Below are 48,410 nucleotides of genomic sequence, written 5' to 3' on the forward strand. Positions count from 1 at the left end.
TAAAGTTAGTTTGTCTAGCATCTAAAAATAAAAATTGACGTTTCACGTTGTTTGTTTCGTTCAGTTTTCAAAGAACTCGTCTGCCGCTCAGAAGCGACTTTATTAATATAACATTTCGTTATATTTTCGTCAACAACTTTTTTCAATAAGTTGTTTTTCGTTTGTTTTGCTTGTTACCTTTCGTGGCAACGAATATAAATATACCAGTTTGATTATTAAAATGCAATAGTTTTTCTAATAAAATTTTTAACTTAGTAAAAAAGTATAAAAACAGCACATTTCTTCTATATAAATATAATTTCTCGCACCATCAAGAGCTACTATCCCCACGTAGCTCATACTCAAATAAAAAAAGCTTTGGAGAAATCTCCAAAGCTTAGTCTTGTTTATGACGCATAGCAGGGAATAATAATACATCACGAATAGATGGTGCATTCGTTAACAACATAACAAGACGATCAATACCAATTCCTAGTCCACCTGTAGGAGGCATACCGTACTCAAGAGCTTCAATATAATCATCATCCATCATGTGAGCTTCATCATTACCTTGTTCGCGCTCTTTTAATTGCGCTTCAAAACGTTCTTTTTGATCAATCGGATCATTTAGCTCAGTGAATGCATTTGCATGTTCACGCGCAACGATAAATAATTCGAAACGATCTGTGAATCGTGGATCTTCGTCATTCTTTTTCGCAAGTGGCGAAATTTCTACCGGATGACCGTAAATAAATGTTGGTTGGATTAATTTATCTTCTACTTTTTGTTCGAAGAATTCGTTTATAATATGACCAACTTCCATCGTATCCTTAATACCTACATTATGTTCTTTTGCAAGTTCACGCGCTTCTTCTACACTCATTGGATTCCAGAAATCTGCTCCTGAATGTTCCTTGATTGCATCTACCATATGAAGACGTGTCCATTCTGGTTCTAGATTAATTTCATAATCACCATATTGGATTGTTGTTGTACCTAGTACTTGCTTCGCAATATGAGCAACCATATTTTCTGTTAGTTTCATAATATCTTTATAATCAGCATACGCTTCATATAATTCAATCATTGTAAACTCTGGATTATGACGAGTTGATACACCCTCATTACGGAATACACGACCGATTTCATAAACTTTTTCTAATCCACCCACAATAAGGCGTTTTAAATGAAGTTCAATTGCGATACGCATGTATAATTCCATATCTAACGCATTATGGTGCGTAATGAAAGGACGCGCAGAAGCTCCACCTGCAATTGCATGCATCATAGGTGTTTCCACTTCAAGATAACCATTGTCATCTAAGTATCTTCTCATTTCACGAATGATTTTACTGCGAGTAACGAATGTTTCACGACTTTCCATACTTGTGATTAAGTCTAAGTAACGTTGACGGTAGCGTTGTTCAACATCTTTTAATCCATGATATTTATCCGGTAATGGACGAAGAGATTTCGTTAATAGTGTAAAGCCCGTTGCTTTCACCGAAAGTTCTCCAACGTTCGTTTTGAACACTTTACCTTCAATACCTACTAAATCACCTAAATCTGCTGTTTTAAATAATTCGTACTCTTCATCTCCAACAGCATCTTTACGAACATAAATTTGAACTTGTCCATGTAAATCTTGAATATGTGCAAATCCAGCTTTTCCTTTACCGCGTTTTGTCATAATACGACCAGCGATAGAAACAGAGATTTCTTTCTCTTCTAATTCTTCTTTAGAGAACTCTCCATATAAGCTTAATAAGTCATTTGTTGCATTTGTACGTTCAAATCGTTTACCGAACGGATCGATTCCTTGTTCACGTAAGTTATGTAACTTTTCACGACGAACAAGCAATTGGTCGTTTAATTCTTCGTGGTTCATGTTATCCATGGTATTGATATCACTCCAGCTCTATTAATTTTTACAATATATACAGTATAGCATTTTCTACTCAACTAGAAAAACTGCCAGCAACTAGCTGGCAGTTCTTCTTTCTTTCACGTAATTATAGGAAGTGTATAGAAGAATGTCAATCTTCCCTATCTATTATTAACCAACGTGAATTGTTTGTTGTTTCGCTTCTACTTCTTCTACAAATGCACCTAATACATTCGCAAGGTCCTCACGCGTATTACAAGCATTGATACCATTACGTACAGTTGCATTACCACGAACACCCTTTAAATACCAAGCTGCATGCTTTCTCATCTCTCTTACAGCGACATTTTCATTCTTTAAATCGATAAGACGATCTAGATGCAACATACATACGTCAATTTTCTCACGCACTGTCGGTTCCGGCATTAATTCACCAGTTTCCAAATACTTTACCGTACGATAAATCATCCACGGGTCCCCAAGGGCAGCGCGACCAATCATAACACCGTCTACACCAATTTCATCAAGCATACGCTTTGCATCTTGTGGCGTTTCGACATCACCATTTCCGATAACCGGGATATTTACAGCTTGCTTTACTTGTTTAATAATATCCCAATCCGCTTTCCCTTCATACATTTGTACTCGTGTACGTCCATGAACTGCTACTGCTTGTCCACCAGCACGCTCAACAGCTTTTGCATTCTCAATTGCAAAAATATGATCTGCATCCCAACCAATACGCATCTTAACTGTAACCGGCTTTTCAACAGCATCTACAACTGCCGCTACCATTTCATATATTTTATTTGGGTCTAAAAGCCATTTTGCTCCCGCGTCACACTTAATGATTTTCGGTACTGGGCAACCCATATTAATATCAATAATGTCTGCTGTCGTATATTTATCTACGTATTTCGCAGCATCTACAAGAGTTTCTTTCTCTCCACCAAAAATTTGTAAACTTAATGGCTTTTCTCTTTCATCAATATATAACATATCTAATGTTCTTTTGTTATTAAGTAATATCGCTTTATCACTTACCATTTCAGCACAAACTAAACCTGCACCAAATTCTTTTACTGTCAAACGGAATGCAGAGTTACACACTCCCGCCATCGGTGCTAATACAACCGGGTTTTTCATCTCAATATTTGCAATCTTTAACACTCGACTTACTCCTTCCTTCATAGTCACTTCGGCATTAATTCCTCCACTGAAACCTTTAATGCCTTAGCAACTTCCACTACAAAATCTTGGGAAGGCGATCGATTCCCTCTCTCAACTTCACCTAAAACAGATACAGATACCCCTAACTCTTTCGCAAAACCTTCTTGTGTATAACCTTTTAGCTTTCGAAAAGCACGAATGCGTCTTCCCCATTTTTCTGCTTCCATACCGTTACTCCCTCTCGCCTTTTCATTTCTTCTACTTGTGAACGTGAAATGTTTTGTTTTATATCTTGATTAACCTCTAACAACGGAACGATAACAAAAGCTCTTTCGAACATCCGCGGATGCGGAACAATAAGATTCTCTGCTTCAATATTTTCTTGATTATATAGTAAAATGTCAAGGTCGATGGTCCTCGGACCCCATCTAATTTCCCTTTTTCTTCCTAAATCATTCTCTACTCTTTGTGTAATTTTCAATAATTCTTGCGGTGATAAATTGGTAGAAATTTTTATAACTAAATTTAAAAAGCAACTTTGGTCAGTATAGCCAACTGGCTCTGTTTCATATACAGATGAAATATCGTTAACTTGGATATACGGGTTTTTGTTTAAAAACTGAATCGCTTCAGTTAAATACGTATAACGTTCTCCGATATTTGAACCTAATGCAATGTAAGCTATATTATTCATGGACGTTCTCTCGTAATTTCCACTGCTACAGCACGATAATGCCCAGGTATCGGCGGATCTGGTTTAATTACTTTAATTGTACAACGGAAAATACTCTCATATTGTTTCAATATATCTGCAGCAATATTTTCAGCGATACTCTCTACAAGCTTATACGTTCTATCTTCAACAACTTTTCTACATAACTCGAAAAGCTCTCCATAATTGACAGAATGCTCTAAGTCATCACTTTCTCCTGCCTGTTTCAAATCCAACTCCACCGTTAAGTCCACTTTAAATCTCTGACCCAATTTATTTTCCTCTGGGAATACACCATGATAACCGTAAAACTCCATATCATGAACATAAATTTTATCCAATTACTTTACCCCCTTACCAATCATCGCATCCATCATCTTAGCCATACGTGCCATTTCCTTCACATCATGAACACGAACAAACTCACAGCCCTTTTCAATGCCGAGACAAACAGTAGCTCCTGTTCCCTCAAGACGTTCCTCTACCGGTAAATCTAACACATGTCCAATAAAGGACTTTCTTGAAGTACCTAAGAGAACTGGATAACCCAGTACGTTTAACTGTTCTAAATTACGCATCGCTTCTAAATTTTGTTCAGGTGTTTTAGCAAAACCGATACCTGGGTCTAAAATGATATTCTCATCTCGCACACCAGCATCTTTAGCAATTTTAATACTGTCATATAAATCAGCAATCATATCAGCCATTAAATTGCGGTAATTCATGTTATCGCGATTATGCATCAAGATAATAGGTACATCGTAATGAGCTGCAACTTCAGCGATTTTCGGTTCCGCCTTCGCTCCCCAAACGTCATTAATAATATGAGCGCCAGCTTCGATTGCTTGTTTTGCAACTTCAGCTTTATACGTGTCGATAGAAATAGGCAATTTCACTTCTTTTGCAACCGCCTGAATCATCGGAACAACTCGCTTGATTTCTTCTTCCACTGATACTTTAGCAAAACCCGGGCGAGTAGATTCACCGCCGATATCAATAATATGAGCACCTTCATCTCGCATTTCTCTCGCATGGTGCACCGCAGCCTCTACCTCGTTGTAACTCCCACCATCGGAAAACGAATCTGGTGTTACATTTAAAATCCCCATAATTAAAGTTTTTTCATTTAAGTTCAATGTATATTCGCCGCAGCGCAAATCATAATCCCACTTCAAACTACACATCTCCTCTTCACAATTCATTTCTGCTCCACAATTTCTCTCTCTGCATTTCGTAAAGATTCATAAACCTTTTTGTAACCATACCTACTTTACCCAGGAAATCTCGTCCCTCTATATGATAAAGTGGAACAATTTCTTGAATCGAGTTTGTTACGAAAACTTCATCAGCTGAAAGTAATTCATCTTTTGTAAAGAAACCTTCCTTTACTTCGATGCCCAGCTCTTCAGCAACCTTTATAATAAACGCACGAGTGATACCATTTAAAATCCCTGTTTTTAACGAAGGTGTATACAAAATATCACCTTTCACGAAAAAGAGATTCGAAACAATACCCTCTGCAACATAACCTGTTTCAGTAAGGAAAATACCTTCCTTATTCACAACATTTCCAATTTCACGTTTTCCTAAAATGTTATTTAAATAATGATGAGACTTTAAGCGAGACGCACCCTCTGGTGTATTTCGCACTTGCTTTAAAACAACCCCTTCTTTTTCCACTACATCTTCGGGGGCTGCTAAAGGTTTTATAAAAACAATAACAGACGGCTCTTCATACATTTCCGTTTGCAATCCAATTTCATCTATACCCGCTGATACATTAAAACGTACATATGCATGCTCTAATTCATTCTTAACGAGTAAATTCTTCAAAATAAGCAGTACTTCATCTTTCGTCATTGTCCATTTAATGTGCAATGTATGCAGTGCATCTATTAAACGATCATAATGATCATCCAATAAGAAAGGATGACCATTATAAATACGAAACGTCTCAAAAACTCCAAGACCATATAAATAACCATGGTCATAAGGAGAAATTCTCGCTTCACTTGCTTCTACATACTCACCATTTACGTAAATTAACATGATGTCACACTTGGACTGTATTTACGAATGAAATTCTGCAACAACTCTTTCCCGTGGGAAGTCATAATTGATTCCGGATGGAACTGCACACCTTCAATCGGTAATGTTGTATGACGGAGCGCCATAATTTCCCCTTCTTCTGTCCAAGATGTTACCTCTAAGCAATCAGGTAACGTCTCTTTCTTAACGATAAGGGAATGATAACGTGTCGCAGTAAACGGATTAGGGATGTCCGAAAAAATCGTCTTTCCGTCATGATGCATAAGCGACGTTTTCCCATGCATTAAGCGCTCCGCACGTATAACCTCTCCACCAAACACTTGTGCAATGGATTGATGTCCAAGACAAACCCCCAAAATCGGAATCTTTCCAGCAAAGTATTGAATAACCTCCATACTAATACCTGCTTCATTAGGACTACACGGACCTGGCGAAATCATTAAAAAGTCTGGTTTCATATTCTCAATATCTGAAATAGTCACTTCATCGTTACGTTTAACAACAAGCTCTTGTCCAAGTTCTCCAAGAAACTGCACCAAATTAAATGTAAAAGAATCATAATTATCAATCATTAATATCATTTTTCTCACCTAACCGTTTCTTCGCTACGTTCTTTTGCACGCCATAAAGCAATCGCCTTTTTTAACGACTCTTTATATTCATTTTCTGGATTCGAATCAATTACAATTCCCGCTCCTGCTTGTACATGTGCTTTTCCATCTTTAGCAAGCAGTGTTCTAATTACAATATTCAATTCTGTATCTCCAGAATAACCGATCCACCCGATTGAACCTGTATAAATCCCTCGGCGAACAGGTTCTAATTCTTCAATAATTTCCATCGTACGTATTTTCGGGGCACCAGTAATTGTTCCCCCAGGGAATACAGCCTTCACTAAATCAAAAGCATCTTTATCTTCTTCCACCTCACCACGCACATTAGAAACAATATGCATAACATGTGAGTATTTCTCAATTACCATAAATTCATCTACTTCTACAGTGCCATATTTACAAACACGCCCTAAATCATTTCGTTCTAAATCCACAAGCATGACGTGCTCTGCTCTTTCTTTTTCATTCTCAATTAATTCTTTTGCTAATTCTTCATCCTCTTGCTCATTCGCCCCTCTAGATCTCGTTCCAGCAATCGGTCTTGTACTTACTTCAGTTCCCTCTTTCTTAATTAGCAACTCTGGCGATCCACTAACAATTTGAAAATCCCCGAGCTCCAAGTAACCCATATATGGAGATGGATTAATTTCACGAAGACTTGTATAGATTTCTAGTGGGTGTGTTTGTAACGTTCTTTCTTGCCTTGTCGACAAGTTTACTTGGAACACATCACCAGCCCCAATATATTCTTGAATACATTCAACCGCCTTCATAAAGCTTTCTTCTGTAAAAGCAACTGTTTCACTTTTCTCTTCAGGGCACGCAAAAGGTATATTCACTTCTGGCGCTTCTGGCGCCCAAAGAATCTTCCATTCATTTAATCGCTCTTTTGCCTCTTCATGCTTATCTACATAATGTGTAATAATCCATAATACTTTTTCTTTTTGATCATAAACAAACACATCATCAAATAATAAAAAGAATATATCAGGTATATTAATATCATCCTCCGCAAGGGAAGGGAGTTTTTCAATATAACGGATGCAATCATAACTAAAGTAACCAATTGCACCACCTTGAAATGGAGGATGTTCCGGATTATAGTCCGTTTTCCATCGCTCCATATATTCCTGCATTAAATCTAATGGGTTTCCTTGCTTTATTGTTTCCTTACCACTTTCGCTTATATGTAACGTTTCACCCTTCCCTCGGATTACCGCTACTGGGTTCAACCCCACAATGTTATAACGACCGCCACGTCCACTCTCTAACAAAATATGTTGCGGTTTATCCTTAGAAAGAAATTTATACTGCTTAAAGAAATCTAACTGATATGGAATAGAAAGCGCTAAAGATTTTCTTCGTTGCATATCAACACCCCGTCTTCTTTTATCCCACCCTCTTAGATTAACCACCTCAAACTACATTCGTTATGTATATAAAGTGGTTATACTCGAAGGCCAGTGAAAATAAATTAATTATACTACCTCTTATTTTACATGAAGTTTTCTAGTCATTCACTCTTTTCCTATTTCCAATCCAAAAAGAAAAAGCATCCTTTTCAAGGATGCTTTTTCAATCACATATAATTAAGACTCAAATTGATAAAGCGGTGTACTTAAATAACGTTCACCGTTACTTGGGATAATAACAAGTACCTTTTTCCCTTTACCTAACTTTTTCGCAATTTCTGTTGCTGCATAAATAACTGCTCCAGAAGAGATACCCACTAAAATACCTTCCTCTTTAGCCACTTTTCTTGCATATTCAAATGCTTGCTCTGCTTTTACTTGAACAATTTCATCATATACCTCTACATCCAATGTCTCTGGGATGAATCCCGCCCCAATTCCTTGGATTTTATGTGGACCCGGTTTCCCACCAGATAGTACTGGTGAATCCGCAGGTTCTACTGCATAAATTTTAATATCTTTATACGCTTCCTTCAGTACTTCACCAGCACCAGTAATCGTTCCACCTGTACCAATACCTGCAATAAACGCATCTAATTGTTCACCCATTTGTTCAACAATTTCTGGCCCTGTTGTTAAACGATGAATTTCTGGATTCGATTGATTTTTGAACTGTTGTGGTATAAAGTAGCCATGCTCTTTTGCTAATTCAGTCGCTTGACGAATCGCTCCACCCATTCCTTCAGGCCCTGGAGTCAATACTAATTCTGCACCGTAAGCACGTAATAAATTACGACGCTCAATACTCATTGTTTCTGGCATTACTAAAATTGCCTTATATCCTTTAGCGGCCGCTACCATCGCTAAACCAATTCCTGTGTTACCACTTGTTGGCTCAATGATTGTATCGCCTTCTTTTAATAATCCTTTTTTTCAGCATCTTCAATCATAGCTAATGCAATACGATCTTTAACACTGCTCCCTGGATTCATAAATTCTAATTTTAAGTATATATCTGCGCTGTTTGATTCTACGATGCGGTTCAACTTAACGATCGGCGTTTTCCCGATTAATTCTGAAACTGATTGTGCCACTCGCATTCCTGTCACTCCTAACACCGAGTATTTTTATTGGTTTTATCTATATTTAGATTTTGTCAGAAAATTCCCTGTTTGTCAATCTATTTGGAGGATGGATTCCCTCACTTCCCCTATTACAAACTCTCAATTAAATTTGTAATATCTTCTTTAGAGAACTTGTGTCGCTCATTACAGAAATGACAATGAACTTCTGTCTCTTCTTCTTCTTCGCGAATTTGCTCTAACTCTGTTTTACCCAAACTAATTAACACACTCTCAATACGTTCGCGTGAGCATGTGCAATTAAATTGAACATCCATCACTTCTAATACTTTTACTTTATCTTCTCCAAGAACTGCATACAGTAACTCTTCTGGAGAAAGCCCTTGTTCGATTAACGTTGATACAGGAGGAATCTTCTGCAAACGATCTTCAATGAATGAAATTGTTTCTTCCTGTGCACCTGGCATAATTTGAAGGATAAATCCACCTGCTGCTAATACGCTGTCATCTCCATTTACAAGAACGCCGACTCCTACAGAAGAAGGTGTTTGCTCAGAAACTGCAAAATAATACGTGAAGTCTTCACCTAATTCTCCTGAAACAATTGGAGATTGACCAATAAACGGCTCACGCATACCAATATCTTTAATTACTGTTACAAATCCTTCAGTACCTACCGCTTGATATACACGTAATTTCCCTTGTTCCGTTCCTTCAAAATCAACATGTGGATTCGTTACATAACCACGTACATCCCCATTCGCATGAGCATCTACTAAGATGGGACCAATCGGACCATTACCTTCTACCTTAATCGTTAACTTTTGGTCACCTTTTAACATCGCGCCCATCATTGTACCTGCAGTTAAAGAACGACCAAGTGCCGCTGAAGCTGTTCTCCATGTATCATGACGTCTTTGCGCCTCACTTACTGTGTTTGTAGTACGTACACTATATGCACGCACTTCCCCATCAAACGCTAACGCTTTTACTAAATAATCTTTCATACTCATTTATTCACCTTTCTCATGCTGTAAATTTGCATTACGCTCATATAACATATACAAACCCTTTAATGTTAAAAATGGATCTACAACGTCAATTACATTCGATTCTTCTGAAATTAATTTCGCCAATCCACCTGTTGCAATAACTTTCGGTTCTTGTTTAGCTTCCTCTTTCATACGCTTAACGATACCTTCCACTTGTCCAACATAACCATAAAGAATACCAGATTGCATTGCACTTACCGTATTCTTTCCAACAACACTGCTTGGTTTTGTAATTTCAATACGAGGAAGTTTTGCCGCTCTACTATATAAAGCCTCTGCTGAAATCATAATTCCCGGCGTAATAACTCCACCCATATAATGCTTTTCTTCGTTAATATAACAATATGTAGTAGCCGTACCGAAATCGACAATAATAAGCGGACTTCCATACAAGTGGATTCCTGCTACTGCATTTACAATTCGGTCCGCGCCTACTTCACGTGGATTTTCATATTTAATATTTAGCCCCGTTTTTATTCCAGGACCTACTACAAGCGGTTTAATTTTAAAATACTTTTCACACATGCGCTCTAAAGCAAACATAATTGGTGGTACGACTGAAGACACGATAATACCTTTCACATCTTCAAACGAAAGACCTTCATGCTCAAGCAATTGCTTTACAAGCATTCCATATTCATCTTCTGTCTTATGACGATCTGTTTCCATGCGCCAATGTTGACGAAGTTCCCCCTCTTCAAACACGCCTAGCACAGCATTTGTGTTCCCTACATCCAATACAAAAATCATATTCTCACCACTTATCTTATTTAATCTATATTTGTGCAGTATGTATAAAACTTATAAAAACATCATATCACACATACTTATATAATCAGCTTTTCTATCCTCATCATTTTACAAAAAGATTACGCTCTATTTCAATTTTTAATACCAGATTTACTTAAATTTTTTTCTACTTCATTTCGTTCCACAAATAAAAAAAGGAGTGACCATCGTCACTCCTTCATCTCTTACTTATCTTCTGATTCTTCATCGTCCTTCTTCATATTGATGTTTACTTTCACATCATCTGAAGATGTTGGACGCTCTGGCAATCTGCCGTAATCATATAAATGATTGATTTGCTCTGCATCTAACGTTTCTACTTCAAGTAACGTTTTCGCAATAATATCTAGCTTATCACGTTTTTCAGTAAGAATTTGGTGCGCGCGAGCATAACATTCTTTTATAATAGTTTGCATTTCCACATCGATTTCATGTGCAATTGCATCACTGTAGTTTTGTTCTGAATGGAAGTCTCTTCCTAAGAACACTTGACCACCTTGCGAGCTACCGAATTGCATCGGTCCAAGCTTATCACTCATACCAAATTCCGTAACCATACGTCTTGCAATACCAGTCGCACGTTGGAAGTCGTTGTGAGCACCTGTACTTGCTTCACCAAACACAATCTCTTCAGCTACTCGACCGCCAAGTAAACCAGTGATTTTATCAAGTAACTCTGGTTTTGTCATGAAGTAACGATCTTCTTTCGGAAGCATTACTGCATATCCACCAGCTTGACCACGAGGGACAATTGTTACTTTATGAACGATATCTGCTTCATCAAGGACAACACCAATTACAGTATGGCCAGCTTCATGGAATGCAACGATATTTCGTTCTTTTTCAGAGATAACACGGCTTTTCTTAGCTGGACCTGCAATAACACGATCCGTTGCTTCATCAATGTCACTCATATCAATTTTCTTCTTATCTTGACGCGCAGCCACTAAAGCAGCTTCGTTTAATAGGTTTTCAAGATCCGCACCAGAGAACCCTGGTGTACGAGTTGCAATTGCTCTTAAGTTGATATGATCATCAAGCGGTTTATTACGAGCATGTACTTTCAGTACAGCTTCACGGCCATTTACATCTGGACGATCTACTGTAATTTGACGGTCAAAACGACCTGGACGTAATAACGCTGGATCGAGAATATCAGGACGGTTTGTTGCAGCGATGATAATAATACCTTCGTTTGCACCGAATCCATCCATTTCAACAAGTAATTGGTTCAACGTTTGCTCACGCTCATCATGGCCACCACCAAGACCTGCGCCACGTTGACGTCCTACTGCATCAATTTCATCAATGAAAATGATACAAGGAGCATTTTTCTTTGCATTTTCGAATAAATCACGTACACGTGATGCACCGACACCAACGAACATCTCTACGAAATCAGAACCACTGATAGAGAAGAATGGAACGCCAGCCTCACCTGCAACGGCACGTGCTAGTAAAGTTTTACCTGTACCTGGAGGTCCTACTAATAGAACACCCTTCGGAATACGGGCACCAACTTCAGCGAACTTACGAGGATCTTTCAAGAATTCAACTACCTCAACAAGCTCTTGTTTCTCTTCATCCGCTCCAGCAACATCTCTGAAACGAACTTTTTTCTTTTCGTCATTATATAACTTCGCCTTACTTTTCCCGAAGTTCATAACACGGCTACCGCCGCCCTGAGCCTGGTTTAATAAGAAGAAGAATAAAATGAAGATAATGACAAACGGAATGATAGAAGTAAAGAACGTTACCCAAGCACTTGTTTCTTCTGCTGGTTGATACTTAACTTCAGCACCTTGCGCTTTGTCATTAATTTTCTTTTGTAATTCCTCAGTATTTGGTGCATAAGTAACAAATTGTTCTCCTTGGCTAGAGTTGTTAAATTGTCCTTTTACCTCAAATACACCATTTTTCGGTTGAAGTTGCACATTACGCACTTCACCTTTTTCTAGTTTAGTAATGAATTTATCGTAGCTAACTGATGTCGTTTTTTGCGTCGAACCATTAAAATAGCTCACGATTCCAATTACTACTAGGAATATCAGTAAATAAAAGATGGTATTACGGAAGATACGATTCATTCCTAACCTCCTCTCACGGCATAAACACTATTGTAAATCGTAACATAGAAAAACTTTCCTATACAATTGTAACGCCTGTATTTAATTAATTTGAGTAAACGCTTGGTTTTAATACTCCTACATAAGGAAGATTACGGTACTGCTCTTTATAATCTAATCCATATCCTACAACAAATTCATGCGGAACAGTAAATCCAACATAATCCGCTTTCAAATCTACCTTGCGGCCTGTCGGCTTATCTAATAACGTAACAATTTTTACAGACTTCGCTTTACGATATTTAAATAGGTCTACTAAGTAACTTAGCGTAAGACCGCTATCAATAATATCTTCAACGATTAAAATATCGCGACCCTCTACAGAAGTATCAAGGTCTTTTAAAATTTTTACTTCGCCTGTTGAAACGGTAGAGTGACCATAACTAGATACAGCCATAAAGTCCATTTCAAGATATGTATCTGTTCTCTTTAATAAATCTGCCATGAATGGCATCGCGCCCTTTAATACGCCAATCGCAAGAGGTACTGTGTTTTTATAATCCTCTGCAATAATTGCGCCTAATTCGAGCACCTTTTCTTGTATTTGTTCTTCAGAAATTAATACTTTTTCGATATCTTGATTCATCATTTCATTATCCTCCCGGAAGACTCCTTGCTTTTGTAGTGAATAATCATATATTTATCCTTCTTTGCCGCCTCTTTCGAGATAGCAAATGCAGATCGCTTCAACAAGGGTACCCAAATAATATTCCCACTTGCATCACAAACGACCGGCCATTCTTCTCTTTTTTCTCTTGGTACTTTCGCTTCGATAAAAATAGTTTTTATCTTTTTTGTGCCATTCATACCTTGTATTGACATGCGATCTCCATTTTCTCTAGAACGAATACGAAGTGGATATGATATATCATTATACTTAGCAACAAATACTGTTTCATTCATGTTACTTGGTATGTCTTCGCTCACCTCTGTTACAAGTTTATCCCCGTTCGATAGCATAATTGTCCCGGGCACTGATAAATCTTGTAAAAAAGGAGAAACAATTTCTTGTTTAAATCCAAAGCTGCACTCCTCGTATGCGCGAACAATTTTTAAATCACCTGGAAAATCAAGTGAACCCGAAGGTTGTGTCCGCTTAAAAAACTCGATCACTTTGTCAATATGTATAGAGGAAAGAGAAGATGGAATCTTATATTCATAAAGATAGTTTAATATTAGTTGAATCCCTCTTCTTTGTAAAGGCATAGACATGGATTCAAAGGCAGGAATTGATAAGCTAATTTGTTTATCACTTTTTTTTGTAATTACTTTATTCATTTTCTCAAAAGCTAATTCCTGCAAATACGCCTCATCCTCTTGCATCTGCATGCTAAATTTTTGGAATTTCTCATGCACTTGTGAATTTTCTTCTTTCAAATGAGGAAGAACATATTTACGTAATCGATTCCTTGTATATACTTCCTTTTTATTACTTGGATCTATACGTGGAATTATTTTTAGCTTATTACAGTAATCAACAATCTCTTCCTTCGTTACTCCAAGTAACGGCCTAATTAAATATCCATTATGAAACGGACGCTTCACTGCAATTCCTGCATATCCTTTCGGAGTACTTCCTCGTACAAGGCGCATTAAAATCGTCTCTACTTGATCATCACCATGATGTCCAAGAGCTACATATCTCGCATCATATTTCTTCATTATTCTTTCCAAAAATGCATATCTGCATTCTCTAGCAGCAACTTGTGCATTCATTCCGTGTTGCTGTTGATATTGCGACACATTAATCCTTATCGTTTCGCAAATAACTCCCAGCCCTTTACAAAGGTCCTGCACAAACTGTAGGTCCTCATGAGATTCATCACCTCTAAACATATGATCCACATGTGCCACTACAATTTCGAACTGTTTTGCTGCTCTTTTTTCTAACAAATAATATAGAAGAGCCAAAGAGTCAGGACCACCAGAAACCCCTACAACAATTGTTGAACGTTCCTTTAATACATCATGCTGCTTTACAAAGTCATCTACCTTTTCAACAAATGTATCTTTCAACTTCGTAATCACCTTTCATTAAACAAGAACAGCAACGTTAGTTACCTTGTTTATAATGGTACAACTTTTACAAACATTGTGCAAAAAAAAGATATACAAAAATTACATTTTTATCTTACATCATCCGTACATATTCACAAAAATAATAACATTATCTTTTAAAGTAAAAAAACCTAGGCATCCACCTAGGTTTTTAGAAAGAAACATCACACTTAAAGTTTATTGTGCCTGCATTCCTACAATTGGAATTGTAGCCCACTTCGGCATATTTTTCTTCACTTTCGCCACAACGATAGTCATATCGTCATTTATATAACCATCACAAGAGCGAATGACCTCTTCCATAATGATATCAGCAATTTCTTGCGGATCTTCGGTTTGTAATTCTTTAATTTTTCGTTTCATCCATAGTTCATGATTTTCTACATGTTGCGCTCCCTCGAAAATCCCATCGCTCATCATAATAAGGATATCGCCCGTTTTTAATTGTTCACCTACTACATCAACTTCAACATCCTCAATAATCCCCATCGGCAAATTACTTGCCTCAATTTTCAAAATATTATTCGCGCGTTTAACAAAACTCGGTGTCGATCCAATCTTTAAAAATTTCGCACTCGCATCCCGCAAATCCACCATAGCTAAATCTAACGTCGTAAACATCTCTTCTGTTGTTCTTAAAGAAAGAATAGAATTGATAGATTTAATCGCTATTTCCTCATCAATGCCTGATTGAAGTATTTTTTGTAATAATTTTACCGTTTCTTTACTCTCCATATGAGCTCTTTGCCCATTCCCCATACCATCACTAATTGCAAGCGCATATTTACCAACACTTAAATCCATCATCGCATAAGAGTCACCAGAAACAAACCCACCGCCTTTTGCAGCCGTGGCCAACCCAGTATCAAGAGAATACGTTTTTGCCGAACCAAATGATATTAAGCTGTGGCCGTTCGGATAAGAAGATTTTTCTTCATGTTTAACAACAATATTTTCCTTTAGAATATCAGAAAGCATCGGCGCAACTAACTTTTCACATTCTCCATGTTCATTAGATGCAACTGGAATCAACATTTCAATATCAATACTTCCTCTATCTAAACAATATATATCAACATGCTCTACTTCTACGCCAAAATCACGAAATGCATGCATAATCTGTTCTTCCTGCACTTGATGATTTTCTCGTTCTCTTTGGATCTCCTTAGCAAAATCCTCCATAACTTTTGATACACCTAATAGTTGCTCTGCTACTATTCTACGGTTTTCTTTCATTTGTTTTCGTAATTTTTGTCCTTCATAGAAGTGATCTAATTCACCCGCTACTAAATCCGTCACTTTCTTCCCTCTCACACAATGCTTGTCCCATTCACGAACTAACTTCCGATTATGCTGCAACGTTCCCTCTTCCGTTTCACTCATTATTTGTTTCATATAATCGTACGTTTTGTCGAAATTAACTACCCAGCATTGATCCTTTTTAAAGCATGTTTGACATGTTTTTGCAGTAATTGTACTTAAGAACAAATCTGCTTCTGTCTCTTTATCTTCCTCCTCCACATATCCATATACAGAAAAGCTATTAGATAAAGCAGCAAATACATTGGCAAATTGATTAATTTTATTCGCTGTAACATCACGCATCCTTCTTAAATACTGTTGTTGATCTTGCGAATGTTCCTGTGTACCTGGCATGAATTTAGCAATACGATCCATAACAAGTTTCGGTGTTAATAAGAAGAACACAATCGCCACACCAGATTCAATTAAAGTTGTCACAATGTTTGTTTGCTTGTCTACATATAGCGTAATCAAGCTCGTCCCAATTAATAAACCTAAACTAACACCTAAACGCTTCCCTTCTTTTAACAAACCACCAAGCAACCCAGAAAAAGCAAGTAGACTAAGTTGAGACAAACTGGAGACATTGGCTAAACTTAATATTAATCCAGTGACGACCCCCACTGTAGATCCTGTAGCAGCCCCCGCGATAAATGCAAACACGAGCACTAAATACCTAGTAAAAATATGTTGAATAGAAGCGTCATATACAAACCAATCTGTTGTACCTGTTAAAACAGATGCTAGTAATATAATTAAACAAACAATTTCTTCTGTCTCTAGCGCTTGTTGTTTACCTTTTCGTTCTACTAAAAGCGGAACACTTTGTAAAAATATCATAGTTAATACGAAGCTAAGCCCTGCCTCAATCGTACTAACGAGTAAATCGTACATGGTGACAGTTTGTTGCGCGAAATATACGACAACTAAATGTGCGGTTAATGCGGAGATAAATACTTGAAATGGAACAAGTCCAACAGTTTTACGTGTAAATCGACTAAAGAAGATATTATAAATGAAGAAAGTAAAAATAGATGCAAAGGTAAAGAATAAATTATCTATCGAAACTGAAAGTGCGCCCCCCATAAGAGCCAAGAACGCGAGCGGCATTTTATCCCGCTTCATAACATAAACAGCAGCAAAAAACGGCAGTGCAAACGGTAAAATGTTTGTTAATATATATGCTCGTCCCAAAAGAAAACCAATAACAACAATAATAAATCCCCATCTAAAGAAAACCTGTTCAAACTTCATTCGCAACTTACTCGTCCACTTTACTGCTCCAAGCTGACTCTCATTCATTGCCAATGCACTTGTATTCATAGTATTCCTTCCTGCTTTAGGCATATTTTTAACACCACCTGCATAGTTTAATTACTGTCATTATAAAAGATGATTATTGGGATTTTTGTCAAAACAACAGTTTTCACTTTTATAATCTTTCGACTTTTTATTCGAAATAACTCTACATATATACACGGTATGTAATTTATTCTGACTATTTTAATTGAAGATTCGGAAAATATAGGGTGATTTTGTAGAAGTTTTGTATGTCTTAATTTATTTAACAAAAAAAGATCATGCAAATTTGCATGATCTTTTTAGGATGACCCGTACGGGATTCGAACCCGTGTTACCGCCGTGAAAGGGCGGTGTCTTAACCACTTGACCAACGGGCCGTTAAATTAAATATAGCGGCGGAGGGGATCGAACCCCCGACCTCACGGGTATGAACCGTACGCTCTAGCCAGCTGAGCTACACCGCCATGTCGTCTTATTTAACGGACAATTAGTATCTTACCTCATATATATTTTAAAGTCAACACATCTTGAAAACTTTTTTCAAAATATATTTTCACATATAAAAAAGCACCCCGAGCAATCGCCCTGGGTACCTCTCTATATGCTAAGAATTAAACGTTCTTATTATCCGCGACGTGCGCCACGGCCACCACGTTTAGATTCTGTGTTACGCTTTAAAGAAGTTAAACGATCTTCACTATCCTTTAAGAAACGTGCCATCTTTTGCTCGAATGTTTCTTTTGGAGCTCGTTCGTTACCGCCGCCACGGTTATCTCTGTTGAAAGAACGATTACGTTGTGGACGTCCAGAACGTTGTTGATCGCCACCGCCACTGCGTTGGTACTCACCACGTGGACGATCTCCTTCTGTTTTTTCACGCTCTTTCGCTTTTTTAATAGATAGACCGATCTTACCATCTTTTTCAACGTTAATAACTTTTACTTCTACTTGGTCGCCCACTTTTAAGTGATCGTTAATATCTTTCACATAATTATCAGCAACTTCACTAATATGAACAAGACCCGTTAAGCCTTCTGGCAGCTCCACAAAAGCCCCAAAATTTGTAATACCTGTTACTTTACCCTGTAACTTGCTGCCTACCTCGATTGACATAAAAAAAATGCTCCTCCTTAGTGGTTAAAAAGTCAAATTTTACTTTATTATATATAATCCTAAAATATAGTGTCAATAAGACATACTCTACTTAGAAACAGGAAAAATTATCTCCCCTTTTCCAGAGAAGAAATAATCCCTTCTAGCAATCTTTAATACGTACTCTTCATCATTTAACTTTTGAACTTCGTCTTTTAGACTTTTTTCTTTATTCGTTAATGAATCCAGTTCTTTTTTCATGTCCTTAACTTTTGCTTCTTTTGCTCTAATGGAACTGTTTTGTTGATAAAACGTTACACTAATACTCGCAATAATTGTAAAAGCAAAGACAAGAAAAACCGCTAAACGGCGATAAAGTCGCTTCCTGTTCTCATCCGTTTGTATTATATGCTCTTTAACAGGATTTGGACTCTGTTTTTCGATTGTTCTTTGTCTCAGTTCCCTCATTTCCGAGGTCCCCCTAACTTCTTTTTTATACGCTCCCATAATTGGAAGATGTGTCCCTTCAATTTTGCTATATATTGCAGGAACCCTACATGTTTCATTATAAAAAGTTTAACACGATTAGGGAGAAGTTTCCATATGAGCGAAGCAATAAATCGAACAGGCCAGAAAAAAACTTTCCATATGAAAAGTAATATCCAAATCACCATTTTCCATAACACATGTCCAATTGAAAGCAGTATACGAAATAAGAATAATATAAATGCAATAAATAGCTGCGCTATAATAATAACAGGTTTTATCATGAGTAGCTTTATAATTTGAACAAAAAAATGTGTTGTTTGCATAAAAATATAGATGAGAAAATTTAACAGTTTCATGTATAGTGCTTTCAATAAGCTTTGATACGCCGCAAAACCACATAATAATGCCAAAAATACATATATACGTAGTTCAGCTTCATTTACAAGAAGCAATACATAAAAAACGAATAATGCTTGGACAATCCAAAATAGTATATCATGTATAAATACAAGCCAACGTTTACGTTCTTGCCGCTTTAAAAATCGTTGGTATGTATCTAAAGACGCTCCAATCCAAGCACCCATTCCGATCATTGAGAGCATCGTATACAACTGAATTGTTAGACTCATTTAAACAACTTACTAAAGAATCCTTTAGTTTTCTCCCCTTGATTCTCATCAATATACAGCATCTCATGAACTTTCCCTTTAATCGATACAACACCTTTTTCTACATCTAAATTTTTCATTTGCAAATTTTGACCACGAATTGTTAAAAAACCCATTACGGTCTCAAGTAAAAACTCCTCGCTATCAAAACTCTCTACCTGCTTTACACCGGTAATATCAATTACACGCCTGCCACGCATAATAATATCATGCTCTACCGAAACATTTTGTTGATTAGAAGACATAGGTGAGTAACCATTATTCACGTAAATCCCCCCATAGATTTATACTAGCTAATAGTAATGTATGAAGGGATAATTGATTTTAGAACAAGCCTTCTTCAGCCTTTACTTTTTCTTCGCGAACTAAACTATACATATTTGCTGCATCTTCTTTTTTAGTCGTTTCTTTCAATTCGTTTATTTTTACAGTTACTATTTTTTGACCAAAACGAATTGTTAATTCATCAGCTACTTTCACATCTGAACTCGCTTTTGCCACTTGACCATTAATTGATATTCTTCCTTGATCAGCTACTTCTTTCGCTAATGTTCTTCTTTTAATTAAACGTGATACTTTTAAAAACTTATCTAGACGCATATCAAATCCCCCTATTAACGCTCTGTTTGTTTTGCCTCTTCCCATAAAACATCTAACTGCTCTAATGATAAATCTTGCATCTCTTTATTCATTTCAGCTACCTTTGCTTCCATGTATAAAAAACGACCGACGAATTTCTCATTCGTTGAACGTAACGCCTCTTCGGGATCTATTTTATAATGACGAGCTATATTCACAAACGCAAATAGTAAATCGCCAAATTCACCTAACATTTTCGCCTCATCCATATTTGTAACTTCTTGTTGGAACTCTTGCCATTCTTCTAAGGCTTTCTCTATCATCGGTTGTACTTCAACCCAATCGAAACCAACTTTGCCAGCTTTTTTCTGGATTTCATAGGCGCGTAGTAACTGGGGCAAACTTTTTGGAACCCCATTTAAAACAGATTCTTTCACGAATCCTTTTTCTTGTTTTTTAATTTCTTCCCAATTCGCAATTACTTCATCGGCATTATTTACATCCGTATTCCCAAATACATGCGGGTGGCGGCGAACCATTTTCTCAGATAAAGTTCGAATAATATCATCTATAGAGAACCAACCTTCATCCTCCCCGATTTGAGCATGCAACATAACTTGTAATAATATATCACCCAGTTCTTCTACTAAGTGATCATCATCCTCTTCATCAATTGCTTCCAACACTTCATAAGCTTCCTCAATTAAATACTTCTTTAAAGATTGATGTGTTTGCTTTTTATCCCACGGACAACCATTCGGTCCACGAAGGTCTGCAATAATTTCTCTAAGCACATCAAACTGTTGATACAAGGACGCACGTTCTTTAACTGGTGGTACATATACACTCGTTAAATTATTCAACTCTGTTTCATGATCTAACATGTACAACGGTACCTTTTTAACTTGTTCAAATGAAGTCCCTGCAGCTGTTACGATATACACTTCATAATCATCTGATAGCATCTCCATTAATGTTAATTTCACATCAGACGCAACGAATGCATCATATACTTGGCAAAAGATTAAATGTTGACGTAATTCTAATTGTCCTCTTTCAAATGATGTGGCGTCAATTAATTGGAATCCTTCAATCGGATCAATCTTTAGACTCGCAAACATAGGATCAAGGAAACTTTGTCCACCTTCAATGCGCACTTCAACATTCGCTACTTCGCCTTTTTCCAACAGTAGCTGAACCGTTCTTTCCGCTACAAGCGGATGCCCTGGCACGGCATAGATGATTTCTGTGCCTTCAGCTTGTTCTAGCAATGTATTCGCGATTGTTTCATATACAATTTCAAATGTATCATGTGCTTCATATACACTGTCAAAGGCTGTATATTGTATACCTTCTTTCTCCAACTCTTCTATAACGGGATGTTCCTTCGTTCTAACAAACATGTGATCTGCTTCTTTTATTTTTCGATATACACCCATCGTTAACTGATCTAACTCACCAGCACCTAATCCTAAAATAGTAATGATTCCACTCACAACCTGCCACCTCTATCCACTCTTCTTCAATGAACCTTCTTTTTTCTCTTTTTTCATAACGGTTCCTATTTCCGCTTTTGTAAATACACGTAATTTTAAAATTAAAAACACATATGTTAATCCACCGATAACTACACCTAACAATGCCTCAATTGTTGCAATTCCTCTATGCCTTGTATCAATTACTAATCCAGACATTTGCATCACACGTATAAACATTATTAATACAAACCCCATACCGATACCACTAATAACTACACCTAGCATATTACGCTTATCGATAAGAGCTTCGGATACAGCTTGCATAAGTAATGCACTATTTAGCACAGAAATTACAATTAACGCAACTAGCGTTGCAATTGCAGCTCCCTTCACACCAAAATATGGCATTAACATATAATTTAAAGCTAACTTTAAACAACCCCCAAATATAACGAATATTGCTGGTTTTAATGTTTGCCCTAACCCTTGCAAAATAGAAGCAGTTGTAATCGACAATGAACTAAATAAAATAGATAAAGATAAAATGGATAAAACATCTGATCCATCACTATTTTCAAACAACATAATATTCGTAGGCTGAATAATACAAGTTAATCCAATGGCAGCTGCAAATCCAATAACAAATGTTATTTTCATTGCTAACTTTACCTTTTCTCGAATAAAGGAAAGATCTCCTCTTTCCTTCGCCGCTGTAATAATTGGAATAAGTGACAACGAGAAAGAAGTTGTCACGACAGTACCTAATTGCATAAGCGGGATACTTCTGTCGTAAACACCTTTTAATACCTTTGCACTTTCAGCTTGCTCTCCTGCCCTAATAAGTAAGGAATAGAAGGAAACAGAATCAGCCATTTGTATAAAAATAAGCACTAAGTTACTAATACAAATCGCCAATCCCTGCCAAAACAGAATTTTAATGATTCTCTTTTTCCCCTTAATTCTCTTTACATTCTTGAAAAATATAGAACGAAAGTCATGACGCATATAAATTACAAGTACAATAATCCCAATCAGTCCGCCTGCGATTGAACCTAACATAGCACCTGCACCGACCGTATATAAATCAAATCCGCGAGCAATTAGGAATAGAGATAAAAATACAATAATAGAAACACGAATCGTTTGTTCTATCACTTGAGAAACAGCTGTTGGCATCATATTATTGAACCCCTGAAAATACCCTCTTGCTACAGATAAAAACGGCATCAATATGAATGAAAATGAAATAACACGTAATAACTTATCTAAGTGTATATCGCCCATGGCTGTTGCAATTGCTTCGGCACCAAAAAACAATGTAAAAAAGCCTATGAAACCAATTACTAACAAAAACCAAAAAGATACACAAATAATTTCTTCTGCTTCTTGTTGTTTCCCTCGCTCTAATCGTTCCGCAACCATTTTTGAAATTATAATGGGGAACCCATAAGTAGCTAAAATTAAACAAAATCCATAAAACGGATAAATTTGTTGGTAAATATAAAAACCAATATCACCCGCTATATTTTGATATGGAATACGGTAAAAAGCGCTTAGTACCTTTGTAACAAAACTTGCGATTGTTAATATAATGGCCCCACGCCAAAAGGCTTGATACTTCTTCGATTCCATACAAGAAAACTCCTTTTTCTATTCTCACCCCTCGTATTATATCATAAAGAAAAGGACAAGCTTCCTTACCTACACGAGTAATAATACGCTCGTGCAATGATAGAAATATTCAACGAAAAAAGGTAGCAAAGCGCTACCTTTTTTCGATATACATATATCTCCAAATAATTGATTTCTCAAGAAGAAATATCATAATTAGGAAAGATTGCTACTTCTAAAATTCGATATAGCCTTACTGCTCCATTTGTTTCGCTAAAAAGCTTGCAGCTGTATTTACTGACTTATGCTCTACTTCACTTATAATAGCCTCTTTAGAGAAGATAACAACAGCTCCAATTGGATCCCCATTCGCAACAATCGGGCCAATTGTATAGGAATTCACTTTTTCTGTTACTCCATCAATAATTGAAATTTCGCTTTCATCTGTCATAATTACAGACTTACGCTCTTCCATTGTCTTCTCAATTAAATCGCCAACACTTTTATTTAAGTATTCTTTTTTAGATACGCCCGCTACTGCGATAATAGAATCACGATCGCATACAAGCACATTATGTCCTAAGCTATCGTATAAAGCTTCCGTATATTCCTTTGCAAAATTACCTAGTTCACTAATTGGAGAATATTTTTTCAAAATCACTTCTCCATCGCGATCAACAAATATTTCTAGTGGGTCTCCTTCTCGAATACGTAAAGTTCTACGAATTTCCTTCGGGATTACTACCCTACCTAAATCATCAATTCGACGTACGATTCCAGTTGCTTTCATTCTAATGCTGCCTCACTTTCTACTGATGATCAAAGTGGTGAATTTACCTGTTCATGTAAAAATCACCAACTGTTAGACATAGTATTTTACACATTAGTTCTTCTATGCACGCCGAATTGTATTTTTTATCTTATATTAGGCATTTATGACTTCTTTTTTCACATCTGGTAGGCCTTTTAATAAATTTTCAGCAATTGTTAACCACTTCGATGTCTCTAAGCCATTTGTTTTCATAACGATTTTCAATTGTGACCCTTCCATCCCTAGACCGATCATACGTCCAAAACTATTTCCAAGCATGAATAATTTTCCGCCATCAATATTTTGACTTGCTTGTTCTGAGAACAGAATTGTTACTTCAAATTTATTTTGCTTAATTAACTCAATTTGTTCTTTCATTGCCAATACTTTAATATTTGCAATTTGCAATAAGTAACCAACTTCTTGCGGGTAATCACCAAATCTATCTATCATCTCTTCCTGCAACTCTTCAATATCCTCAATTGCAGAAATACCTCTAAACTGTTTATACATCATAATTTTTTGTTTACTATCTGAAATATAAGCATCTGGTAAATATGCATCTACTTCTAAATCAATTTCAACATTAACTGTATTTTCAACCCCATCTGTTCCTCTACGCTGTTCAATTGCATCTTTTAACATTTGAGAATATAGATCAAATCCGACAGAATCAATAAATCCATGCTGTTCGGCTCCTAACAAGTTACCTGCACCACGAATGGATAAGTCTCTCATCGCAATTTTGAAACCAGATCCAAGCTCTGTAAACTCTTTAATTGCCTGCAGACGCCTCTCTGCAACTTCCGATAACACTTTATCGCGTTTGTATGCAAAGTATGCATACGCGACGCGATTAGAACGTCCAACACGACCACGAAGCTGATACAACTGTGATAATCCCATACGATCTGCATCAAATACAATTAATGTATTTACATTCGGAATATCTACACCCGTCTCAATAATTGTTGTACTTACAAGAACATCATGCTGCCCCTCTAAAAACGATAGCATAACAGACTCTAATTCACCTTCATTCATTTTCCCGTGTGCGTATGTTACACGAGCGTCTGGAACTAACATCGAAATTTCATCTGCTTTTCTTTCAATATCCTCCACACGGTTATATAAGAAGTAAATTTGACCTCCCCTTGCAAGCTCTCGCTCTATCGCTTCTCGCATTAATGCGGGATTATACTCTACTACATACGTTTGGACTGGGAAACGATTTTCTGGTGGTGTCTCAATAACAGATAAGTCACGCACACCAAGCATAGACATATGCAGTGTACGCGGAATCGGAGTTGCCGTTAATGTTAATACGTCAACATTTGCTTTTAATTGTTTAATTTTTTCTTTATGCGTTACACCAAACCTTTGTTCTTCATCAATAATAAGAAGACCTAAATCTTTATAAGTAACATCTTTAGATAAAATACGATGCGTTCCGATTACGATATCTACCGTACCATCTTTTAAGCCTTTAATTGTTTCATTTTGCTGTTTTCTCGTACGGAATCTACTTAATAATCCTATATTGATTGGATAATCTTGAAAACGCTCTCGAATTGTTTCATAGTGTTGTTGTGCAAGGATCGTTGTCGGCACTAAAATTGCAACTTGTTTTTCATCCATAATTGCCTTAAATGCCGCACGGATAGCTACTTCCGTCTTTCCATATCCTACATCACCACAAAGAAGCCTATCCATCGGACGTCCACGTTCCATATCTTTCTTAATCTCTTCAATAGAACGTAATTGATCATCTGTCTCTTGATATGGGAAAGAAGATTCAAATTCTTGTTGTTCTGCCGTATCTGGTGTATATGCATAACCCTTTGAAGCTTCGCGCTCAGCATATAGTTTAATTAGGTCATCCGCAATGTCTTGTACAGATTTTTCAACTTTCGTTTTGACCTTTTTCCAATCATTCCCGCCCAATTTATACACTTTTGGATCCTTACCTTCAGATCCTACATATTTTTGCACTTGATCAATTTGTTCAATTGGAACGTATAACTTATCATTACCTTGATATTTAATATTCAAGTAATCTTTATGAACACCATTAATCTCTAATGTCTCGATACCTAAGAATTTACCTATACCATGATTTACATGAACTACATAATCTCCAACTTTTAATTCCGAATAACTTTTAATACGTTCCGCATTAGATAACTTTTGCTTACGTTGTGATTTTTTAACTTTCTTATGAAAAAGCTCTTTTTCAGTAATGACAACAAGTTTTTGCATCGGCATTTCAAACCCTGCATGTAAATCACCTACAGCAATTTGTAACCTTCCAGGCAATAATATATCTGTGCCTTCTACGATATCAGCCTCAATATCATAATCACTTAAAATATGTTGTAGTTTTTTTACACGTTCATCATCAGTTCCGAGCACAACAGTCGTAAAATGCCCTTCATTCCATCTATCAATTTCAGTTTTCAACAACTGCATCTGCCCATGGAAATCTTGCATTGTTTTACATGTCACATTCACAATGTTTTGCGGATGTGTATGTGCTATATGACGTAAGAATAACGTTAAATATACAAAACTTCTTTTTTTATGGTGAAGAAATTCCTCAAACGAGTGTGAGAAAGATAAATCTTGAATAATTGTTCCCTCACCAAGAAGTGATATATACCATTCCGCCTCTTCCGTTTCAAGATGTGATGCTGTTTCTTGAATACGGGAAATCTCATCTAAAACAACAATACCATCTTCTGGTAAATAATCTATCAGACTAGCAGGTTCGTTATAGAAAATAGATAAATATTTAAACATCTGTTCTATACTTTGCCCGTTTTTTAACATCTCAATTTCATGACTTACCGTCTCAAGCACTGTAGTCTTCAATTTATCATCAGAAAGTTTTTGCATCGTCTTAGTCAAGCCTTCCTCAAGATGCTTAATTCCCGACTTCAATTCTTCCTGTGAAAATAAAAACTCTGTTGCTGGACCAAATCTAACACTTTCTTTTTTATCTTGAGAGCGCTGTTCATCCACATCAAATAATCGAATAGAATCAACTTCTGTGTCGAAAAATTCAATACGAAATGGTAACTCTTCAGTTAATGGATAAATATCTAATATTCCCCCGCGCAAACTGAATTCCCCAGGAGCTTCTACCATTGACTTACGCTCATAACCAATATGATGTAAAGTATGCAAGAATGTATCTAAATCAATCTCTTGCCCTAGACTGATTTCGATTTGCCTTTTCTTCCACAATTCTTTCATTGGTAAAAATCTGCGTAATCCTGCAACTGGTGCTACAATAACTCCATTCTCTCCTGCAGCTAAACGATTCAATACTTCAATACGTTGCGCCTTCAATTCTGGGCTTGCAACACCAATTTCTGATGCTATCAATTCATTTACTGGGTATAACCACACATCTTTTTCACCAAGTAACGCCACTAAATCTTCATGCACTTTTTGTGCTTGATATAAATTATGCGTCACAATAAGTTGTGATTTTTTTGTTTTTTTATATAAGGCCGCCATTAATAACGAACGAGAAGAGGTTGCCATACCTGATACAAGTTGTTCTTTTAAACCATCTTCTAGTCCATTAATAACCGATTGGATCTCTTCATTTTTATAAAATTGCTCTAATAAACCTATCATTTTCAAAACCCCTCTCAACATAAAGAGCAAGCCACTATATTTTATGCAAATATTTTGGAAAAAGAAAACAGAAAAATGCTTTGGACATGCCAAAGCGACAACATTTTATTGCAGAAATTTTTCATATTCATAATACTCAGGATAAGATGCGAGCGTTTCTTGACACGATTCACAAATCGTTTTTATATATATATTTCCATTCTCATGAAAATGAATCATCTCTACTACTTCTTGCTCTGTTAGTTGAAATAAAACGTCGCTATACACTTTTTCTGCAGTAACGGAGCCTACATTACTCCCGCAATGTCTGCAATAATAATACCCTTCCATACTAGCCTCCTAAAAATCCAATTACTACTAGTATGGGTAAAAACAAGACAAAATATTCCCAATCATACTCTTAACTATTGAAGGTATTCATGATTTGAAGAAAGGGTTTATTTAACCATTCTTCACATGCATCCGCTGCTTTTTCAATAGAATGACTCACATCAGGAATTTCTTCCGATGTAAAACGTCCTAATACGTAATCTACTACCTTCATGCCATTTTTCGGACGATCAATTCCCATGCGGATACGTTGAAACTCTTGTGTTCCTAAATGTGAAATTGTTGATTTCACACCATTATGTCCGCCAGCACTACCTTTCATACGAAGGCGTAATTTACCTACAGGGATGTCTAAATCATCGTACAGAACAACGAAGTCCTCAACATCAATTTTATAGTAATCCATGAGTGGTCGAATACTTTCCCCAGATAAATTCATATATGTAAGTGGCTTTAATAAGATTACTTTTTCTCCATTAACAAATCCTGCACCAAATACTCCTTTAAATTTTTGTTCATTCAAAGAAATATTCCAACGCTTTGCAAGTTCATCAATCGCCATAAATCCAATATTATGCCTTGTTAATTCATATTCTCTACCCGGGTTCCCAAGTCCTACTATCAATTTCATTCTTGTACCACTACTTTCTTTTTTCGATACGAAAAGACGTAACCAATCTTGGTTACGTCTCATTCTATCCAATTAATTGAATAATACACTTACAGATTCTTCTTCGTATACACGAATGATTGCTTCTCCGATTAGTGGAGCAACTGAAAGTTCATGTACTTTGTCGATTTTCTTCTCTTCTGGTAATACGATAGAGTTTGTTACAACTAACTCTTTAATATTTGAGTTTTGGATACGCTCAATTGCTGGACCAGATAATACTGGGTGTGTACAGCAAGCATATACTTCAGAAGCACCGTTCTCAACAAGAGCGTTTGCTGCTAATGTAATTGTACCAGCTGTATCAATGATGTCATCAATTAAAATTGCTGTTTTACCTTCAATATTACCGATAATGTTCATTACCTCTGATACGTTCGGACGAGGGCGACGCTTATCAATAATAGCGATTGGTGCTTTTAGACGATCTGCCATTTTTCTAGCACGAGTTACCCCACCGTGGTCAGGTGACACGATTACGATATCTTTAAGACCTTTTGTTTCAAAGTAATCTGAAAGAATCGGTACACCCATTAGGTGGTCGATTGGGATATCAAAGAACCCTTGAATTTGTGGAGCATGTAAATCTAGAGTGATTACACGAGTTGCACCTGCTGTTTCAAGCAAGTTTGCTACAAGTTTCGATGTAATTGGTTCACGAGAACGCGCTTTACGGTCTTGACGCGCATAACCATAGTAAGGAATAACAATATTAATTGTTTTTGCAGATGCACGCTTTAATGCATCGATCATAATAAGTAATTCCATGATATGTTCGTTTACTGGGAAGCTTGTAGATTGAATAATGAATACATCGCAACCACGGATACTTTCTTCAATGTTAATTTGAACTTCTCCATCACTAAAACGATCAACAGAACATTTTCCTAGTCCTACTCCAATGTGCTTTGCAATTTGCTCAGCAAGTTCCTTATTAGAGTTTAAAGAGAATACTTTCAAATTAGAATTTAGATATTGAGTCGACATCTAGATTAACCCTCCACATTATGATTTTTTCTTATTCAGCAATTGATCAACATAGTCTTCTTTGTTAACTTGACGTGCACGTGCTACAGATAATGCTTTTGATGGAACATTCTCTGTAATTGTAGAGCCTGCTGCCACATAAGCACCATCTTCAACTGTTACAGGAGCAACAAGGTTTGAATTACATCCAATAAATACCCCGTTACCAATCACAGTTTTAAATTTATTCTTACCGTCATAGTTCACCGTAATTGAACCACAACCAAGATTCACGTCTTCTCCAACTTGTGCATCCCCGATATAACTTAAGTGTGAAGCTTTACTTCTATTACCGAAAACAGTTTTTTTGATTTCCACGAAGTTTCCAACGCGTACTTCATCTCCAATAACTGAATCTGGGCGAATATGTGCAAATGGACCAACCGATACTTCTGTACCAAGTTTACTATCATGTACAGTAGATTGACGAATTGTCGTACGATCTCCAATTTCACTATCGCGAATTACTGTATGCGGTCCGATTTCACAATCAGAACCAATTACAGTATTCCCCTCAATAATTGTTCCTGGATGAAGAACTGTATCACTACCGATAATTGCATCAGCAGAAATATACGTGTTACTTGGATCAATAATTGTAACACCATTTACCATGTTCTTTCGGTTGATACGGTTTTTCATAATAATTTCCGCTTGCGATAGAGCGACTCTGTCGTTAACACCTAACGTCTCATCGAAGTGCTCTGTTTGATAAGCTGATACGATATGACCTTCATTTTTTAAAATCTCAATAACATCTGGCAGGTAATATTCACCTTGTACGTTATCATTTGAAACTTTAGAAAGTGAGGCGAATAAAGCTTTATTATCAAAACAATACGTACCTGTATTGATTTCTTTAATAGCTAATTCTTTCTCATTTGCATCCTTATGCTCAACAATCTTTTCAACATGACCATTCTCATTACGAACGATACGACCATATCCAGCAGGTTCTTCTATGTAAGCTGTTAGCACCGTTGCCATTGCCCCTGCCTCTTTATGTTGCTGAAGCAACGCTTCCATCGTTTCAGCAGTTATTAGCGGCGTATCACCACAAATAACTAAAGTTGTTCCTTCTTCGTTTGCAAGTACACTTGCAGCTTGATCTACAGCATGTGCTGTACCAAGTTGTTCTGCTTGTAATGCAAACTCACTTACGTTTCCTAGCTGTTCTTGTACCATTTCAGCACCATGTCCTACGACTGTTACAAGTTTCTGCAATCCTAATTGCGTTACTTGATCGACAACATGTTGTACCATAGGTTTTCCACATACAGGATGAAGCACTTTGTATAGCTTAGACTTCATACGTGTGCCTTTGCCTGCAGCTAGAATCACTGCAAATCTGTTTGACATATAGACCCTCCATCGCAACCTATTTATCCATTAACGATATTATCCTAAATCATCATATATTTCAAGAAACACATTTTAACTATTAAATTTTACCATAATTCTTATACGATGTTTTACTCTTTAGTATCTTTTTTAAGAAATAAGCTATACTATTTAAAATGATTTTGAAAAAATTAGAAGTTTTCCTCTTCACTTTAATGAATTCAGAATTTTCTGTACAAAAATAGATAAAACCACAAAAAAAAAACAAACTCCTGTAAATGCTTACAGGAGTTTGTTGCAAAATTATAGGGATTTCTTTAAAAAGCCCTTTTCATTCGAATTTTACGAAGCGCCCGCTTCTTCAAACTCAACCTCTTCTAACTCGCCTAAACGATGATACTCTGTTAAAACCGCATCTTGAATTTTAGAGCGTGTATTAGAATTAATTGGATGTGCAATGTCACGGAATTCTCCATCTGGAGTACGTTTACTTGGCATTGCTACAAATAATCCATTATTACCATCAATTACACGAATATCATGAACAACAAATTCATGGTCTAGAGTAATAGAGGCAATTGCTCTCATGCGGCCTTCTGTGTTTACGCGGCGTAATCTTACGTCAGTCACTTCCATCTTGTGTTCACCACCCTTTTCTAAATAAGCGATATATTTGTATAAATTCCACAAAATTTCTATTTTCCCTTTAATTTTTTAAAAATTTTTAAGATAAAAATTTTTAATGTAATTGAATATAGAGATTAGTGGAGGTTATCGCTTACAAAGAATTACTTAACTAGGGCAATTACTTCGATTTCAACTGAAACATCTTTTGGTAATTTTGCTACTTGTACACAAGAACGAGCTGGCTTATGAGTAGAGAAATAAGAGCTGTATACTTCATTAACAGCATTAAAATCATCCATATCTTTTAAGAATACTGTTGTTTTTACTACTGTATCAAATGAAGCACCTGCTTCTTCTAATACTGCTTGTAAATTTTGAAATACTTGCTCTGTTTGTACTGTCACGTCTCCTGCTACAAGCTCTCCACTTGCAGTTAACGGAATTTGTCCTGAACTGTAAAACATATTATTTACAATAATCCCTTGTGAATATGGTCCAATTGCTTGTGGTGCATTGCTTGTTTGAACAACTTTCATATTTTTTCACCCTTTTATTATTTATTTTTACTCTTTAAAAATAGTGCACGAAAAGCAGTTTGTCCATCTATTTTATAATTTATAAATACAATAAAAAAAAGATAAAGCGATCTGCTTTACCTTTTTACTCAGCCTCTACAAGCCCTTCATCAAATGGTGCCAGTGAATAATTTCCCTTTTCCACTTGAATCGCTTTTTCTTTCACATCAACTTCTGAAAGACGAATTAATGATACAAAATTATTAATTAGTCTTTCTTCAATATCCGTGGATTCTACTAATACACCAATACCAACAACATTAGCCTTAAACTCTTCTAACATACTCATCATACCTTGAATTGTCCCGCCAGCTTTCATGAAGTCATCAATAATTAAAACATTTGATCCCTCTGGAAGGCTACGCTTTGCTAACGTCATTGTTTGAATTCGCTTAGAAGAACCTGATACATAGTTAATACTAACAGTTGGGCCTTCTGTTACCTTATTATCTTTCCTTGCAATTACTACCGGTACATCTAAGTAATTTGCCACCGCATAAGCAAGTGGAATCCCCTTCGTTGCCACCGTCATAACCGCATCAATTGATTGCCTAGCAAAAACAGAAGCAAACAAACGACCTGCGCCATTAATATGGCGAGGATTACTTAAAAGATCTGTCATATATAAGTAACCACCAGGCAAAATACGACCTGGATTTTCAAATAAGCTACAAAGCTCACCAATAATTAGATCTGCCTCTTCCTCACTTATATATGGTATATATTTCACTCCTCCTGCTGCTCCTGGTACCGTTTGCAATGTGCCGACCCCTTGTTGTTCAAACGTTTGCTTAATAATAACTAAATCTTCACTAATGGAAGACTTAGCTGATTGATACCTTTCAGCAAAAAAAGTGAGAGAAACTAGCTGACGAGGGTTTTGTAACAAGTAATACGTCATATCGACTAATCTTGTACTTCGTCTAATTTTCATACTCTCACCTCAAATCACGAATATTCTAAACAAATCATAACGTATTATACGTCTTTATTCAAGCGTTTCTCGCTCTCCTAATAAACGTACTGCGTATACTTGTTCACAAAATCCTTTTAATCCGTTATATATACGATGCATTCGCGAATCATGGTGCACAAGACCAAATACGGTTGGGCCACTTCCACTCATTAATACAGCATCCGCCCCAAATCGCTTCATCTGTGCCTTAATACGTGCAACTTCAGGATGCATCGCAAACGTTACATCTTCTAAAACATTACCAACAGTATCACAGATCCCTTTGTAGTCCCCAGCATTTATGACGTTAACCATTTTATCTACATTTGGATGTGTAACTCGATTTAACTTTAAATTTCCATACACATCAGCAGTAGATACACCAATATGGGGTTTTGCTAAAATAACCCAACAAGAAGGCGGAGTTTTTATGTGCTCAATTTGCTCTCCTCTTCCTGTGGCAATTGCTGTCCCACCATATACACAAAATGATACATCTGATCCGATTTTTGCGCCAAGCTCTGCTAACTGATCAATTGTAAGCCCTAAATTCCATAATTTATTAAGGCCACGTAATGTCGCTGCTGCATCACTACTTCCACCTGCTAATCCAGCTGCTACTGGAATCGTTTTTTCAATAGTAATAGATACGCCTTTTTTCACATTAAACTTCTCTTTTAATAATTTCGCTGCTTGATAAGCTAAATTTCTTTGGTCGTCTGGGACATACCGATTATGGGATAAAATTTCAATACGGTCTTCTGCTAATTCCATTAGTTCTAAACGATCCGCTAAATCAATTGTTGTCATAATCATTTTCACTTCATGATATCCGTCTTGTCTTTTTCCCAGTACATCTAACGACAGATTAATCTTTGCTGGTGCTTTCACTAGTAGCTTCAATCTATTCACCCACTCTATGTACTCAATCTTTTATCGTTTATTTTACCATAAATTTATAGTAAGACGATGACACTTCCCTAATTATAACGAAAAGCATTCAGAATGAAACTACTTATGTAAAATGATGGCACCTTTTCGAGTACAAAAAGCCGAGGAATCACTCCTCGGCTACCGTAGCATAGAAAGTATCTTACAACTACTGGTTTTGTTTCATTAATTGCTGTTCTGCAATTTCTATAGCACGTTTCACCATGTTACCAGCATCTTTCGCACGAATTCCGCCCCAGCCTTCTTTCTGAACAACATCATAAAAGCCTAGCTCTTTTGCAAGCTCTTCTTTAAATTGATTTGACATGACACCTCTTCGTCTACTCAATGCAGAGTCCCTCCTTATTTTGCTACGGTATAATTAGTATGCAAAATAATATAGCTTTTCATTTGTGGGAATATATGTAACGATACATGAATTATAAAATCACTTCATTATGAGGTTCACCATAAAATGTTAACTCTACTGTCTCTGTTAAAACATCCGCATAGCTATACGATACACGTTGCAACGCATCTTCTTGCTGATCCAATTGTACAACAAAAACAGAACGGTACGTTTCTGCAAGTACACCTGATTGTTCTACTGTTTTTCTTCTCCCACTATTTGCCTTTAACATCAGTCTCTGTCCAAGATGGTGATCTAATTCGCTTTTAATTTCATCTAAACGTTTTGACATATACTTCGCTACACCTCGCTGTAATTTAGATTGAACACTTAAAACACGATATATCTATCCCAATTATTAACCGCAACTTACAGACAATATCATTATAAAAGCATCATGCGTTCAAATAGATAGAAGAAATACTATATTGTAAAAGTATCATTATGTAGTCTGCGCGTTCTTGTCTCTTTTTATCCAAGCTGATTTAAATCCTTTCCATACAAAAAAGCAAGATACATATGTACCTTGCTTATTCTTCATAATGTTGAAAGGGTAATCCAGTTCGTAAAATCCCCCTCGTCTCAATCCCGCCAAGTCCCTTTTCGCCGGTAATCGTATTACGTACAACATCCCATACATTTACTCTTTCCATAAATGACGTAAAACTAATTTTTCCAACCACATATACAGGATCTAGTGCGTGAATATTAATTCTAGATGGTGAACTAGCAAAATTAGCACCTGCTCGAATTAATGCTTCAAAGTGTGATTGGCATGCCCCGGCAAAAATAACGAGTTGATCCAATGATGGATATTTTTTTCTCACTTCTCTAACAGCCTGTACAAAATGCCTTGAATGCCTATATGCTGCTAAATCTCCCTTTACCCCTTTTGATTTGGTATATGCATCGTGACCCGTAATAACTAAAATATCCGGACGAAAATGATCTATTAAATCTACTACCTTTTCATGCATCTCTGTTTCTTTACAATGAATACCTTGTACAGGAACACCAATTTTATTATATAAGTCTAAGCACTTGCGCAAATATAACGGGTCTCCATCTATATGCAATACACGTCCTGGCATTTGAAAATAATTCACCTCACTTGTATATCCACCTGTTGAAGTGTGTTCATGCCTTTGTTTCATTAATACATAATCTTGTTGAAACAAACGATACGTACGCTCCATCGTTTCTTTCTCACGCTTCGCTCTTTTTTTATGTTCTCGTTGGTCTATACTAACTAAATCTTCAAGTGGCGCATCGGCCACCAGTCTAATTTCCTCTCCAAATAATATAGCTATCTCGCCTTTTATTTCTATAATACGAAAAAGGATATCCCTATTATGAGAATATCGTTCCACTAATTCTCCAACATGTAAAGCCATTCTCCTACCTCCAAACTCGTTAGGCCATCTTACCTGTTTTTAAAGTATGAATGTAAGAGAGGAAAGGTGACAAAAGGGACAGTTCAAGTTGAACTGTCCCTTTTCTATTCTTATGACAATTTATGAAGAACTAATGCATTACTTAATGTTGCAAACTCCTCGATAGATAGCGTTTCGCCTCTTCGTTTTGGATCAATTCCTACTTCTGTTAAAATTCGATCCAACAGCTCTTTATCTTTCGGGAAACCATTTAAATTATTTGATAAATTATTCATTAAAGTTTTACGACGCTGTGCAAAACTTGCTCGTACTACTTCAAAGAAGAATGTCTCATCTGTTACTTCTACAACTGGTTTCGGGCGCTTTAGGAGACGAATAATCGCAGAATCAACATTTGGTTGTGGCACAAACACTGTACGCGGTACAGTCATAACTGTTTCTACCTCTGTATAATACTGAATAGCAATGGATAAAGAACCATACTCTTTCGTTCCAGGTTTAGCAGCTAAACGATCTCCAACTTCTTTTTGCATCATAACAACAAATCCACGAACCGGTAATTTCTCTTCCAACAATTTAAATAAAATTGGCGTTGTAATATAGTACGGTAAGTTCGCTACTACCATTACATCTTGCCCTTCCTCAAATTGCTCACTAAACACCTCATGTACATCTGCCTTTAGTACGTCTTTATTTATAACTGTAACGTTGCTATATGGAGCTAGCGTCTCATCTAAAATCGGTAATAACCTCTGATCAATTTCAAAAGCTACTACTTTTTTAGCACGCTTCGCTAATTGTTCTGTTAACGCACCGATACCTGGCCCAATTTCAATTGCACCACTTTCTGAACCAATTTCAGCGTGATCAACAATACGATTTAATACGTTCGTATCAATTAAAAAATTTTGTCCTAAACTTTTTTTGAATGAAAATCCGTACTTTTCAACAATGTCTTTCGTACGATTTGGCGTTGCGATATCCTTCATTTTCTTTCCTCCTGTACGACTTGCTTATAAGCTTCTGCAAATGCTTCTTTTGAAACTTGAAACATTTGTAATCGTTTATGTAACTGTTTTGCGTTTGTATAACCAATCTTTAATAGCTTACCCATTCTTTCTCTGCGACTCTTTGCCATTTCTCCGCCCACTAAACCTGCATCGACTAGATCGCTCCAACTAATTTCACTTGTGTAAGCTTCCATTTCTTCATGTATATTCTCTAAAGCACGGCGAATTGATTCATTAGAAGCATGTTCAATTCCGACACCCTTTTTCCTTTTGGCAAGTGCTTCTTCCTTCGGTAAAAAGGCATGCTTACATCCAGGCACCTTATCAGAAATAATTTTTCGAATACGCTCTCCAGGATAATCCGGATCTGTGAAAATAATAACGCCCCGTTTTTGCAGCGCTAATTTAACTTGCTCAATAACATGATCACCGATTGCTGAACCGTTCGTTTCAATTGTATCCGCATCAACAGCACGCTTAATCGCAACTGTATCATCTTTACCTTCTACAACGATAATCTCTTTAATTTTCATGCTTGCCTCCACACTCGTTTCGTCTCTACTTAGTAAAACAAAAAAATGACGACTTTTCCATTATTATTTTCCCCATTCTTACATTTTAAAAAATAGAATGGCCAAAACTTTGTTCTCTCTTCTTATTGTAACACTTCCTCATTCGCCCTTATTTTTTCACAAAAATAAAAAAGAATGGGTTCTCCCACTCCTTTTTATTCAACACCAAATAAAGCTTTTGCATTTTTTGTTGTTATTTCTGCTACTTCCTCATAAGAAATTCCTTTTAAATTCGCAATTTCTTCTGCTACAAGTTTTACATAACTCGGTTCATTTCGTTTTCCTCGAAATGGATGTGGTGTTAAATATGGACAATCCGTCTCTATTAACAATTTCTCTAATGGAATCTCCGTGGCAACTTCTTTCGGTTTCTTAGCATTTTTAAATGTAACTGGGCCGCCTAACGAAATTAAAAAGTTCATATCAACACATCGCTCTGCTACTTCTACGCTGCCACTAAAACAATGCATAATGCCTCCCACTTCAGCTGCATTCTCTTCTTCTAGAATATCAACAATATCTTGAGTTGCATCGCGGTTATGTATAATAATCGGCAATTTCACCTTTTTGGCTAATGCAATTTGTTTACGGAATACTTCCTTCTGTATTTCTTTTGGAGACTTATCCCAATGATAATCTAATCCCATCTCTCCAAGTGCAACGACTTTAGGATGAGAAGCAAGTTCTTCTAACCAAGCTAGATGTTCTTCTGTCATGTCGATTGCATCAACTGGATGCCATCCAACCGCAGCGTAAATAAAATCATAAGTTTCAGCTAATTCAATCGCCTTTTTTATCGTTACTTCATCAAAACCAACAACAACTGTATAGGTAACCCCCGCTTCTTTCATTCGTGCAATAACCTCTTGCAAATCTTCTTCAAATTGCTCTGCATTCAAATGTGAATGTGTATCAAACAACATAATACATAACTCCTTTTATATTGAAATCAAGTTTATTCTAAAAAATAAGCTCTTTAATAACTTAACGATAACAATACTATAATTTTAATGCAAAAATAGAGAATGTAAAAAGAAAAAAGATGCTTCACACATGTTACACGTGAAACATCTCTTTTCTTGTCTTAATTACTTGATTTTCGTACCATTTGGTAGATTTTGGTCGATTGATGCTAATGACAACACGCCATTCTCTTCACCCGCTAAAATCATACCTTGTGATAATTCACCGCGTAATTTTACAGGTTTTAAGTTTGTTACGCAAATAACCTTTTTACCTTTTAGGTCTTCCGGCGAATAGAATTTTGCAATTCCTGAAACAACTTGACGCTTTTCTGTACCTAAATCCAGCTGAATTTTTAACAACTTATCTGCTTTTTTCACAGGTTCAGCTGATAGTACTTCAGCTACGCGTAATTCTACTTTAAAGAAATCATCAATTGTAATTTCTTCTGCTTTCGGCTCTTCTTCTTTTTTCTCTTCTACTTTAGGAGCAGAACTTTTCATTTGTTCTTTAATGTACCCTACTTCTACTTCCATTTCTAAACGAGGGAAAATCGGGTTTCCTTTTTCTACTTTTGTTCCAGCTGGAATACAGCCAATTGTAGATAGGCTTTCCCAAGATTTATGTGCCTCTTCAGTAAGTCCAAGCTGAGCAAACATCTTATTTGGTGCTACTGTTAGGAACGGCATAAGCATAATACCTGTTTGACGAAGTACTTCTGCTAAGTGAGCCATTACAGAAGCTAATTTTTCACGATCATTCTCATCTTTCGCTAATACCCACGGTTGTGTTTCATCAATATATTTATTTGCACGGCTAACCAATTGCCAAATTGAGCTTAGCGCTACAGAGAATTCCATATTCTCCATTGCTTCTTCTACTTTTTTCAATGTATCTTTTGCAAACGTTACTAACGTTTCATCAAATTCCGTTACATTCGCTTTAAATGCAGGGATTTCTCCGTTAAAGTACTTATCAATCATAGCTACTGTACGATTTAACAAGTTACCTAAGTCATTTGCTAAATCAAAATTAATGCGCTCCACAAATCCTTCTGGTGTGAATACGCCATCAGATCCGAATGGAACTTCACGAAGTAGGTAATAACGTAATGCATCTAATCCGTAACGATCGATTAATGTAACTGGATCTACTACGTTTCCTTTTGACTTACTCATCTTTCCATCCTTCATTAAAATCCAACCATGAGCAAAGATTTTTTTCGGAAGAGGTAAATCTAATGCCATTAAAATGATTGGCCAATAAATTGTATGGAAACGAACGATTTCTTTTCCAACTAAATGCACATCAGCTGGCCAGAATTTTTTATACATCTCTTCATTTTCTGTTCCATAACCTAATGCTGTAATGTAGTTAGATAATGCGTCAACCCATACGTAAATAACGTGTTTCGGGTTACCTGGAACACGAACTCCCCAGTCAAATGAAGTACGAGAAACAGCTAAATCTTCTAAGCCTGGTTTAATGAAGTTATTAATCATCTCATTCTTACGAGACTCTGGTTGAATGAAATGTGGATTATCTTCATAGAATTTTAATAGTCTGTCGACATATTTACCCATTCTAAAGAAATACGATTCTTCACGAACAAGTTCTACATCATGACCACTATCTGGGCTTTTTCCTCCAACTACTTTGTCACCTTCCATAATTGGATCTACTAATTGATGCTCTGTATAGAATGTCTCATCTTGTACAGAATACCAACCTTCATATTCATCAAGATAAATATCACCTTGATCTACTAGTTGCTTGAAGATTTTTTCAACAACATCTTTATGACGATCTTCAGTTGTACGAATAAAATCATCATAAGAGATATCCATCTTCTCCCAGAGCTCTTTAATTCCTGCAACAATGTTATCCACATATGCTTGTGGTGTAACATTTAATTCTTCTGCTTTCTTTTGGATCTTCTGTCCATGCTCATCAGTTCCTGTTAAATAATGAACATTGTATCCTTGCATACGCTTATATCGTGCCATCGCATCTCCTGCTACGGTTGTATAAGCATGTCCAATGTGTAATTTTCCACTTGGATAATAAATTGGGGTAGTAATATAAAAGGACTTATTTTCCTTTGTCATTGTTTTGGACCTCCCGGATAACCTCATATGTATTTATAAACAGTATATCAAAAACTTATATATAAAGTGAAACTTTAATCTGTGAGGGTTTTGTTCACTCCCGCGAATTATTAGCCCGCACCAATCGGGCTTTTACGAGTAGCCCAACGCCCACTTAACTTCTTTGCTCCAGCCAAATTTTGAAGTGGGAATCTTACTGCTTGTTAACGCAGGATAAAAAACGAATTAATGCCTGGTATCTTTATCATCTATTACTCATATTTCAAGAAAATATACAATCCTTACTTACAATATATAAATTTTTCTGAAAATAAAGTGAAATAATAGTAGAAATTACTCTCATTCTATTATATATAAGAAGTAAGAAATCTATAAATCTTTTTAAAAAATATAGAATTAAAGAATTGACGGAAATGTAAATGATTGGTATCATATGTCCATAGGGTATTTTGTCGAAAAATGACGAATCTAGAAAATAGACTCGAAACTTATAAACTATTTCTTTAGGAGGAAAAGAATTATGAAATCTACTGGTATCGTTCGTAAAGTTGATGAATTAGGTCGTGTAGTAATTCCAATCGAATTACGCCGTACTTTAGGTATTGCAGAAAAGGATGCTCTTGAAATCTACGTTGATGACGAGAAAATCATCTTAAAAAAATATAAGCCAAACATGACTTGTCAAGTAACTGGTGAAGTATCTGATGGTAACCTATCTTTAGCTGAAGGTAAAATTATCTTAAGTAAAGAAGGCGCTGAGCAAGTCTTAAACGAACTTCAAGATTATATCGAAACAGCAAAATAAGCTTCTCAATTATGAGAAGCTTATTTTTTATCGACATGATAGATTTGATATACATCGCGTTTCGACAAATCTCGATCTTTAGCGACTGTTTTTATAGCTTCTTTTGAATTCATACCTTTTTCGTTTATATAGTGTTCAATATGATTATATACTGAAATAGATTCCCACCATTGTTCTTCTGGGGCAGGTTCTTCCGTTGAACCAGCTACTAAAATACAAAACTCGCCACGAACTTCATTTTGTTTCGTCCACTCAATTGCTTCTTCGATTGTTCCTCGAATAAATTCCTCGAATTTTTTCGTTAACTCTCGACATAATACAATTTCTCTATTTCCCAACACTTCTTGCATTGAGATTAAAGTATCATCTAAACGATGAGGCGCTTCATAAAACATCATTGTAGTTTGTACATAACGAAGCTTCTCTAACTCCATTTTTCTTTCTTTTTTATTTCTTTGTAAAAATCCGTAGAAATAAAACTGTTTTGTTTCAAGGCCTGATGCAATTAATGCTGTAAGGGCCGCATTTGCCCCAGGAAGCGGGATAACATGATACTGTTCCGCTACAGCCTCTACAACAATATCGTAACCTGGATCGGAAATACACGGCATACCAGCATCACTAACAAGTGCTACTGTCTTTCCTTCGTCTAACTTCCCTAATATTTTCTTCCCGCTTACTTCCTTATTATGCTCATGGTAACTCATAACAGGTGTTTCAATTTCGAAGTAATTACAAAGTTTTTTCGTTTGTCTCGTATCTTCAGCAGCAATTAAATCAGCTTCTTTTAAAATTCGGATTGCACGAAATGTCATATCTTCTAAATTTCCAATAGGAGTTGGTACTAAATATAAAACTCCCTTTTCATTTTGTTGAAAGCTTTTTTGTTGCCACATAGCGTTCTCCTTTTTGCATGTATTCTTCTTTTTGTTTTCTATTTAACTGCTTAAAATAATACTCTGCTTGCATAGCTGTACGCTTATCTTCATGAAATTCTATGTATTTTAAAACAACAGGAAGTCTAGCACGCGTATACCTAGCCCCTTTTCCACTATTATGGGTCTGAATCCGCTTCTCTATATGATTTGTATATCCAGCATAATAACTTCCGTCAGAGCACTCTACTACATAAAAACAATGCTTATTCTTCTCCATATAAAATTGAACGAATCTCCTTTGTATATTCATTATTTTCTTCATATACAAAAAGAGGGGGCAATATTTTCAAATCTGCGTTTCCATCCTTAATTCCTTCAATTAACAATGTATTCGCTTCTTTCCCTGCCTTAGGATAAACAAATCTTACACGCTTTGGTTCAATCTTGTATTTACGCATTAATGTAACAATATCTAGTAAACGACCTGGACGATGTACAAATGCTACTTTCCCACCTTGCTTTACTAACTGACTACTTGCAGATACAACATCCTCTAATGTACACATAATTTCATGACGAGCTATCGCTAAATGTTCATTCATATTTTTCTCAGAAGTTGCAGGTGTTTGAAAATAAGGGGGATTACATGTGACAACATCATATTGATGACGTCCAAGTTTCTCCGGCATATCTTTCAAATCCCCATGTATTAAGTGAATTCTTTCTTCTAACTTATTGTATTGAACGCTTCTGATTCCCATATCATATAAACGTTCTTGAATTTCTACACCTGTAATATTTCCCTTTGTTCTTGTACTTAATAAAAGGGGGACGACTGCGTTACCTGTACACAGATCAAGTACATTACCTTTTTGAATTGGCACCCAAGCAAAGTCTGCAAGTAAAACAGCATCTAACGAGAAATTGAATACTGATGGGCTTTGTACAATCTTCATATCTTGCGCTAATAAGTAATCTAAACGTTCATCTTCATATAAATTCATATGTTACTCCTTTTCTTACACTTAACCTACCCTATTTCATCTTCTACTAATAAAAAAACATATTTCATTCTACTCTCATGTATAAAAAATTACCTTTCCAATTATAATTGGAAAGGTAATTTCACTTTTTATTTAAAAATGACAGGCAGAATAAACAATCTCCCTCTTTACGTACACTTCCATAATGCAGATTACAAATATGAAAACCTTCTTGATATAGCCTTGCTAAATTATCATAGCCTTCGCCAATATCAGTTGTCTTCGGCTTCACTTCTTTACGTTTTTGAGTTTTTTGTTTTTCCTTAATCTGCACTTCTTCAAAGCGGTGTCGCAAATTTTCATTTTCCATTTTTATATGTTGGTTCTCTTCCAACAACTCTGCAAGATGTTGTTTTAATTCTCCCAACTGTTTGTATAAATGTCCAATTTGCTCTTCCATACTAGAAACCGATGCAAAAATATCTTTTTTCTCCACAAGCACCCACCTCATTAATCTGTGGTTTGACTCGAAACGACCCCTTTATTCACTAACTCATCTAACGTATATTCTACTATCCGTTCCTTGTCTACTAGTTCCACTTGAATTAATCTTTCTAAAATATTTAATCCGATAACACGGCCAGTACCATTCGGGGTTTGTATACGTTGATCTAAATCAGGAAGTTGTTCCTTTGCTGCCTCATATTCATCATTCTCATATTTTAAGCAACACATTAAGCGACCACATAAACCAGAGATTTTTGCAGGATTTAATGATAAATTTTGATCCTTTGCCATCTTAATGGATACAGGTTCAAAATCTCCTAAAAAAGTAGAACAACAAAGCATACGACCACACGGACCAATACCACCAAGCATCTTCGCTTCATCACGAACACCAATTTGTCTTAGTTCAATTCTTGTCCTAAAAATTGCCGCTAAGTCCTTCACTAGTTCGCGGAAATCAATCCGACCATCCGCAGTAAAGTAGAAAATAATCTTATTGCGATCGAACGTATACTCTACATCTACAAGTTTCATATCAAGATTATGCTCTACTACCTTTTGCTGACAAACTTGATATGCTTCTTTCGCAGCATATTTGTTCTCTTCAACAATGGTACGATCATTTTCATTTGCAATACGAATAACCTTTTTTAGCGGTAATACAACGTCGTTTTCATCAACTTGCTTTTTGGTAATAACTACTTTTCCGTACTCAATACCTCTTACTGTTTCTACAATTACAAACTCATTTTCAGAGATATCGAACTGATTCGGATCGAAGTAATACACCTTTCCGGCCTTCTTAAAGCGAACACCTACTACATCATACAAAACGGTCATCCCTCCTGCAACCGCAACACTAACTGTTCGAACACAAGCTGCGCATTTACATTAGCGTTGATTCTATTTTTTGCCTCTAATATATTAAAGAGAGCTGATACAATGCGCTTCTGAGCATAGGAGAAAGATTCAAACATCTCTTTCTGCTCATGAAAAACAAGACGATCTTCTTCTCCAAGTTGAACATATAATAAATCCTTATAAATAAGGAGCAACATATCTAAACCTTGCTGTAATTGTTCTTTCTCTCCAAAGTGTTTTCCCCATTTTTCTTGTACAAAAAAAATAGAGGCTTTATCCTTTTCGAGCGCTTCACATAATTTTATCACTAAAGCTCGTGCTTGTGCAAACCATTCATCACTACATAAAGCTAAAGCTTCATCAAAACTATTCGTGAGTTGCGCAGCAAGTGTCGATAAAGATGCCGTAATACCTTCATCCTGTAATCTTCTAATTAAAGATTCCGTAGGTAACGGTCTAAATGTAACAACTTGACAGCGAGATAAAATCGTATTTAAAATTTGATGACTTTGTTCAGTAAGTAGAATAGCTGTTGTATCACTACTTGGTTCTTCTAAAAATTTTAAAAGTGTATTCGCTGCATTTGCTGTCATACGATCTGCGTGCTCAATAATATATACTTTTTTATTTGCTTCTAATCCTGTTTTTGAAAACTCTTCTTGTAAATCATGAATTTGCTGCTTCTTAATAGATAATCCGTCTGGTTTTACAATATGTAAGTTAGGGTGGTTACCTGAATCAATTCGCTTACAATTTGTACATACATGACAAGGCTCTACCCCATTCCGCCCAAAACAAAGGAAACTCTTTGCCATTTGAATTGCCGTTGCAAACTTTCCAGTCCCTTTCCCTCCCTCTAACAAGTAAGCGTGGGATATACGCTCTTTTACAATGCTATTCATCAACATTTTTACACCGATGGGTTGTATAGCAGAAAGCTGCTCCCACGTCTTCGTCATAATGCATACCTCACTTATTTCATTCTTTCCTTCTATTATAACAATTTATCTTCTATAATCTGAACAACTTCTTCTATAAGTTTTTCCATTGGTTGATCAGCATTTACCAATACAATACGATCTGAGAAACGTTCTACAACTTGTAAATATCCTTCACGGACACGTTTATGGAAAGAGATATCTTCCATATCTAATCGATTCACTTCACGTCCTGCATCTTTTTCAATGCGAGCTAAACCAATCTCTGGTTCAATGTCTAGGTAAATCGTTAAACTAGGCATACAGTCCTCTGTTGCGAAACGATTTATTTCAAATACTTTATCCATACCTAACCCTCTTGCATATCCTTGATACGCTAAAGAGCTATCTATAAAACGATCACATAATACAAGGTAGTCCTCGTTAAGTGCCGGCATAACCTTTTCCACCAAATGTTGTCTACGTGCAGCTGCATACAGAAGCGCCTCTGTACGTGCTTCCATCATCGTATATTCTTGTTTATGTAAAATTGTTCTAATATCCTCTGAAATTGCAATACCACCTGGTTCTCTCGTCGCCATTACCTTTTGTTCTTTTTGTTCAAAGTACGGCAATAAACTTTTAATTAACGTTGTTTTACCCGAACCTTCTGGACCTTCAATTGTTACAAATAATCCCTTCATTCTAAAACCTACTTTCTATATCATACACTTGCATATATTTCGTGCTACCTTGAAAACGAGCGCCCGATTGCTCTAAATACATAATTTGCTCTTTATGTTCTGAAGTAATTCTTTCCCCATACATAATCAATGGAATTCCAGGTGGGTACGGAATTACCATTTCTGCCGCTATCATCCCAACTGCTTCTTCTGCAGATACTACTTTTGTTTCATACCCTTCCAGTTGTTTATATGTATACGGTAAAGGAGAGAATTCTCCCTTATAAGTATAACGAATAGATTCCTTCTTGTCTTTCACCTCATAATATTGCAATGCCCCTCGGATCATCTCTATAGCCTTCATATACTCCTTATTTATTTGCAAGGGCAAAATAAATAGGACATTATATGGATCCGCCATTTCTGTATATATACCGACCTTTTCAAATACAGACTGTAATTCGTATCCTGATAACTGACAACGTGTCTGTACAGTAACCTTTAACTCATCTTGTAATGGATACTGTAAAATAGCTATTTGTGGAATAGAACACAATTCATCTTTAAATCCCCGTAAAAACTCGACAATTTCATCATGTCCATTTTCTTTTATACGTGCTATTGTAAAGCGTGCAATATCAAGAGAAGTCATAATTGGATACGATGGACTACTAGATTGTAGCATACTTAAATAGGTAGAAACTTTCTCTTCTTTCACTAAGCAACTATTTATATGTAAATAGGACCCCATTGTCATCGCGGGTAATGTTTTATGTGCAGAATGAACTACAATATCTGCACCATATGCTAATGCTGATTTTGGAAATGCCCCTCCTAAACAAAAATGGGCTCCATGTGCTTCATCTACTAAAACGGGGATTTTATGTGCATGTGCATAAGCAATGCTTGCCTCTAGATCCATCCCCATACCATAATAATTAGGATGCGTTAAAATGAGTGCTTTAGCATTTGGATATTTTTTAATTGCTTCCTTAATAATTTCAACATGAATTCCCACCGGTACATTATAAGCTTCATCAATCCATGGATCTAAAAAAATTGGATTTGCGCCCGCTAATTTTAAACCATTAATAATTGATTTATGACAATTTCTTTGTACAAGAACAATATCATGTTCCCTACAACAAGACAAAATCATTGCTAGGTTCCCTACTGTTGAACCATTAATTAAAAAATAACTTTTTTTCACTCCATATACATCAGCTAATAACTGTTGTGCCTCATCTATACATTCAAACGGACTATGTAAATCATCTAACCCTGACAACTCAGTTACATCGATAGATAGTATATCTTTAAACTCCCCTACAGCTTCCTGAGGGAAGTTTAAACCATTTTTATGACCTGGAACATGAAAGGATAACGGCCCTCTTTCTTTAAACTCTGTTAATGCCTCATATAAAGGTATGCGATTTTGATTCATCTATATCTCTTCCTTATTATTTCATTCTTCCTCTATTATACAGAACAAAAAAAATAATAGGCATATGCCTATTTAAAAATATGATACTTCTAATTTCCGAAGCTGTTTTAAATAATATATATACTTCGGATCATTTGTCTCCGTATTCACCATATCCTTTTCACATTCATAACATATTAAATTATTATAAACATATATCCCTTCTTTTCTTTCTGTCTCACAAACAATACAAACTTCATTTTGTACTTTCATAACCTTCCCTCCCTATTTAAATGGACATATTTTATACTTCTATTCCTTAACAATTTACAGAAAAATATACATCCATCTCTTATATAATATGATTAACCCTTGGGTAACGTGTTTGTATTACCATTACTTCTTTTTTCGTACTGTTTGAAAACACAAAAAAACACAAGTCAAAAGACTTGTGTTTTTAATTGCTTGGCGACGTCCTACTCTCACAGGGACAAGGTCCCAACTACCATCGGCGCTAGAGAGCTTAACTTCCGTGTTC

General features: G+C 36.2%; 49 protein-coding genes, 2 tRNA genes and 1 pseudogene. 1 reads left to right on the forward strand and 51 read right to left on the reverse strand.

Annotated features, from left to right (window positions below):
- Nucleotides 1-376: 376 nt before the first annotated feature.
- From lysS to metG, 42 genes and pseudogenes are all read right to left on the reverse strand, one after another.
- Complete coding sequence (gene lysS / locus MKO96_RS28310; protein ID WP_000369672.1) at nt 377-1,876, reverse strand: lysine--tRNA ligase; 1,500 nt, start codon at nt 1,874-1,876, stop codon at nt 377-379.
- Nucleotides 1,877-2,035: 159 nt separating this feature from the next.
- Nucleotides 2,036-3,034, reverse strand: a complete 999-nt coding sequence (gene dusB, locus MKO96_RS28315) for a tRNA dihydrouridine synthase DusB (protein ID WP_000912237.1) — start codon at nt 3,032-3,034, stop codon at nt 2,036-2,038.
- Nucleotides 3,035-3,057: 23 nt separating this feature from the next.
- Nucleotides 3,058-3,261 (reverse strand): helix-turn-helix domain-containing protein, encoded by a 204-nt coding sequence (locus MKO96_RS28320; protein WP_000387029.1) that lies wholly within the window; start codon nt 3,259-3,261, stop codon nt 3,058-3,060.
- On the reverse strand, nt 3,213-3,728 hold the full coding sequence (folK, locus tag MKO96_RS28325) for a 2-amino-4-hydroxy-6-hydroxymethyldihydropteridine diphosphokinase (RefSeq protein WP_240589290.1): 516 nt from the start codon (nt 3,726-3,728) through the stop codon (nt 3,213-3,215). Before folK ends, MKO96_RS28320 begins: the two co-directional genes overlap by 49 nt.
- Nucleotides 3,725-4,087, reverse strand: a complete 363-nt coding sequence (folB, locus tag MKO96_RS28330; RefSeq protein WP_000358076.1) for a dihydroneopterin aldolase — start codon at nt 4,085-4,087, stop codon at nt 3,725-3,727. The genes folK and folB overlap by 4 nt, the downstream gene beginning before the upstream one ends.
- Nucleotides 4,088-4,948 (reverse strand): dihydropteroate synthase, encoded by an 861-nt coding sequence (folP, locus tag MKO96_RS28335; protein WP_240589291.1) that lies wholly within the window; start codon nt 4,946-4,948, stop codon nt 4,088-4,090.
- A complete protein-coding gene (pabC, locus tag MKO96_RS28340) occupies nt 4,938-5,795 on the reverse strand; it encodes an aminodeoxychorismate lyase (protein WP_240589292.1) in 858 nt (285 codons plus the stop codon). The genes folP and pabC overlap by 11 nt, the downstream gene beginning before the upstream one ends.
- Entirely contained in the window at nt 5,789-6,376 is a 588-nt protein-coding gene (gene pabA, locus MKO96_RS28345; protein ID WP_240589293.1) for an aminodeoxychorismate/anthranilate synthase component II, read from the reverse strand. The genes pabC and pabA overlap by 7 nt, the downstream gene beginning before the upstream one ends.
- A 5-nt stretch (nt 6,377-6,381) precedes the next feature.
- Nucleotides 6,382-7,779: an aminodeoxychorismate synthase component I gene (pabB, locus tag MKO96_RS28350; protein ID WP_240589294.1), complete on the reverse strand. Its 1,398-nt coding sequence runs from the start codon at nt 7,777-7,779 to the stop codon at nt 6,382-6,384.
- 219 nt (nt 7,780-7,998) lie between these two features.
- Nucleotides 7,999-8,921, reverse strand: a pseudogene (gene cysK, locus MKO96_RS28355) (cysteine synthase A).
- Nucleotides 8,922-9,034: 113 nt separating this feature from the next.
- Nucleotides 9,035-9,910 (reverse strand): redox-regulated molecular chaperone HslO, encoded by an 876-nt coding sequence (hslO, locus tag MKO96_RS28360; protein ID WP_087979113.1) that lies wholly within the window; start codon nt 9,908-9,910, stop codon nt 9,035-9,037.
- 6 nt (nt 9,911-9,916) lie between these two features.
- The gene (locus tag MKO96_RS28365; protein WP_000578367.1) at nt 9,917-10,705 is read right to left on the reverse strand and encodes a type III pantothenate kinase; all 789 of its coding nucleotides are present in this window, start codon (nt 10,703-10,705) and stop codon (nt 9,917-9,919) included.
- A gap of 224 nt (nt 10,706-10,929) precedes the next feature.
- Nucleotides 10,930-12,831 (reverse strand): ATP-dependent zinc metalloprotease FtsH, encoded by a 1,902-nt coding sequence (gene ftsH / locus MKO96_RS28370; RefSeq protein WP_016085296.1) that lies wholly within the window; start codon nt 12,829-12,831, stop codon nt 10,930-10,932.
- Between the two features lie 85 nt (nt 12,832-12,916).
- Complete coding sequence (gene hpt / locus MKO96_RS28375) at nt 12,917-13,459, reverse strand: hypoxanthine phosphoribosyltransferase (RefSeq protein WP_000981838.1); 543 nt, start codon at nt 13,457-13,459, stop codon at nt 12,917-12,919.
- Entirely contained in the window at nt 13,456-14,886 is a 1,431-nt protein-coding gene (gene tilS, locus MKO96_RS28380) for a tRNA lysidine(34) synthetase TilS (RefSeq protein ID WP_240589295.1), read from the reverse strand. The genes hpt and tilS overlap by 4 nt, the downstream gene beginning before the upstream one ends.
- Nucleotides 14,887-15,105: 219 nt before the next feature.
- Nucleotides 15,106-17,577, reverse strand: coding sequence for a stage II sporulation protein E (spoIIE, locus tag MKO96_RS28385; protein WP_240589296.1), 2,472 nt, complete (start codon nt 17,575-17,577; stop codon nt 15,106-15,108).
- Between the two features lie 260 nt (nt 17,578-17,837).
- Nucleotides 17,838-17,909 (reverse strand) — tRNA-Glu (locus tag MKO96_RS28390).
- 13 nt (nt 17,910-17,922) lie between these two features.
- Nucleotides 17,923-17,996, reverse strand: a tRNA-Met gene (locus MKO96_RS28395).
- Nucleotides 17,997-18,156: 160 nt separating this feature from the next.
- Nucleotides 18,157-18,645, reverse strand: a complete 489-nt coding sequence (locus MKO96_RS28400; RefSeq protein WP_087979108.1) for a S1 domain-containing RNA-binding protein — start codon at nt 18,643-18,645, stop codon at nt 18,157-18,159.
- Between the two features lie 87 nt (nt 18,646-18,732).
- A complete protein-coding gene (gene divIC / locus MKO96_RS28405) occupies nt 18,733-19,092 on the reverse strand; it encodes a cell division protein DivIC (protein WP_001208737.1) in 360 nt (119 codons plus the stop codon).
- Nucleotides 19,089-19,742 (reverse strand): spore cortex biosynthesis protein YabQ, encoded by a 654-nt coding sequence (yabQ, locus tag MKO96_RS28410; protein ID WP_016085301.1) that lies wholly within the window; start codon nt 19,740-19,742, stop codon nt 19,089-19,091. Before yabQ ends, divIC begins: the two co-directional genes overlap by 4 nt.
- The gene (yabP, locus tag MKO96_RS28415) at nt 19,739-20,047 is read right to left on the reverse strand and encodes a sporulation protein YabP (protein ID WP_001059101.1); all 309 of its coding nucleotides are present in this window, start codon (nt 20,045-20,047) and stop codon (nt 19,739-19,741) included. Before yabP ends, yabQ begins: the two co-directional genes overlap by 4 nt.
- 58 nt (nt 20,048-20,105) lie before the next feature.
- Nucleotides 20,106-20,381, reverse strand: a complete 276-nt coding sequence (locus MKO96_RS28420) for an RNA-binding S4 domain-containing protein (protein WP_001234876.1) — start codon at nt 20,379-20,381, stop codon at nt 20,106-20,108.
- 14 nt (nt 20,382-20,395) lie between these two features.
- Entirely contained in the window at nt 20,396-21,856 is a 1,461-nt protein-coding gene (yabN, locus tag MKO96_RS28425; RefSeq protein ID WP_087979107.1) for a bifunctional methyltransferase/pyrophosphohydrolase YabN, read from the reverse strand.
- A 12-nt stretch (nt 21,857-21,868) separates the two neighbouring features.
- Nucleotides 21,869-23,470 carry a putative polysaccharide biosynthesis protein gene (locus MKO96_RS28430; RefSeq protein ID WP_087979106.1) on the reverse strand — a complete coding sequence of 534 codons (1,602 nt, stop codon included), beginning with the start codon at nt 23,468-23,470 and terminating at the stop codon, nt 21,869-21,871.
- 232 nt (nt 23,471-23,702) lie between these two features.
- On the reverse strand, nt 23,703-24,239 hold the full coding sequence (gene spoVT, locus MKO96_RS28435; RefSeq protein WP_087979105.1) for a stage V sporulation protein T: 537 nt from the start codon (nt 24,237-24,239) through the stop codon (nt 23,703-23,705).
- Between the two features lie 135 nt (nt 24,240-24,374).
- Entirely contained in the window at nt 24,375-27,905 is a 3,531-nt protein-coding gene (mfd, locus tag MKO96_RS28440) for a transcription-repair coupling factor (protein ID WP_087979104.1), read from the reverse strand.
- A 105-nt stretch (nt 27,906-28,010) separates the two neighbouring features.
- A complete protein-coding gene (locus MKO96_RS28445; protein WP_000399441.1) occupies nt 28,011-28,235 on the reverse strand; it encodes an anti-sigma-F factor Fin family protein in 225 nt (74 codons plus the stop codon).
- Between the two features lie 70 nt (nt 28,236-28,305).
- A complete protein-coding gene (gene pth / locus MKO96_RS28450; protein WP_080377450.1) occupies nt 28,306-28,866 on the reverse strand; it encodes an aminoacyl-tRNA hydrolase in 561 nt (186 codons plus the stop codon).
- 72 nt (nt 28,867-28,938) lie between these two features.
- Nucleotides 28,939-29,892, reverse strand: coding sequence for a ribose-phosphate diphosphokinase (locus tag MKO96_RS28455; RefSeq protein ID WP_000107420.1), 954 nt, complete (start codon nt 29,890-29,892; stop codon nt 28,939-28,941).
- Between the two features lie 18 nt (nt 29,893-29,910).
- Nucleotides 29,911-31,290: a bifunctional UDP-N-acetylglucosamine diphosphorylase/glucosamine-1-phosphate N-acetyltransferase GlmU gene (gene glmU, locus MKO96_RS28460; protein WP_000071045.1), complete on the reverse strand. Its 1,380-nt coding sequence runs from the start codon at nt 31,288-31,290 to the stop codon at nt 29,911-29,913.
- Nucleotides 31,291-31,614: 324 nt separating this feature from the next.
- Nucleotides 31,615-31,908, reverse strand: a complete 294-nt coding sequence (gene spoVG / locus MKO96_RS28465) for a septation regulator SpoVG (protein WP_000454042.1) — start codon at nt 31,906-31,908, stop codon at nt 31,615-31,617.
- 152 nt (nt 31,909-32,060) lie between these two features.
- Nucleotides 32,061-32,435 (reverse strand): RidA family protein, encoded by a 375-nt coding sequence (locus MKO96_RS28470; protein ID WP_048562634.1) that lies wholly within the window; start codon nt 32,433-32,435, stop codon nt 32,061-32,063.
- Between the two features lie 124 nt (nt 32,436-32,559).
- Entirely contained in the window at nt 32,560-33,408 is an 849-nt protein-coding gene (gene purR / locus MKO96_RS28475; protein WP_240589297.1) for a pur operon repressor, read from the reverse strand.
- 54 nt (nt 33,409-33,462) lie between these two features.
- Nucleotides 33,463-34,332, reverse strand: a complete 870-nt coding sequence (gene ispE, locus MKO96_RS28480) for a 4-(cytidine 5'-diphospho)-2-C-methyl-D-erythritol kinase (protein WP_000772096.1) — start codon at nt 34,330-34,332, stop codon at nt 33,463-33,465.
- A gap of 196 nt (nt 34,333-34,528) precedes the next feature.
- On the reverse strand, nt 34,529-34,708 hold the full coding sequence (gene sspF / locus MKO96_RS28485) for an acid-soluble spore protein SspF (protein ID WP_001985066.1): 180 nt from the start codon (nt 34,706-34,708) through the stop codon (nt 34,529-34,531).
- Between the two features lie 91 nt (nt 34,709-34,799).
- Nucleotides 34,800-35,060, reverse strand: a complete 261-nt coding sequence (veg, locus tag MKO96_RS28490) for a biofilm formation stimulator Veg (RefSeq protein WP_000044349.1) — start codon at nt 35,058-35,060, stop codon at nt 34,800-34,802.
- 238 nt (nt 35,061-35,298) lie between these two features.
- Nucleotides 35,299-36,162: a sporulation peptidase YabG gene (gene yabG, locus MKO96_RS28495; protein ID WP_087979102.1), complete on the reverse strand. Its 864-nt coding sequence runs from the start codon at nt 36,160-36,162 to the stop codon at nt 35,299-35,301.
- A gap of 110 nt (nt 36,163-36,272) precedes the next feature.
- Nucleotides 36,273-37,151, reverse strand: coding sequence for a 16S rRNA (adenine(1518)-N(6)/adenine(1519)-N(6))-dimethyltransferase RsmA (gene rsmA, locus MKO96_RS28500; protein WP_000651555.1), 879 nt, complete (start codon nt 37,149-37,151; stop codon nt 36,273-36,275).
- A complete protein-coding gene (gene rnmV / locus MKO96_RS28505) occupies nt 37,148-37,705 on the reverse strand; it encodes a ribonuclease M5 (protein ID WP_087979101.1) in 558 nt (185 codons plus the stop codon). The genes rsmA and rnmV overlap by 4 nt, the downstream gene beginning before the upstream one ends.
- Before the next feature lie 194 nt (nt 37,706-37,899).
- A complete protein-coding gene (locus tag MKO96_RS28510; protein ID WP_087979100.1) occupies nt 37,900-38,667 on the reverse strand; it encodes a TatD family hydrolase in 768 nt (255 codons plus the stop codon).
- Between the two features lie 165 nt (nt 38,668-38,832).
- Entirely contained in the window at nt 38,833-40,815 is a 1,983-nt protein-coding gene (gene metG, locus MKO96_RS28515) for a methionine--tRNA ligase (protein WP_087979099.1), read from the reverse strand.
- A 520-nt stretch (nt 40,816-41,335) separates the two neighbouring features.
- Between metG and MKO96_RS28520 the strand changes: the two genes are divergently transcribed.
- The gene (locus MKO96_RS28520; RefSeq protein WP_000843037.1) at nt 41,336-41,620 is read left to right on the forward strand and encodes a transition state genes transcriptional regulator AbrB; all 285 of its coding nucleotides are present in this window, start codon (nt 41,336-41,338) and stop codon (nt 41,618-41,620) included.
- A gap of 20 nt (nt 41,621-41,640) precedes the next feature.
- Here MKO96_RS28520 and rsmI read toward each other — a convergent pair whose 3' ends face one another.
- The 9 genes from rsmI to MKO96_RS28565 all read right to left on the reverse strand — a co-directional run bounded on the left by rsmI (nt 41,641) and on the right by MKO96_RS28565 (nt 48,145).
- Nucleotides 41,641-42,516 (reverse strand): 16S rRNA (cytidine(1402)-2'-O)-methyltransferase, encoded by an 876-nt coding sequence (gene rsmI, locus MKO96_RS28525; RefSeq protein ID WP_076542778.1) that lies wholly within the window; start codon nt 42,514-42,516, stop codon nt 41,641-41,643.
- Nucleotides 42,485-42,775: a GIY-YIG nuclease family protein gene (locus MKO96_RS28530; protein ID WP_000414343.1), complete on the reverse strand. Its 291-nt coding sequence runs from the start codon at nt 42,773-42,775 to the stop codon at nt 42,485-42,487. Before MKO96_RS28530 ends, rsmI begins: the two co-directional genes overlap by 32 nt.
- Nucleotides 42,762-43,502 carry a tRNA1(Val) (adenine(37)-N6)-methyltransferase gene (locus MKO96_RS28535; protein WP_060486369.1) on the reverse strand — a complete coding sequence of 247 codons (741 nt, stop codon included), beginning with the start codon at nt 43,500-43,502 and terminating at the stop codon, nt 42,762-42,764. Before MKO96_RS28535 ends, MKO96_RS28530 begins: the two co-directional genes overlap by 14 nt.
- A 121-nt stretch (nt 43,503-43,623) precedes the next feature.
- Nucleotides 43,624-43,977, reverse strand: coding sequence for a DNA replication initiation control protein YabA (gene yabA / locus MKO96_RS28540; protein ID WP_000412057.1), 354 nt, complete (start codon nt 43,975-43,977; stop codon nt 43,624-43,626).
- A 14-nt stretch (nt 43,978-43,991) separates the two neighbouring features.
- Nucleotides 43,992-44,819 (reverse strand): PSP1 domain-containing protein, encoded by an 828-nt coding sequence (locus tag MKO96_RS28545; RefSeq protein WP_140386631.1) that lies wholly within the window; start codon nt 44,817-44,819, stop codon nt 43,992-43,994.
- A 5-nt stretch (nt 44,820-44,824) separates the two neighbouring features.
- The gene (gene holB, locus MKO96_RS28550; RefSeq protein ID WP_240589298.1) at nt 44,825-45,808 is read right to left on the reverse strand and encodes a DNA polymerase III subunit delta'; all 984 of its coding nucleotides are present in this window, start codon (nt 45,806-45,808) and stop codon (nt 44,825-44,827) included.
- A 35-nt stretch (nt 45,809-45,843) separates the two neighbouring features.
- On the reverse strand, nt 45,844-46,470 hold the full coding sequence (gene tmk / locus MKO96_RS28555) for a dTMP kinase (RefSeq protein WP_000677225.1): 627 nt from the start codon (nt 46,468-46,470) through the stop codon (nt 45,844-45,846).
- A gap of 1 nt (nt 46,471) precedes the next feature.
- Nucleotides 46,472-47,893, reverse strand: coding sequence for an aminotransferase class I/II-fold pyridoxal phosphate-dependent enzyme (locus MKO96_RS28560; RefSeq protein ID WP_240589299.1), 1,422 nt, complete (start codon nt 47,891-47,893; stop codon nt 46,472-46,474).
- 72 nt (nt 47,894-47,965) lie between these two features.
- Nucleotides 47,966-48,145, reverse strand: a complete 180-nt coding sequence (locus MKO96_RS28565) for a sigma factor G inhibitor Gin (protein WP_064475144.1) — start codon at nt 48,143-48,145, stop codon at nt 47,966-47,968.
- Nucleotides 48,146-48,410 lie beyond the last annotated feature (265 nt).

Origin of the sequence: Bacillus sp. ES1-5 (assembly GCF_022487605.1) — a bacterium.
Taxonomy (GTDB): Bacteria; Bacillota; Bacilli; order Bacillales; family Bacillaceae_G; genus Bacillus_A; species Bacillus_A wiedmannii.

Excerpts from the sequence above, each read along its gene's own strand:
- MKO96_RS28400 (WP_087979108.1), bottom strand. The coding sequence starts at position 18,645 with ATGTCAATCGAGGTAGGCAGCAAGTTACAGGGTAAAGTAACAGGTATT.
- ftsH (WP_016085296.1), bottom strand. The coding sequence starts at position 12,831 with ATGAATCGTATCTTCCGTAATACCATCTTTTATTTACTGATATTCCTA.
- lysS (WP_000369672.1), bottom strand. The coding sequence starts at position 1,876 with ATGGATAACATGAACCACGAAGAATTAAACGACCAATTGCTTGTTCGT.
- pth (WP_080377450.1), bottom strand. The coding sequence starts at position 28,866 with ATGAAATTGATAGTAGGACTTGGGAACCCGGGTAGAGAATATGAATTA.
- yabG (WP_087979102.1), bottom strand. The coding sequence starts at position 36,162 with ATGGCTTTACATGTTGGAGAATTAGTGGAACGATATTCTCATAATAGG.
- rsmA (WP_000651555.1), bottom strand. The coding sequence starts at position 37,151 with ATGAAGGATATCGCAACGCCAAATCGTACGAAAGACATTGTTGAAAAG.
- MKO96_RS28560 (WP_240589299.1), bottom strand. The coding sequence starts at position 47,893 with ATGAATCAAAATCGCATACCTTTATATGAGGCATTAACAGAGTTTAAA.
- divIC (WP_001208737.1), bottom strand. The coding sequence starts at position 19,092 with ATGAGGGAACTGAGACAAAGAACAATCGAAAAACAGAGTCCAAATCCT.
- MKO96_RS28320 (WP_000387029.1), bottom strand. The coding sequence starts at position 3,261 with ATGGAAGCAGAAAAATGGGGAAGACGCATTCGTGCTTTTCGAAAGCTA.
- spoVG (WP_000454042.1), bottom strand. The coding sequence starts at position 31,908 with ATGGAAGTGACTGACGTAAGATTACGCCGCGTAAACACAGAAGGCCGC.
- MKO96_RS28565 (WP_064475144.1), bottom strand. The coding sequence starts at position 48,145 with ATGAAAGTACAAAATGAAGTTTGTATTGTTTGTGAGACAGAAAGAAAA.
- yabQ (WP_016085301.1), bottom strand. The coding sequence starts at position 19,742 with ATGAGTCTAACAATTCAGTTGTATACGATGCTCTCAATGATCGGAATG.
- MKO96_RS28520 (WP_000843037.1), top strand. The coding sequence starts at position 41,336 with ATGAAATCTACTGGTATCGTTCGTAAAGTTGATGAATTAGGTCGTGTA.
- MKO96_RS28365 (WP_000578367.1), bottom strand. The coding sequence starts at position 10,705 with ATGATTTTTGTATTGGATGTAGGGAACACAAATGCTGTGCTAGGCGTG.
- MKO96_RS28455 (WP_000107420.1), bottom strand. The coding sequence starts at position 29,892 with ATGTCGACTCAATATCTAAATTCTAATTTGAAAGTATTCTCTTTAAAC.
- MKO96_RS28445 (WP_000399441.1), bottom strand. The coding sequence starts at position 28,235 with ATGGAAGGGTATTATTATTGCAGACATTGCGGGAGTAATGTAGGCTCC.
- MKO96_RS28470 (WP_048562634.1), bottom strand. The coding sequence starts at position 32,435 with ATGAAAGTTGTTCAAACAAGCAATGCACCACAAGCAATTGGACCATAT.
- spoIIE (WP_240589296.1), bottom strand. The coding sequence starts at position 17,577 with ATGCCTAAAGCAGGAAGGAATACTATGAATACAAGTGCATTGGCAATG.
- metG (WP_087979099.1), bottom strand. The coding sequence starts at position 40,815 with ATGACAAAGGAAAATAAGTCCTTTTATATTACTACCCCAATTTATTAT.
- pabC (WP_240589292.1), bottom strand. The coding sequence starts at position 5,795 with ATGTTAATTTACGTAAATGGTGAGTATGTAGAAGCAAGTGAAGCGAGA.
- glmU (WP_000071045.1), bottom strand. The coding sequence starts at position 31,290 with ATGTCAAACAGATTTGCAGTGATTCTAGCTGCAGGCAAAGGCACACGT.
- rsmI (WP_076542778.1), bottom strand. The coding sequence starts at position 42,516 with ATGTGGCAACAAAAAAGCTTTCAACAAAATGAAAAGGGAGTTTTATAT.
- rnmV (WP_087979101.1), bottom strand. The coding sequence starts at position 37,705 with ATGAAAATTAAAGAGATTATCGTTGTAGAAGGTAAAGATGATACAGTT.
- MKO96_RS28530 (WP_000414343.1), bottom strand. The coding sequence starts at position 42,775 with ATGGAGAAGAATAAGCATTGTTTTTATGTAGTAGAGTGCTCTGACGGA.
- pabA (WP_240589293.1), bottom strand. The coding sequence starts at position 6,376 with ATGATATTAATGATTGATAATTATGATTCTTTTACATTTAATTTGGTG.
- MKO96_RS28535 (WP_060486369.1), bottom strand. The coding sequence starts at position 43,502 with ATGAATTTATATGAAGATGAACGTTTAGATTACTTATTAGCGCAAGAT.
- MKO96_RS28510 (WP_087979100.1), bottom strand. The coding sequence starts at position 38,667 with ATGTTGTTTGATACACATTCACATTTGAATGCAGAGCAATTTGAAGAA.
- folK (WP_240589290.1), bottom strand. The coding sequence starts at position 3,728 with ATGAATAATATAGCTTACATTGCATTAGGTTCAAATATCGGAGAACGT.
- veg (WP_000044349.1), bottom strand. The coding sequence starts at position 35,060 with ATGTCAAAACGTTTAGATGAAATTAAAAGCGAATTAGATCACCATCTT.
- MKO96_RS28420 (WP_001234876.1), bottom strand. The coding sequence starts at position 20,381 with ATGCGTCTAGATAAGTTTTTAAAAGTATCACGTTTAATTAAAAGAAGA.
- hslO (WP_087979113.1), bottom strand. The coding sequence starts at position 9,910 with ATGAAAGATTATTTAGTAAAAGCGTTAGCGTTTGATGGGGAAGTGCGT.
- holB (WP_240589298.1), bottom strand. The coding sequence starts at position 45,808 with ATGACGAAGACGTGGGAGCAGCTTTCTGCTATACAACCCATCGGTGTA.
- tmk (WP_000677225.1), bottom strand. The coding sequence starts at position 46,470 with ATGAAGGGATTATTTGTAACAATTGAAGGTCCAGAAGGTTCGGGTAAA.
- pabB (WP_240589294.1), bottom strand. The coding sequence starts at position 7,779 with ATGCAACGAAGAAAATCTTTAGCGCTTTCTATTCCATATCAGTTAGAT.
- MKO96_RS28430 (WP_087979106.1), bottom strand. The coding sequence starts at position 23,470 with ATGGAATCGAAGAAGTATCAAGCCTTTTGGCGTGGGGCCATTATATTA.
- folP (WP_240589291.1), bottom strand. The coding sequence starts at position 4,948 with ATGAATTGTGAAGAGGAGATGTGTAGTTTGAAGTGGGATTATGATTTG.
- spoVT (WP_087979105.1), bottom strand. The coding sequence starts at position 24,239 with ATGAAAGCAACTGGAATCGTACGTCGAATTGATGATTTAGGTAGGGTA.
- hpt (WP_000981838.1), bottom strand. The coding sequence starts at position 13,459 with ATGATGAATCAAGATATCGAAAAAGTATTAATTTCTGAAGAACAAATA.
- mfd (WP_087979104.1), bottom strand. The coding sequence starts at position 27,905 with ATGATAGGTTTATTAGAGCAATTTTATAAAAATGAAGAGATCCAATCG.
- purR (WP_240589297.1), bottom strand. The coding sequence starts at position 33,408 with ATGAAAATTAGACGAAGTACAAGATTAGTCGATATGACGTATTACTTG.